Source organism: Streptomyces sp. NBC_00425, assembly GCF_036030735.1.
Classification (GTDB): domain Bacteria; phylum Actinomycetota; class Actinomycetes; order Streptomycetales; family Streptomycetaceae; genus Streptomyces.
The window spans coordinates 57,099-114,769 of sequence record NZ_CP107928.1 but is presented as its reverse complement, the minus strand read 5'-3'; the positions used below and the strand labels follow the sequence as shown (position 1 = coordinate 114,769).

Annotated in this window: 22 protein-coding genes and 1 pseudogene (1 of these 23 only partly in view); 14 read left to right on the top strand and 9 right to left on the bottom strand. The window is 74.2% G+C overall.

All coding sequences use genetic code 11. The features are described 5' to 3' along the window. The first annotated feature begins 197 nt into the window (after positions 1-197). The gene (locus tag OHS82_RS00375) at positions 198-1,223 is read left to right on the top strand and encodes a ketoacyl-ACP synthase III family protein (protein WP_328432911.1); all 1,026 of its coding nucleotides are present in this window, start codon (positions 198-200) and stop codon (positions 1,221-1,223) included. Positions 1,224-1,249: 26 nt separating this feature from the next. Continuing rightward, entirely contained in the window at positions 1,250-1,516 is a 267-nt protein-coding gene (locus OHS82_RS00370; RefSeq protein WP_063894357.1) for a phosphopantetheine-binding protein, read from the top strand. 76 nt (positions 1,517-1,592) lie between these two features. On the opposite strand, the gene OHS82_RS00365 is transcribed toward OHS82_RS00370, so the two are convergent. The 4 genes from OHS82_RS00365 to OHS82_RS00350 form a co-directional block, all read right to left on the bottom strand. Continuing rightward, positions 1,593-3,062 carry an FAD-dependent monooxygenase gene (locus tag OHS82_RS00365; RefSeq protein ID WP_057584798.1) on the bottom strand — a complete coding sequence of 490 codons (1,470 nt, stop codon included), beginning with the start codon at positions 3,060-3,062 and terminating at the stop codon, positions 1,593-1,595. 115 nt (positions 3,063-3,177) lie between these two features. Further along, positions 3,178-10,044 (bottom strand): type I polyketide synthase, encoded by a 6,867-nt coding sequence (locus OHS82_RS00360; protein WP_328432910.1) that lies wholly within the window; start codon positions 10,042-10,044, stop codon positions 3,178-3,180. Positions 10,045-10,188: 144 nt separating this feature from the next. Further along, a complete protein-coding gene (locus OHS82_RS00355) occupies positions 10,189-10,386 on the bottom strand; it encodes a ferredoxin (protein WP_057581875.1) in 198 nt (65 codons plus the stop codon). 5 nt (positions 10,387-10,391) lie between these two features. Next, positions 10,392-11,489 (bottom strand): cytochrome P450, encoded by a 1,098-nt coding sequence (locus OHS82_RS00350; RefSeq protein ID WP_443042396.1) that lies wholly within the window; start codon positions 11,487-11,489, stop codon positions 10,392-10,394. A 381-nt stretch (positions 11,490-11,870) separates the two neighbouring features. Here OHS82_RS00350 and OHS82_RS00345 point away from each other — a divergent pair, with 381 nt between their 5' ends. The 8 genes and pseudogenes from OHS82_RS00345 to OHS82_RS00305 all read left to right on the top strand — a co-directional run bounded on the left by OHS82_RS00345 (position 11,871) and on the right by OHS82_RS00305 (position 47,980). Beyond that, on the top strand, positions 11,871-23,987 hold the full coding sequence (locus OHS82_RS00345; protein WP_443061825.1) for an SDR family NAD(P)-dependent oxidoreductase: 12,117 nt from the start codon (positions 11,871-11,873) through the stop codon (positions 23,985-23,987). A 90-nt stretch (positions 23,988-24,077) separates the two neighbouring features. Continuing rightward, entirely contained in the window at positions 24,078-24,905 is an 828-nt protein-coding gene (locus tag OHS82_RS00340) for a hypothetical protein (protein ID WP_057581822.1), read from the top strand. A gap of 70 nt (positions 24,906-24,975) precedes the next feature. Next, positions 24,976-28,125, top strand: a complete 3,150-nt coding sequence (locus tag OHS82_RS00335) for a non-ribosomal peptide synthetase (RefSeq protein WP_328432908.1) — start codon at positions 24,976-24,978, stop codon at positions 28,123-28,125. Continuing rightward, the gene (locus tag OHS82_RS00330; protein WP_328432907.1) at positions 28,122-31,271 is read left to right on the top strand and encodes a type I polyketide synthase; all 3,150 of its coding nucleotides are present in this window, start codon (positions 28,122-28,124) and stop codon (positions 31,269-31,271) included. Before OHS82_RS00335 ends, OHS82_RS00330 begins: the two co-directional genes overlap by 4 nt. 11 nt (positions 31,272-31,282) lie before the next feature. Beyond that, positions 31,283-34,126, top strand: a complete 2,844-nt coding sequence (locus OHS82_RS00325; protein WP_328432906.1) for a type I polyketide synthase — start codon at positions 31,283-31,285, stop codon at positions 34,124-34,126. A 101-nt stretch (positions 34,127-34,227) separates the two neighbouring features. Further along, positions 34,228-45,984 (top strand): annotated as a pseudogene (locus tag OHS82_RS00315) (SDR family NAD(P)-dependent oxidoreductase); the annotation flags it as partial. 131 nt (positions 45,985-46,115) lie between these two features. Further along, the gene (locus OHS82_RS00310) at positions 46,116-47,147 is read left to right on the top strand and encodes a ketoacyl-ACP synthase III family protein (RefSeq protein WP_057578448.1); all 1,032 of its coding nucleotides are present in this window, start codon (positions 46,116-46,118) and stop codon (positions 47,145-47,147) included. Then, positions 47,141-47,980, top strand: coding sequence for an alpha/beta fold hydrolase (locus OHS82_RS00305; protein ID WP_057578446.1), 840 nt, complete (start codon positions 47,141-47,143; stop codon positions 47,978-47,980). The genes OHS82_RS00310 and OHS82_RS00305 overlap by 7 nt, the downstream gene beginning before the upstream one ends. Positions 47,981-48,113: 133 nt before the next feature. Here OHS82_RS00305 and OHS82_RS00300 read toward each other — a convergent pair whose 3' ends face one another. From OHS82_RS00300 to OHS82_RS00280, 5 genes are all read right to left on the bottom strand, one after another. Further along, a complete protein-coding gene (locus OHS82_RS00300; RefSeq protein WP_328432904.1) occupies positions 48,114-49,100 on the bottom strand; it encodes a hypothetical protein in 987 nt (328 codons plus the stop codon). Positions 49,101-49,121: 21 nt separating this feature from the next. Further along, a complete protein-coding gene (locus OHS82_RS00295) occupies positions 49,122-50,003 on the bottom strand; it encodes a hypothetical protein (protein ID WP_057578442.1) in 882 nt (293 codons plus the stop codon). Positions 50,004-50,009: 6 nt separating this feature from the next. After that, entirely contained in the window at positions 50,010-50,417 is a 408-nt protein-coding gene (locus OHS82_RS00290) for an SAM-dependent methyltransferase (protein WP_057578440.1), read from the bottom strand. A gap of 95 nt (positions 50,418-50,512) precedes the next feature. Continuing rightward, positions 50,513-50,701 carry a hypothetical protein gene (locus OHS82_RS00285; protein WP_057578438.1) on the bottom strand — a complete coding sequence of 63 codons (189 nt, stop codon included), beginning with the start codon at positions 50,699-50,701 and terminating at the stop codon, positions 50,513-50,515. A 175-nt stretch (positions 50,702-50,876) separates the two neighbouring features. Next, entirely contained in the window at positions 50,877-53,483 is a 2,607-nt protein-coding gene (locus OHS82_RS00280) for an AfsR/SARP family transcriptional regulator (protein WP_057578435.1), read from the bottom strand. Positions 53,484-53,702: 219 nt separating this feature from the next. Here OHS82_RS00280 and OHS82_RS00275 point away from each other — a divergent pair, with 219 nt between their 5' ends. The 4 genes from OHS82_RS00275 to OHS82_RS00260 form a co-directional block, all read left to right on the top strand. Then, positions 53,703-55,544 (top strand): fatty acyl-AMP ligase, encoded by a 1,842-nt coding sequence (locus OHS82_RS00275; RefSeq protein WP_242433141.1) that lies wholly within the window; start codon positions 53,703-53,705, stop codon positions 55,542-55,544. Further along, the gene (locus OHS82_RS00270) at positions 55,538-57,289 is read left to right on the top strand and encodes an acyl-CoA dehydrogenase (RefSeq protein ID WP_057578434.1); all 1,752 of its coding nucleotides are present in this window, start codon (positions 55,538-55,540) and stop codon (positions 57,287-57,289) included. Before OHS82_RS00275 ends, OHS82_RS00270 begins: the two co-directional genes overlap by 7 nt. A gap of 63 nt (positions 57,290-57,352) precedes the next feature. Next, positions 57,353-57,640, top strand: a complete 288-nt coding sequence (locus OHS82_RS00265) for an acyl carrier protein (RefSeq protein ID WP_057578432.1) — start codon at positions 57,353-57,355, stop codon at positions 57,638-57,640. After that, positions 57,637-57,671, top strand: partial view of a type I polyketide synthase gene (locus OHS82_RS00260; RefSeq protein ID WP_057578430.1) — the start only. The gene runs 2,926 nt beyond the window's last position; only the first 35 of its 2,961 coding nucleotides appear in the window; its start codon is at positions 57,637-57,639; its stop codon lies beyond the right edge, outside the window. The genes OHS82_RS00265 and OHS82_RS00260 overlap by 4 nt, the downstream gene beginning before the upstream one ends.

Here is a 57,671-nt window from a genome sequence, read left to right as displayed (position 1 = left end):
CTGCGTCACGCCTCACGCTGTATCAACTCCCCTGTGAGCAGCGCCTGTCGGTCCGTGGGTCAGTGGACGCCGGTCCGCTCCGGCGGCCAACCGGCTTTCCCTGCCCTGCTCCGCAGGAGCTTCGTTTTTCTCCCCCGCAAGCGGGAGGTACCCCCACCCCTGCCTGAAGGCAGGGGCATCCACGAAGGAGAGACCCGATGAAAGCGGACAACGTCTACCTGGCCGGCATCGGCACGTGCATCCCCGAGCGGGTCACGATCGACGAGGCCGTCGAGCGGGGGTGGTACGACGCCGCCCTGCGCGAGTCCAGCGGCATGATCTCGGTGGCCGTCGCCGGTGACACGCCCGCCCCCGACATGGCCGTCAGCGCCGCCCGCGACGCACTCAAACGCTCCGGGCACGACCCCGGCGACATCGACGCGCTCATCCACACGCCCGTCTTCCACCAGGGCCCCGACATCTGGTCGGCCCCCCACTACATCCTCCACCACACCGTCGACCGGCCCGTCCCGGCACTCGAACTGCGCCAGGGCTGCCTGGGCATGCTCACCTCGCTGCGCTTCGCCGCCGACCTGCTGCGCGCCGAACCGGACTCCACCGCCGTCCTGGTCACCGCGGGCGACAACTTCTCCACACCGAACGTGGACCGCTGGTCCGTCAGCGACAACTACGTCCTGGGCGACGGCGGTTCGGCCGTCGTGGTCTCCAAACGCGGCGGCTTCGCCCGGCTGCTGTCCGTGGGCTCCGTGTCCATCCCGGAGGCGGAGCTGCTGCACCGCGGCGGCGACCCGCTCTTCCCGCCGAGCGCCACCCTCGGCAAGCCCCTCGACCTCGACGCCCGCGTCGACCACCTGCGCCGGCAGTGGGCCCAGGGCGTCGTCCCGCCCCTCTTCCACCTCGGCGACGTCGTCAACGAGGCCGTCGACGCCGTCCTCGCCGAGGCCGGCCTGACCATGGACGACATCACCAGGGTCGCCCACAGCGCAGTGGCCCGCGACCAGGTCACGAACGGGTTCCTCGACCCGCTGGGCATCGACGAGACGCGCGGCACCTGGGAGGTCAACCGCCGCACCGGGCACTGCGGCGGCACCGACCAGATCGTCGGCCTCGACCACCTGCTCTCCACGGGCCGCCTGCGTCCCGGCGACCACGTCCTGCTGCTCGCCGCGGCCGTGGGCATGGAAGTCGGCGCGGCCGTCCTGGAAATCACCGAGATCCCCTAAAGCCCGCACGAGGAGAGAGACCTGCCATGAGCCGACCCGTCACCGACGACACCGCCACCGTGCCGGCCGCGCCCGCGGCCCCCACCGCCGACGAGATCAGGGACGCCGTCGCCCGGACCGTCGGCGTGGCCGCCGAGGCCATAGCCGACGACACCAACCTCGTCGCCGTCGGCCTGAAGTCCCTGCACATGATGCAGCTCATCAACGGCTGGCGGCGCGCCGGCCACCGCGTCGCCCTCAAGGACCTCGCCGCCGACCCCACCGTGGGCGGCTGGTCCCGGCTGCTGAGCTGACAGATCCGCACCCGCACACCGGGGGCCGGGGCGATCCGCCCCGGCCCCCGTCCGCCGTCTCAGACGCGGCCCGCCCTCACCCGCGCGCCCCGAACCACTGCCGCAGCGCGTCCACGAGCGCCGGATCGCCCAGCGCGCCCAGCCACGCCACATGCCCGTCCGGCCGCAGCAGCACCGCCTCGGCGGCGATGTCCGCCGTCGCCCGCGCCACGGCCACCTCCACCCGGTCCGACCACGGCGCCACCACCGTCCGCGCGGCGCCCCGCCCCGCGGACATGTCGAGCAGCAGACCCCGCCCCCCGTGCTGCAGCCGGGCCACACTGCTGGGCCCGCCGGGCGTCGCAAGCTCCACGTGCGGCAGCCGGCGACCGAGCGGCCCCGGCGCGTCCTCGTGCGCGTAACTGACATCCACCCCCGTCGACAGCTCCAGCAGATACCGGTTGACGTCGGGGAAACGCAGCAGCGTCGTCACCAGCTCCCGCACCGGCGCCACCCGCCGCACCGGATGGATCAGAGCCAGCTGGGTGTCGGTGGCCGACGCCGCACGCACCGCCGCCGGACGGCGCTCGGCGGTATACGTGTCCAGCAGATCCGGCGGAGCCCAGCCCAGCAGATCACCCGCGAGCTTCCAGCCGAGGTTCACCGCGTCCTGCAGACACAGATTGATGCGCAGGCCCGCCAGCGGATAGAACGTGTGCGCCGCGTCGCCGACCAGGAACACCCGCTCGTCCTGGAAACGCTCCGCCACCCGCGAAGGCCCCCCGTACCGGCGGATCCAGCGCACCGGCACATCGGGGAACGGCCGCTCGTTGAGCCGCTCGACACTCGCCCGCAGCTCCCGGGCCGTCGGCGGCACCGAAGGCCCCGGCAGCTCGGTGTCGAACTCGGCGGTGATCACACGCGTCACCCCCGGCTCCACCGGCACCGACGAATACAGTCCGCCCGCCGGGCAGAACCGCGCCCCGCGGTGCACCTCCTCCAGAGCGGCGAAGTCGGTCTCCACATCGGCGACCAGACCGCAGTTCGCCTGACTGGAACCGGGAAAACGGATGCCCGCCAGCTCACGCACCCGGCTGTCCTCCCCGTCCGCGCCCACCAGATAACTGCCGCGCAGCCGGGACTCCGCACCACCGTGGCGCACGGTGACCGTGACCCCCGCGTCGTCCTGCTCGTAGCCGACCAGCTCACGGCCCGACAGCAGATCCGCACCCCCCTTCACGGCCCGCTGCTCCAGCTCGCGCTCCAGATACTCCTGGCCCAGCAGCAGCGCGGGCAGATGACGGCCCTCCAACGGGGCGCTGTCCAGCCACAGCAGCGAGAAGTGCGTGCCCTGGGACGGCGCGGTGTGCTCCCACAGACCGTCCAGCAGACCCCGCTGGTCCAGGAGTTCGGCCGCTGTCGTGTTCAGGGCCTGGCCCACGGACCGGCCGCCCTCGCGCGCCGTGTGGCGCTCCAGCACGATCGTGTCGATGCCCCACAGCCCCAGCTCGTGGGCGAGCATGAGGCCGGCGGGCCCGCCGCCCGAGATGATGACGGGATCGGACATAACCTGTTCCTAAGGGTCGGGCGGTCCAGGGGACCGGCGTACGGCGTGGTCGGAGAAGGACAGGCCCGCGATCGGGGGCCGCGTGCCCGGGGGGCGCGTGCCCGGAGGCCGCGGCTCAGACGATCCCGAGCTCGTTGTCGATGAGGTCGAAGATCTCGTCGTCGCTCGCCGCCGAGATACGCTCGGCCGCCGACCCCTCGGACCCGGCCGCGTCGAACTGGCCCTCCTCCAGGCGCAGCAGGAAGTCCTGCAGCCGGGCCGCGGCCCTGCCCGCCGACGCAGGCGAGACCACCGCCTCACCCAACGTGCCCTGAAGCGCGTCGAGTTCGGCCAGCAACCGCCCGAACACATCGGCCTGCGGCGGCGCGAGCAGCTCGTCGAGATGCCCCACCAGCGCGGCCGGCGTCGGATGGTCGAAGATCAGCGTCGGCGACAGCCGGCGGCCGGTCGCCGCGCCGAGCCGGTTGCGCAGCTCGACCGCGGACAGCGAGTCGAAACCGAGCGTCTTGAAAGGACGCTCCAGCCCGACACTGTCCGCCGTGGCGTGCCCGAGGACCGCCGCGACGTTCTCGCACACGACCTCCGCCAGCAGCGCCCGCCGCCCCTGCGCGGGCAGCGCCGCGAGCCGGTCGGCGAGCACGTCGCCCCCGCCCCCCGGGCCGCCCGCCCCCCGCGCGGCCCGGACCGCCGACGCCCCCGCCCGCGGCCGCACCAGAGCGGCGAACAGCGGCTCCAGCACACCGGCCGCCGCCCGCTCGGCCAGCACCGCCGGATCGAGCCCCATCGCCACCGACAGCGGCTGACGCAGCCCGAGCGCCGCGTCGAACAGCGCCAGCCCCTCCTGCGGCGTCAGAGCCGTCACCCCCGTACGGGACAGCCGGCTCAGCGCCGTGCCGTCGAGATGCCCCGTCATCCTGCTCGCCTGGTCCCACAGGCCCCAGGCGAGGGAGGTGGCGGGCAGGCCCTGGGTGTGGCGGTGGTGGGCGAGGGCGTCGAGGAAGGTGTTGGCGGCGGCGTAGTTGGCCTGTCCGGGGTTGCCGAGGAGGCCGGCGGCGGAGGAGTAGAGGACGAAGGCGGTGAGGTCGTGGTGGCGGGTGAGGCGGTGCAGGTGCCAGGCGGCGTCGGCTTTGGGCGCCAGGACGGTGTCGAGGCGGTGGGGGGTGAGGGTGTCGACGGTGCCGTCGTCGAGGAGGCCGGCGGTGTGGACGACGGCGGTGAGGGGGTGGCGGGGGTCGACGGTGTCGAGGAGGCGGGCGAGGGCGGCGGGGTCGCCGAGGTCGCAGGCGGTGAGGGTGACGGTGGCGCCGAGCCGGGTGAGGTCGTCGGTGAGCTGGGCGGCGCCGGGTGCGTCGCCTCCGGTGCGGCTGGTGAGGTTCAGGTGGCGGATGCGGTGGTGGGTGACGAGGTGGCGGGCCAGCAGGCCGCCGAGGGCGCCGGTGGCTCCGGTGATCAGGACGGTGCCCTCGACGTCCAGCGCACGCGGCAGCGTCAGCAGCGTCTTGCCCGTGTGCTGGGCCTGACTGAGATACCGCAGCGCGTCGACGGCATGGCTGACGTCCCACGCGGTGATCGGCGGCGGCGTCAGCGCCCCGGCCTCGAACAGCGCCACCAGCTCGGCCCATATCGCCTGGATCCGCCCCGGCTCCGCCTCCATCAGGTCGAACGCCCGGTAGGCCACGCCCGGATGCTCGGCCGCGACCTGCCCGGCATCCCTGATGTCGGTCTTGCCGATCTCCAGGAAGCGGCCGCCGCGGGGCAGCAGGCGCAGGGAGGCGTCGACGAACTCCTTGGCGAGGCAGTCCAGGACGACGTCCACGCCGTGGCCGCCGGTGGCGGCGAGGAAGCCCTGCTCGAAGCCGGTGGTGCGGGAGTCGGCGAGGTGGGCGTCGTCCAGGCCCAGGCCGCGCAGCGCGTCCCACTTGCCCAGGCCGGCGGTGCCGTACACCTCGGCGCCCAGGTGCCGGGCTATCTGCAGGGCGGCCATGCCCACACCGCCGGCCGCCGAATGCACCAGCAGCCGCTCACCGCGCCGCAGCCCCGCCAGATCCACCAGACCGTAGTACGCCGTGAGATACACCACCGGCACGACAGCGGCCTGCTGGAACGTCAGCCCCCGCGGGATCCGCGCCGCCCACCGGTGATCGGTGACAGCGACCGGAGCGAGCCCGCCGGACGGGAACAGACCCATCACCCGGTCGCCCGGCGAGAACGCGGTCACCTGCGAGCCCACCTCGACGACCACGCCCGCACCCTCGCCGCCGATCCGGGCGTCGTCCCCCGGATACATGCCCAGGCCCACCATCACGTCCCGGAAGTTCAGACCCCCCGCACGCATCGCGACCCGTATCTCATGACCCTGGAGCGGCCCCTCGCCCTCCGGATGGGGCAGCAGCGCCAGATGGGCGAGCGTCCCCCTGCTGGTCACGTCGAGCCGCCAGGAATCGCAGCCGTCCGGCGGCGTCAGCACACCGGACGCGTCCGCCGCGCGCACCAGCCGCGGCACCTGCACACCCCCGTCGCGGACGGCCGCCTCGCCAAGCCGCCCGGCGAGAGCCTGGACCAGCGCCGCCCCCGTCCCGCACGACCCCGTCCCCGGCGTCACCGGGCCGCCGCCCACGTCGAGCAGCGCGAAACGGCCCGGATGCTCGGTGGCCGCCGACCGCACCAGACCCCACACGGGCGCGGCGGCCAGATCACGGATCTCGGGACCCGGACGCGCCGCGACGGCATCGCGGGTGACCACGACCAACTGCGCGTCCTCGAACCGCTCGTCCGCCAGCCACTCCCGCACCTGAGCCGTCACCCGCCCCAGAACGGCACGCATGGCGTCCAGCACCTCCTCGTCCGCCGGGCCGCCGACACAGGTGACCAGCACGCGCGCCGGAACGCCCGCGCCCTCGTCCACCGCCGCCCGCAGCGCGCCGAGCGTGTCGTAGACCCGGACGGACGCTGCGTCCCCGGCCGCCTCCCGCAGCGCCTCGGCCAGACCCAGCGGATCGGCCCCGACCACCCCCACCGGCCCGAGCGGCTCCGGCTCCCCGGCCACGCCCGCGGGGAGCGGCGTCCACGCCGGCAGATGGAGCCCGGCGGGCGCGGCGGTGGCGGCCCCGGCCGCGGCGAGCTGCTCACGGGTGATCGTCCGGGTGGTGAGTTCCCCGACGGTCAGGACGGGTTGTCCGGTGGGGTCGGTGGCGGTGATGCGGAGGGTGTCGGGGGTGGTTCGGGTGAGGTGGGCGTGGAGGGTGGTGGGGTGGGTGGCGTGGAGGGTGATGTCGTTCCAGGCGAAGGGGATGCGGATCCCGGCGTCGGCGTCGGTGTCTGTGCTGGTGTCGGTGCTGGTGTCGGTGTGTGTGTCGGTGTGGGGGGTGGTGGCGAGGAGGGCGTGGAGGGTGGCGTCGAGGAGTGCGGGGTGGAGGGGGTGGTCGTGGGGGGTGGTGTGCGGGGGGAGGGTGATGCGGGCGTAGTAGTCGTCTGCGTGGTGCCAGAGGTGGGTGAGGCCTTGGAAGGCGGGTCCGTAGGCGTAGCCCTGGGCGGTGAGGCGGGGGTAGAGGCCGGTGAGGTCGACGGGGGTGGCGTGGGCGGGGGGCCAGACAGCGGGCGCGGGTGCGGGTGCGGGTGCGGGTGTGGGGGTGAGGGTGCCGGTGGCGTGGCGGGTCCAGGGAGCGGGGTCGGTGTCCTCTACGCCCTCACCCGCCTCCGGACGGGAATGGACGGACAGCGCCCGCGCCCCCGAGCCGTCCGGCGCCTCGACCGTCACCTGAAGCCGGACCGCGCCCAGGGAGGGCAGGGCCAACGGCGCCTCGAGGACGACGTCCTCCACCGCGCCCAGACCCGTGAGCCGGGCCGCGTGCAGGGCGAGGTCGAGGTAGGCGGTGCCGGGCAGGAGGGTGGTGCCGGCGATGGTGTGGTCGGCGAGCCAGGGCTGGTCGTGGGGGGTGAGGCGGCCGGTGAGGACGAGGTGCCCGGTGTCGGCGAGTTCGACGGCGGCGCCGAGCAGGGGGTGATCGGCGCGGTTCAGGCCGGCGCTCGTCACGTCCGTTCGCGGGACGGCGTGCAGCCAGAAGTCCTCGTGCTGGAAGGCGTAGGTGGGCAGGGCGACACGCCGGCCTGCGCCCAGAAGGGGAGTGAGGTCGGCGCCGATGCCGTGGGCGTGCAGGACGGCCAGCGCCCCCAGGGCGGTACGGGCCTCGTCCTTGTCCTTGCGCAGGACGGCGACCGCGGTGACGTTGCCTGAGCCCGTGGTGCCGCTGCTGCCCTCGGCGCCGGTGTCGGTGCCAGTGTCGGTGCCGGTGTCGAGGGTGTTCTTGACGAGGGCGGTCAGGACGGGGTCGGGGCCGAGTTCGAGGTAGGCGGTGATCCCGCGCGCGTGCAGGGCCTGGACGCCGTCGTGGAAGCGGACCGCCGCCCGGATGTGCCCCGCCCAGTACGCCGGGTCGGTCAGCTCGCCCTCCACCGCTGGGGCGCCGGTGACGTTGGAGATCACCGCGAGCCGCGGCTCACGGAACACGATCCCGGCGACGGCCTCCTCGAACCGGGCGACCGCGGTGTCCATGTGCGGGGAATGGAAGGCGTGCGAGACCGCCAGACGCTTGACGCGCACCCCCTCCTGCCGGAATCGCTCCGCGAGCTCCCCGGCGGCGTCGGCGTCGCCGGAGACGACGACCGCCGAAGGCCCGTTGACCGCCGCCAGCGCCAGCCGCCCCCCGAACGACGCCACCACCGGCGCCACCTGCTCCGCGGGGGCGGCGACGGCGATCATCGCACCGCCCGCCCGGGCGGCCTGCATCAGCCGGCCCCGCACCGCCACCAGCCGGCACGCGTCCGCCAGCGAGAACACCCCCGCCGCATACGCCGCCGCAACCTCGCCGACCGAATGCCCGATCACCGCGTCCGGGCGCACGCCCCACGACGACACCAGAGCGAACAACGCCGACTCCACCGCGAACAGGGCCGCCTGCGTGAACTGGGTTTCCTCCAGCAACGCCGCCTCGGCGCTGCCCTCCTCCGCGAACACGACGTCCTTCAGGGACCGCCCCAGCTCTGCGTCCAGATGCACGCACGCGGCGTCGAAGGCCTGCGCGAACACCGGGAACGCCGCATACAACTCCCTGCCCATCCGGGGGCGCTGGCTGCCCTGCCCGGAGAACATCACCGCAAGCCCGCCCGCGCCGGTGGCGCGGCCCCGCACCACATCCGCGCCGCTCTTGCCGGCCGCCAGCGCGTCCAGGCCCGCCAGGAGCTGTTCACGACCCTCGCCCAGCACCACCGCCCGGTGCTCGAACACCGACCGCGTCACCGCCAGCGACCACCCCACATCCACCGGATCGACCGAGTCGACCGAGCCGACCGAGTCGACCGGGTCGACCGGGTCGCCTTCGCTCTCCCGCACGAACTCCGCCAGTCGTGCGGCCTGTTCGCGCAGCGCGGCAGGCGTCTTCGCGGACAGCGTCCAGGGCACGAGGGCCGTCCGGGCGGGGGTGGTGCGAGGGCTCGCCTCGGAAACGTCGGCATCGGCGGGGGCGGGGGTGTCGGTGTCGGCGGGGGTGTCGGCGGGGCTGAGGGCATCAGCGTCGGCGGTGGGGGTGTCGGTGTCGGTGGGGGCTTGTTCGAGGATGACGTGGGCGTTGGTGCCGGAGATCCCGAACGAGGAGACCGCGGCCCGGCGCGGCCGGCCGGTCAGGGGCCAGGGGCGCTGCTCGGTGAGGAGGGCGACCGCGCCCTCGTTCCAGTCGACGTGGGAGGTGGGCGCGTCGACGTGCAGGGTCTGGGGCAGTATTCCGTGGCGCATCGCCATGACCATCTTGATGACGCTGCCGACGCCGGCGGCGGCCTGGGTGTGGCCGATGTTCGACTTCAGCGAGCCCAGCCACAGGGGTTGTTCGCTGTCGTGGGCCTGGCCGTAGGTGGCGAGGAGGGCCTGGGCCTCGATGGGGTCGCCGAGCTTGGTGCCGGTGCCGTGCGCCTCGACCGCGTCCACGTCGGAGGCGGCGACGCGGGCGTCGGCCAGGGCCTGGCGGATCACCCGCTGCTGGGACGGCCCGTTCGGCGCGGTCAGTCCGTTGGACGCGCCGTCCTGGTTGATCGCGCTGCCCCGGATCACGGCCCACACCGGATGCCCGTTGCGCCGCGCCTCGGACAGCCGCTCCAGCACCAGCCAGCCGACACCCTCCGCCCAGCCGGTGCCGTCCGCGCCGTCCGCGAAGGCCTTGCACCGGCCGTCGGCGGACAGCCCGCGCTGCCGGCTGAACTCCACGAACGTGTTCGGTGTCGCCATGACGGTGACGCCCCCGGCCAGCGCCAGGGAGCATTCGTCCCTGCGCAGCGCCCGGCCCGCCTGGTGCAGGGCGACGAGCGACGACGAGCAGGCGGTGTCCACGGTCACGGCGGGGCCTTCCAGGCCCAGGGTGTAGGCGATCCGGCCGGTGGCGATGCTGCCCAGGCTGCCGTTGACGAGGTAGCCCTCGAAGCTCTCGGGCGCGGGCTTCAGGCGCGACGCGTAGTCGTTGTACATGACGCCCGCGAAGACGCCGGTGTCGCTGCCGCGCAACGTCTGCGGCACGATCCCGGCCCGCTCGAACGCCTCCCACGCCGTCTCCAGCAGCAGCCGCTGCTGCGGATCCATCGCGAGCGCCTCACGCGGACTGATCCCGAAGAACTCCGCGTCGAACCCCGCCGCGTCGTAGAGGAACCCGCCCTGACGCGTCGTCGACTTCCCCACCGCGTCGGGGTCCGGGTCGTACAGGTCCTCCACGTCCCAGCCCCGGCCCGCCGGGAACTCCCCGACCGCGTCGACGCCCCCCGCGACCACATCCCACAGACCCTCCGGCGAGACCACCCCGCCCGGAAAACGACAGGCCATCCCCACGACCGCCAACGGCTCGTGCGCCCGGTCCTCCACATCGGCCAGCCGGCGACGTGCCTGACGCAGGTCGGCCGTCGCGCGCTTGAGGTATTCGCGGAACTTGTCTTCGGTGTTTCCCACGGGGAGGGACCCTTTCGAGGCGGCCTGGGTGACGATCGGGGCGGGCGGCGGTGCGGGACGCGTGGACGCGGGTCACGGGATGCGGGTCACGGGATGCGGATGCGGGACAAGGGGATGCGGGGGACCGGTGCCGGTCAGGGGCCGTCAGGCCTCCTGCACCTCGATGGCGAGCGAGGGGCAGCTGCGGGCCGCCTTACGGGCCTCGGCGTGCAGGCCGGGCTCCGGTTCCGCGTCGAGGAGGACGACGACGCCGTCCTCGTCGCGCTGGTCGAAGACGTCCGGGGCGGTCATGGCGCAGATGCCCGAGGAACAGCACTCTTCTTCGTTGACCGTGATCAGCAGACGGCTCACCACGTCACCTCCAGACGATGAATTCCGAATACCGTCGCATCCTTGAAGGGAATTTCTTCAGGAGGCGACACCAGACGCAGTTTCGGTATGCGCCGGAAAAGCGTGTCGTAGACGATTTCGAGTTCCGCGCGCGCCAGATTCTGGCCGAGGCACGCATGGACGCCGAAACCGAAGGCGACATGACCCGACGTGTTCCGCCCGATGTCCAGCTCGCCGGGATCGGGGAAGACCTGCCCGTCGTGGTTGGCGGCGGCGGCGGAGGCGATGAAGCCCTCGCCGGCGCGGACCGTGACACCGCCGACCTCGATGTCCTCCAGGGCCACCCGGGCGGTCGGGTAGTCGACGATGCTGAAGTAGCGCAGGATCTCCTCGACGGCGCCCGGGGTCAGCGACGGGTCCTCGGTGATCCGGGCGAGCTTCGCCGGCTCGCGCAACAGCGCCGCCACGCCCAGCGAGATCATGTTCGCGGTGGTCTCGTGACCGGCGACGAGCAGCAGCACCGCGAACCCCGTGATCAGCTCGCGGTCGTAGACGCCCGCCTCCCGGTACTTCACGACGAGCCGGCTGACGAGCGCGTCGTCCGGTTCGGTCTCCTTGCTGACGACGAGCTCGCCGAGGAACTCCCGCAGGGCGCCGAACGCGTGCTGCCGGTCGGCCGGGGTGCTGGCCCGGTCGAGCAGGACCTCGGTGTACTTCTGGAAGACGCTCCGGGTGTCGTAGGGCACGCCCAGCAGTTCGCAGATGGCGAGCGAGGGCACCGGCAGCGACAGCTCCTGGACCAGGTCGACGGGCCGGCCGGCGCCGCGCTCCAGGATGCCGGTCACGCACTCGTCGACGATCTCCTGGATACGGGGACGGAGCCTGCGGATCCGGTTCGCCGTGAACTCGCTGGTGACCATGCGGCGGTGCAGCGCGTGATCCGGGGCGTCCATCGAGAGCAGAAAACCCTTCTGCGCGAAGACGCCGATGTCGGCGACCGTCGCGGGAAAGGACGGGTGCGCACGGTTCGAGGACGTCGCCGGGTGGCTCAGCAGGGCCCGCACGTCCTCATGACGCGTCGCCAGCCAGGCCGTCCTGCCGTTCTGCAGAACCACTTCGGACACCGGCTCGGCGGGCCGCAGTCGCGCGTATTCGGCCGGAGGGCTGAACGGGCAGGTGCGAGGAAAAGGAAAAGAAGGCGTTTCGGAGGTATCGGCATCGGGCATGTCGTCGACCTCTCGCTCGAGGTTATGCATTCGCACGGTGCGGCGGAATACGCGCCGGGAGCGTAAGAGTCACGCCTTAACTCCTGCTAAAAGGAGTCCGGCTTTAGGTCGCATTAAGAGCAGGCCAAGCCCCGGCATGAAGTGTTGCGGACCGAACGGGTGGGCGCATGGAGGTCGGGCCGCCGCCCGCCGCACCTGGCCTGGGTAGTCCGAGGGGGATGGCTCTGCATGCCGACGACGGAAGACAAGCTCCGCGAATACCTCAAGCGTGTGACCACGGACCTGCAGCAGACGCGGCGAAAGCTGGCGGATGTGGAGGACCGGGCGCACGAGCCGTTGGCGGTCGTGGGGATGGCCTGTCGTTTTCCGGGCGGGGTGGTCTCGCCGGAGGGTCTGTGGGATGTGGTCGCGGGGGGCGTCGACGCGGTCGGGGAGTTCCCGGCGGGCCGGGGCTGGGACGTGGAGGACCTGTACGACCCGGACCCCGACGCGGTGGGGAAGTCGACGACGCGTCAGGGCGGGTTCCTCTACGACGCGGCGGGGTTCGACGCGGAGTTCTTCGGGATCAGTCCGCGTGAGGCGCTCGCGATGGATCCGCAGCAGCGGCTGCTGCTGGAGACGGCGTGGGAGGCGTTCGAGCGGGCCGGGATCGTGCCGCAGACGTTGCGCGGCAGCGACACCGGCGTCTTCGTCGGCGCCATCCCCCAGGACTACGCCCCCGAGGTCGGCCAGGTCCCCGGCGACGTCGAGGGCTACATCGGCTCCGGCGTCCTGACCAGCGTCGCATCCGGCCGGATCGCCTACACCCTGGGCCTGGAAGGCCCCGCCGTCTCCGTGGACACCGCCTGCTCCGCCTCCCTCGTCGCCCTGCACATGGCGGCCCAGTCCCTGCGCAGGGGCGAGACCTCGCTGGCGCTCGCGGGCGGGGTGACGCTCATGGCCGCGCCGCGCATCTTCGTGGAGTTCAGCCGGCAGCGCGGGCTGTCGGCCGACGGCCGGTGCAAGGCCTTCGCGGACGGCGCGGACGGCACCGGATTCTCCGAAGGCGTCGGCTGGCTGGTGCTGGAGCGGCTGTCCGAGGCGCGGCGCAACGGGCATCCGGTGTGGGCCGTGATCCGGGGCAGCGCGATCAACCAGGACGGCGCGTCCAACGGACTGACCGCGCCGAACGGGCCGTCCCAGCAGCGGGTGATCCGCCAGGCCCTGGCCGACGCCCGCGTCGCCGCCTCCGACGTGGACGCGGTCGAGGCGCACGGCACCGGCACCAAGCTCGGCGACCCCATCGAGGCCCAGGCCCTCCTCGCCACCTACGGCCAGGCCCACGACAGCGAACAACCCCTGTGGCTGGGCTCGCTGAAGTCGAACATCGGCCACACCCAGGCCGCCGCCGGCGTCGGCAGCGTCATCAAGATGGTCATGGCGATGCGCCACGGAATACTGCCCCAGACCCTGCACGTCGACGCGCCCACCTCCCACGTCGACTGGAACGAGGGCGCGGTCGCCCTCCTCACCGAGCAGCGCCCCTGGCCCCTGACCGGCCGGCCGCGCCGGGCCGCGGTCTCCTCGTTCGGGATCTCCGGCACCAACGCCCACGTCATCCTCGAACAAGCCCCCACCGACACCGACACCCCCACCGCCGACGCTGATGCCCTCAGCCCCGCCGACACCCCCGCCGGGACGGCCCTCGTGCCGTGGGCGCTGTCCGCGAAGACGCCTGCCGCGCTGCGTGAGCAGGCCGCACGGCTGGCAGAGTTCGCCGAGCGACGGGACACGCTCGACGTCGGCGGGGTCGGCCGGGCGCTGCTCTCGTCGCGGACGGTGTTCGAGCACCGGGCCGTGGCATGGGGAAGCGACCGTGCCGAACTCGTGGCCGCTCTGCGGGAGCTGGCCGCCGGCCACAAGCCCGAAGCCGCGCTGACCGGCTCGGCGCCCGAGAGCCCCCGCCTGGCGGTGATGTTCTCCGGGCAGGGCAGCCAGCGTGCCGGGATGGGCAGGGAGTTGTATGCGGCGTTCCCGGTGTTCGCGCAGGCCTTCGACGCGGCGTGCGTGCATCTGGACGCAGAGCTGGGGCGGTCCCTGAAGGACGTCGTGTTCGCGGAGGAGGGCAGCGCCGAGGCGGCGTTGTTGGAGGAAACCCAGTTCACGCAGGCGGCCCTGTTCGCGGTGGAGTCGGCGTTGTTCGCTCTGGTGTCGTCGTGGGGGGTGCGCCCGGATGCGGTGATCGGGCATTCGGTGGGCGAGGTTGCGGCGGCGTATGCGGCGGGGGTGTTCTCGCTGGCGGACGCGTGCCGGCTGGTGGCGGTGCGGGGCCGGCTGATGCAGGCCGCCCGGGCGGGCGGTGCGATGATCGCCGTCGCCGCGCCCGCGGAGCAGGTGGCGCCGGTGGTGGCGTCGTTCGGGGGGCGGCTGGCGCTGGCGGCGGTCAACGGGCCTTCGGCGGTCGTCGTCTCCGGCGACGCGGACGCGGCCGGGGAGCTCGCGGAGCGTTTCCGGCAGGAGGGGGTGCGCGTCAAGCGTCTGGCGGTCTCGCACGCCTTCCATTCCCCGCACATGGACACCGCGGTCGCCCGGTTCGAGGAGGCCGTCGCCGGGATCGTGTTCCGTGAGCCGCGGCTCGCGGTGATCTCCAACGTCAGCGGCGCCCCAGCGGTGGAGGGCGAGCTGACGGATCCGGGGTATTGGGCGGGGCACATCCGGGCGGCGGTCCGTTTCCACGACGGCGTCCAGGCCCTGCACGCGCGCGGGATCACCGCCTACCTCGAACTCGGCCCCGACCCCGTCCTGACCGCCCTGGTGAAGAACACCCTCGACACCGACACCGGCACGACCGGGGTCGCCGTCCTGCACAGGGACAAGGACGAGGCCCGCACCGCCCTGCGGGCGCTGGCCGCCCTGCACGCCCACGGCATCGGCGCCGACCTCACCCCCCTCCTGCCCGCAGAGACCAACGGGTCCGGCGAACCCACCGCCGGGACCGACGGGCCCACCAGGCCGGCCGCCTCCGCCGTGACCGCCGTGGCCGCGGACCTGCCCACCTACGCCTTCCAGCACGAGGACTTCTGGCTGCACGCCGTCCCGCGAACGGACGTGACGAGCGCCGGCCTGAACCGCGCCGATCACCCCCTGCTCGGCGCCGCCGTCGAACTCGCCGACACCGGGCACCTCGTCCTCACCGGCCGCCTCACCCCCCACGACCAGCCCTGGCTCGCCGACCACACCATCGCCGGCACCACCCTCCTGCCCGGCACCGCCTACCTCGACCTCGCCCTGCACACCGCCCACCGCGCGGGCTGCGCGGGCGTCGAGGACCTCACGATCGAAGCCCCTCTGCGCATCGCCGAGCACGCGGTGCACATCCAGGTCGTCGCGGGCCCCGCGGACGAGCGAGGACGCCGCCCCTTCACGGTGCAGTCCCGTCCGGAGGCGGGTGAGGGCGTAGAGGACACCGACCCCGCTCCCTGGACCCGCCACGCCACCGGCACCCTCACCCCCACACCCGCACCCGCACCCGCACCCGCGCCCGCTGTCTGGCCCCCCGCCCACGCCACCCCCGTCGACCTCACCGGCCTCTACCCCCGCCTCACCGCCCAGGGCTACGCCTACGGACCCGCCTTCCAAGGCCTCACCCACCTCTGGCACCACGCAGACGACTACTACGCCCGCATCACCCTCCCCCCGCACACCACCCCCCACGACCACCCCCTCCACCCCGCACTCCTCGACGCCACCCTCCACGCCCTCCTCGCCACCGCCCCCCACACCGACACACACACCGACACCAGCACCGACACCAGCACAGACACCGACGCCGACGCCGGGATCCGCATCCCCTTCGCCTGGAACGACATCACCCTCCACGCCACCCACCCCACCACCCTCCACGCCCACCTCACCCGAACCACCCCCGACACCCTCCGCATCACCGCCACCGACCCCACCGGACAACCCGTCCTGACCGTCGGGGAGTTGACGCTCAGGCCGGTGTCGGCGCAGCAGCTGCAGGCGGCGGTGTCCGGTGGCGAGCCGAACGTGCTGCACCGGCTCGACTGGATCGCCGTCGGAGACGACGCCGACGCCGATGCCGGGGGACAGGCGACCGCGGGGCGCGACGCGGCGGCGGACACCGCCCGGCGATGGGCCGTGCTCGACGGCACGGACGGCCTGGACGCCCTCCTGGACAGCGACGGCGGCGTCCCCGACACCGTCTTCCTGCCGTGTCCGTCGACCTCCGACCCGTCGATCCCCGACCCGTCGATCCCCGACCCGTCGACGGCCGGGACGGCAGCCGTCGATCCGGCCCGGGCCGCGCACCTGACGACCGCGCACGTGCTGCGCGCAGTTCAGCGATGGTCGGCCGACGACCGTTTCGCCGCATCGCGGCTGGTCGTCGTCACGCGCGACGCCGTGGCGGCCGGTTTCGGAGAGGGCGTCCACGACCTGCCGGCCGCCGCCGTCTGGGGCCTGGTGCGCGCCGCGCAGAGCGAGTACCCGGGCTGCTTCGTCCTGCTCGACCTCGACCTCGACCGCGACGCGGACCTCTCCTCGTACCTGGACGACGCCCGCGGCGTCCTGCGCACCGCCCTGGACTCGGGCGAGCCGCAGATGGCCGTCCGACAGGGCGCCGTGTACGCGAACCGGCTGGTCAAGGACACCGTCGACGACCTTCTCGCGCCGCCGCGCGCGGCGCCGGCCTGGCGGCTGGGCAGCACCGGCAAGGGCACCCTGGAAAACGTCGCGCTGACCCCCGCACCGCAGGCCGTCGAGCCGCTCGCCGCGGGCCGGGTGCGGGTCGCCGTGCGGGCGGTGGGCATGAACTTCCGTGACGTGCTGATCGCGCTCGGCAGCTACCCGGGCGAGGCCCCGATGGGCAGCGAGGGCGCGGGCGTGGTCGTCGAGGTGGGGCCCGGGGTGACCTCGGTCGCCGTCGGCGACCGCGTCATGGGCCTGTTCTCCGACGGCGCCGGGCCGCTCGCCGCCACCGACCACCGCACCCTGGTCCGCATCCCCGAGGGATGGTCCTTCACCGAGGCCGCCGCGACACCGATCGTCTTCCTCACGGCGTACTACGCTCTGGTGGATCTGGCGGGGCTGCGGCGCGGTGAGCGGCTGCTGGTGCATTCGGCGGCCGGCGGTGTGGGCATGGCCGCCCTGCAGATAGCCCGGCACCTGGGCGCCGAGGTGTACGGCACCGCCGGCCTGGGCAAGTGGGACGCGCTGCGCGGCCTGGGCCTGGACGACGCCCACCTCGCCGACTCCCGCACCACCGGCTTCGAGCAGGGCTTCCTCGCCGCCACCGGCGGCCACGGCGTGGACGTCGTCCTGGACTGCCTCGCCAAGGAGTTCGTCGACGCCTCCCTGCGCCTGCTGCCCCGCGGCGGCCGCTTCCTGGAGATGGGCAAGGCGGACGTGCGGGACCCCGAGCAGGTCGCCGCCACGCATCCGGGCGTGGCCTACCGGGCGTTCGACCTGATGGAGGCGGGTGCGGACCGGATCCAGGCGATGCTGGTGGAGCTGGCCGCGCTGTTCGGCAGCGGTGTGCTGCGGCCCCTGCCGGTGGCGGCCTGGGACATCCGCGACGCCCGCGCGGCCCTGCGTCACCTGAGCCAGGCGCGGCACATCGGCAAGGTCGCCCTCACCGTGCCGCGTGCGCTGGACGTCGAGGGCACCGTCCTGATCACCGGAGCCACCGGCGCCCTCGGCGGCCTGCTGGCCCGCCACCTCGTCACCCACCACCGCATCCGCCACCTGAACCTCACCAGCCGCACCGGAGGCGACGCACCCGGCGCCGCCCAGCTCACCGACGACCTCACCCGGCTCGGCGCCACCGTCACCCTCACCGCCTGCGACCTCGGCGACCCCGCCGCACTCGCCCGCCTCCTCGACACCGTCGACCCCCGCCACCCCCTCACCGCCGTCGTCCACACCGCCGGCCTCCTCGACGACGGCACCGTCGACACCCTCACCCCCCACCGCCTCGACACCGTCCTGGCGCCCAAAGCCGACGCCGCCTGGCACCTGCACCGCCTCACCCGCCACCACGACCTCACCGCCTTCGTCCTCTACTCCTCCGCCGCCGGCCTCCTCGGCAACCCCGGACAGGCCAACTACGCCGCCGCCAACACCTTCCTCGACGCCCTCGCCCACCACCGCCACACCCAGGGCCTGCCCGCCACCTCCCTCGCCTGGGGACTGTGGGACCAGGCAGGCGGCATGGGCTCCGCGTTGAGCGCAGCGGAACGGGACAGGCTCGCGGAGACCGGCACCTGCGCGTTCACCGCAGAGCAGGGCCTCGCCGCCTTCGACGCCGCCCTCGGCCACGCCCGGCCGATGCTCGCCGTCCTGCCGATGAACCCCGCCGCGCTGCGGGCGCGCGCCGGACGCGGAACGCTGGCGCCGATCCTGAGCGGCCTGGTCCGCACCCCGGTACGCCGCCGCGCCGCGGCGGGCGCCGCCGGCGGTCCGGGCGCGGCCACGCTCGCCGACCGCCTGGCGGCCCTGCCCGGCGCCGAACAGGAGCAGCTGCTGCTCGACCTCGTCACCGACGAGGTGGCGGCGGTGCTCGGCAGGTCGGGCGGGGACCTCGAAGCCGGCCGCACCTTCAAGACGCTCGGATTCGACTCGCTGTCCGCCGTCGAACTGCGCAACCGGCTCGGCGCGGCGACCGGCCGCCGGCTCTCGCCGACCCTCGTCTTCGACCACCCCACCCCCGCCGCTCTCGCCACGCATCTGCGCGACGCCCTGCTCGGCAACCGCCCCGCCGCCCCGGTGCGCACCACACGGCAGGCCCCGGCCCCAGCCGACGACGACGCCATCGCCATCGTCTCGACGGCCTGCCGTTTCCCGGGCGGCGTGGCCTCGCCCGAGGACCTCTGGCGGCTCCTGCAGGACGGCGTCGACACCATCGGCGACTTCCCGGCCGACCGGGGCTGGGACCTCGACGCCCTCTACGACCCCGACCCGGAGTCGACCGGCACCTCGTACACCCGCCAGGGCGGCTTCCTGCGCGACCCGGCCGGCTTCGACGCGGAGTTCTTCGCGATCAGCCCGCGCGAGGCCCTCGCCATGGACCCCCAGCAGCGCCTGCTGCTGGAGACGTCGTGGGAGGCGCTGGAGCGGGCCGGGATCGACCCGGGCACGCTCCGCGGCAGCGACACCGGTGTCTTCGCCGGCGTCATCACCGGCGACTACGTCACCCGTCTCGGCCGGCTCCCCGAGGAGCTGGAGGGATACGTCTCCACCGGCACGACGACCAGCGTCGCCTCCGGACGCATCGCCTACACCCTGGGCCTGGAAGGCCCCGCGCTCACCGTCGACACGGCCTGCTCGTCGTCGCTGGTCGCGCTGCACCTGGCGGCGCAGGCGCTGCGCAACGGCGAGTGCGCACTGGCCCTGGCCGGCGGCGCGACCGTCATGGCCGGGCCGGTGAACTTCGTCGAGTTCAGCCGCCAGCGCGCCCTGTCCGCCGACGGCCGCTGCAAGGCGTTCTCACAGGACGCGGACGGCACCGGCTGGGGCGAGGGCGTCGGCCTGGTGCTCCTGGAGCGGCTGTCCGACGCCCGCCGCAACGGCCACCCCGTCCTGGCCGTCATCCGCGGCAGCGCCGTCAACCAGGACGGCGCCAGCAACGGCCTGACCGCCCCCAACGGGCCCTCGCAGGAACGCGTGATCCGCCAGGCGCTGGCGAACGCGGGTCTGACCGCCGCCGACGTGGACGCCGTCGACGCGCACGGCACGGGCACCAGGCTCGGCGACCCCATCGAGGCACAGGCCCTGCTGGCCACCTACGGGCAGGAGCACACCCCCGAACAGCCGCTGTGGCTGGGCTCGCTGAAGTCGAACATCGGCCACACCCTGGCCGCCGCCGGCGTCGCCGCCGTCATCAAGATGGTGCTGGCGATGGGGCACGAGACGCTGCCGCGCACCCTCCACGTCGGGCGCCCGACCGAACACGTCGACTGGGACGGCGGAGCCGTCGAGCTGCTGACCGAGGAACGGCCCTGGCCCAGCACGGGCCGCCCGCGCCGCGCGGCCGTCTCCTCCTTCGGGTTCTCCGGCACGAACGCGCACCTGATCCTGGAACAGGCGCCCGGGCAGGGGACGCCCGAGGCGACGGACGCGACAGGACCCGCGTCCGCGGCCGAGTCCGCTGCCGCCGAGGATGCGGCCGCTGCGCAGGCGGCTGCGGCTGTGGTGCCGTGGGTGCTGTCGGCCAAGACCCCCGCCGCGCTGCGTGAACAGGCCGCCCGCCTCGCCGGGTTCACCGCCGATCGCCCCGACGTGGACATCGCCGCGATCGGCTCGTCGCTGATCACCACCCGTGCCGCGTTCGCGCACCGCGCCGTGGTGGTCGCGAGCGAGCGCGAGGAACTCGCGAGCGCACTGTGCGGCCTCGCCGCAGGCGACGTCCCCGCCCCGGCCGTCACCGGTGAAGCCGCCTCGGGTCGGACGGTGTTCGTGTTTCCGGGGCAGGGGTCGCAGTGGTTGGGGATGGCGGCGGGGTTGTATGCGCAGGCGCCGGTGTTCCGGGCCCGGTTGGAGGAGTGTGCGCGGGCGTTGTCCGAGTTCGTGGAGTGGGATCTGCTTCAGGTGCTGCTGGGGGAGGGCGACGGCGCTCTGTTGGAGCGGGTGGATGTGGTGCAGCCGGCGTTGTGGGCGGTGATGGTGTCGCTGGCTGAGTTGTGGCGTTCGTTCGGGGTGGCGCCGGATGCGGTGGTGGGGCATTCGCAGGGGGAGATCGCGGCGGCGGTGGTGGCGGGTGCGTTGTCGCTGGGGGACGGTGCGCGGGTGGTGGCGTTGCGCAGTCGGGCGATCGTGGCGTTGGCGGGGCGTGGGGGGATGGTGTCGGTGGCGTTGCCGGTGGAGCGGGTGCGTGCGGTGGTGGGGCGGTGGCCGGGTCGGGTGTCGGTGGCGGTGGTGAACGGTCCGTCGTCGACGGTGGTGTCGGGTTCGTGTGAGGTGTTGGAGGAGTTGGCGGGGTTGTGGGAGGGGGAGGGGGTGCGGTGGCGTCGGGTGCCGGTGGATTATGCCTCGCATTCGCCTCATGTGGAGGTGTTGGAGGAGGAGTTGGCGCGGGTGTTGGAGCCGGTGGCGCCGCGGGTTCCGGTGGTGCCGTTGTATTCGACGGTGTCGGGTGAGGTGGTGGCGGACGCGTCGTTGGACGGGGGGTATTGGTATCGGAATCTGCGGGGGACGGTGGAGTTCGAGGGTGCGGCGCGGCGGTTGCTGGCGGACGGGTTCACGGCGTTCGTGGAGTGCAGTGCGCATCCGGTGCTGACGGTGGGGCTGGGGGAGACGTTCGACGCGCTGGGTGCGGATGTGGCGGTGGCGGTGGGGTCGTTGCGGCGTGACGAGGGCGGGATGGAGCGCTTCGCCCGTTCGTTGGGGCAGGCGTGGGCGCACGGCGTTCCCGTCGACTGGACGCCCCTCCTCCCGGCCGCGACGACCGGAGTGCCGCCGGTCGGCCTGCCCACCTACGCCTTCCAACGCACCCGCTACTGGCTCGAGTCCGCCGCCCAGGCCGGCGACGTCTCCGCCGCGGGCCTCACCGCCGCCGCACACCCCCTGCTCGGCGCGGTGATGGAACTCGCCGGCGCCGACGGCACGGTGTTCACCGGACGGCTGTCCCTGGCCGACCACCCCTGGCTCGCCGACCACACCGTCGCCGGGACCGTGCTCCTGCCCGGCGCCGCGTTCGTCGACCTCGCCCTGCACGCCGCGCACACCGTCGCCGCGGCCCGCGCCGACGACCTCGTACTGCACGCCCCGCTCGCCCTCCCGCCCGACGGCGCCGTGCTCCTGCAGGCGACCGTCGGGCCGGCCGACGCCGACGGACACCGCGAACTCACCGTCCACACACGACCCGAGCCGGCCGGCGCCGAGCCCCCCGCGGACCGCGACACGCCATGGACGCTGCACGCGACCGCCACACTCACCGCCGCCACACTCACCGCCGGCACCTCCGCCGTCGACGTCCTCGCCGCCTGGCCGCCGCCGGGCGCCACACCCGTCGACCTCACAGCCGTCTACGACCGGCTCGCCGCCCACGGCTACCTGTACGGGCCCGCCTTCCAGGGACTGACCGCTCTCTGGCAGGACGGCGAACGGCTCTGCGCGGACGTCGAGCTGGCGCCCGGAACCGACCCCGCGGGGCACACCCTGCACCCGGCGCTCCTCGACGCCGCCCTGCACCCCCTGATCGTCGCCGCGCTCGACACCGCCCCCGACGGCGGCCTCGCCCTGCGCATCCCCTACTCCTGGGACGGCGTGTCCCTACCGCCCCCCACCGCCACCGCCGCCGCCGCTACGCGGCTGCGGGTCGCGCTGACGCCCACCGGCGAGGACACCGTGCGTCTCGTCCTGGCCGCCGCCGACGGAACCCCGCTGGGCGCCGTCGACACCCTCACCGTCCGCGAGATCGACCCGGCCAGGATCGCAGCGCTGCGCACCGACCGGCTCCCGCTGCACACCCTGACCTGGAACGAGTTCCAACTCCCTTCCCCCGACGGCGAATTCCCCCTCACCACCGTCTGGGTCGGCGACGACCCGGAAGGCCTCGCCGCCGCCCTGGGGCTGTGCGACGAGCCCTACCCCGACATCGCGGCGCTCAGCGCATCGGTGGCCGCGGGACGGCCCGCTCCGCGCACCGTCCTGACGAGCCCGCACGGCGTGAGCGACCCGACCCGGGCAGCCGCCGAGACCTACCGGACCCTCACCCTCGTCCAGGATCTGCTGGCCGACGAACTCCTCGCGGACAGCGCCCTGGCCGTCCTCGCGCACGGCGCGGAACCCGCGCCCGGCCGCGACCCGCACCCGGCGGACCTCGCCGCGGCGCCGCTGTGGGGGCTGCTGCGGGCCGCCGGCTCCGAGCACCCCGGGCGCACGGCCGTCCTCGACACCGACGACGACACCGCCTCGCTGCGAGCCCTGCCCGCCGCCCTCGCCGCCGGCGAGCCCGAGCTGCTCCTGCGGCGGGGCACCGCACACGTGCCGCGGCTGCACGCCCGCCCCGCCGGGCCGCGCACACGGGCCGCCGGCCTCGACCCGGACGGCACCGTCCTGATCACCGGCGGCACCGGCGCCCTCGGCGCGCTGGTCGCCCGGCACCTGGTCACCCACCACGGCGTCCGGCGCCTGCTGCTCACCGGCCGCCGCGGCCCCGACGCCCCCGGCGCCGCCGACCTCACCGCCGAACTCACCGGCCTGGGAGCCACGGTCACCGTCACCGCCTGCGACACCAGCGACCGCGACGCCCTCGCCCGGCTGGTCGACGGCGTGCCCGCCCGACACCCGCTGACCGCCGTCGTGCACGCCGCGGGCGTCCTCGACGACGGCATCATCACCTCCCTCGACCGCGAGCGCTTCGACACGGTGTGGCGCCCCAAGGCCGACGGCGCCTGGTACCTGCACGAGCTGACCGCACACCAGGACCTGGCCGCGTTCGTCCTGTTCTCCTCCCTCGCCGGACAGGCGGGCAACGCGGGACAGGCCAACTACGCCGCCGCCAACACCTTCCTCGACGCCCTCGCCCACCACCGCCACGCCCAGGGCCTGCCCGCCACCTCCCTCGCCTGGGGCCTGTGGGGCGACAGCCAGGAGAGGGCGGGCGCCGGCCTCGCCACCCGCCTCGACGCGGCGGCCCTGGCCCGCGCCGCCCACGGCGGCCTGCTGCCGCTGTCCGCCGCCGACGGGCTCGCGCTCCTCGACGCCGCGCTCGCCACCGACGAACCCCTGCTGGTCGCCGCCCGCTTCGACCCGGCGGCGCTGCACGCCCGCGCCGCCGACGGCACCCTCGCCCACCGGCTGCGCGGCCTGGCGCCGCACACCGCACGCCGCGCCGCCCCACCCGCGGCCGACGCCACGGAACTGGCCCGGCGCCTCGCCGGCCTGGAACGGCCCCAGCAGGAGAAGGCCGTCCTCGACCTGATCCGCACCACCGTCGCCGCCGTCCTGGGACACGACGACGCCTCCCGCGTCGACGACGACCTCGCCTTCAAGACCGCGGGATTCGACTCCCTCACCGGAGGCGAACTACGCAAACGGCTCTGCGCGCTCACCGGCCTCGCGCTGCCCGTCACCCTCGCCTTCGACCACCCCACCCCCAACGCCCTCGCCCGGCATCTGCTCCGCAAGCTCGAACCGGCCGCCGCGCAGCCGCCCGTGCTCGCCGAACTCGACCGCCTCGAGGCCGCCCTGGCGAGCCCCGCCGACGACGAGGACCTGCGCCGCGCCGTCGCCGACCGGATGGCGAACCTGCTCGCCCTGTGGTCGGCGCCGGCCCGCGACGGCGGCCCTGACGACACCGCCGAAGGCGCCGGCCGCATCGAGTCCGCCTCCGCCGCCGACCTCTTCGAACTGATCGACCAGGAGTTCGGCGGGCTGTCGCGCTGACCGCGGGCCGCCCCACCCCGACCCCTCCGGCACCGGCAGGAACCGAAGACACCGGCAGGAACCGAACACACCGACAGAACGGAAGATCCCATGAACACGCTCACCACATGGAAGCAGCTCAGCAGCGGCGCCGCCGACGAGGTCGTCCTCGCCGTCGACTTCGACGCCACCGGCCGCGGCGAGGCCCGCTTCAGCGACTTCGTGCCGCTGCTCGAGCCGGGCCACACCGTGTGGGAGACGCTGCCGCAGGCCGTCGCCTCCCGCCCCGACCTGCCCGCCGACGCCTACATCAAGCAGTGGGTCGACGAGGTCGCCACCAGCGGCAAACACGTCAGGGCGATCCTCGCGTTCTGCGCGGGCGGCACCTACGCCGCCGCCCTGGCCGAGGAGATCGAGCGGCTCCAGGGCCACTTCCCGCAAACCGTCCTCTTCGACCCGGAGCGGGCCGCCGCCGCACCCATGTACTGGCAGTTCCACAAGGCCGTCGGCCAGATGGAGTCGACCCTCGGCGCGGCCGAGGTCGGCCCCGTCCAGGACGCCGCCCAGCGCGCCCAGGAGGAGTGCACCAGCCTCACCGACCTGGCCCGCCGGCTGCTGCTCCTCTACCACGGCATCGCCCAGAAGGCCTGCGCCAAGCTCGGCCTGGACGAGCGGCGCCGCGCCGAGATGGTCGAGACGGCCGGCGGCTTCCTCAGCTACCTGTCCACCGCCGAGCAGATCGACCCGACCGCCGTCTGGAAGAAGTGCACCGCCATCACCTCCGCCACACCCACCAGCGGCCTCAACGGCTTCCGCATGCTCAACCCCGACCACGGCGACGACCTCGTGGCCGAGGAGATCTTCTTCACGGTGCCGCACGTGGAGATCCTCTCGACGCCCGAGATCGCCCGGACGGTCTCCCGGCTCCTCGCCGCCTGACCCCCGCCGCAGCGCCCGCAACGGCCACCCGCGCCCCCTCCCTGTTCCAGGTCACAGAAGGAATCCGGACATGACCACCACCACGCGTACGCAAGCGAACGGCCCGGCCCGTGCCGCCCTGACCGCGGCCACCCGCAAGGAGCAGGCGCTGTGGCTGCTGGAGAAGCTCGTCCCGTCCGGAGCCGTCAACAACCTGTCCGTGGTGTTCTCCACCGACGAGCCACTGGGGGAGTGGGAACTCCAGCAGACCCTCGACGCCCTGCTCGCCCGGCACGAGAGCCTGCGCACCGTGTTCCACGACGCCGACGGCGCCCTGGTCAAGCAGACCGTCGCCGCCGGCCGGTTCGCCGTCCCCGTCGACACCCGGCCCACCGGTGACGGCGGCGCCGAAGCCGCCGTCGCCCAGCTCGTCGCCCGCCCCTTCGCCTTCGACGGCCGGCCCCTGGTGCGGGCCGGCCACTTCCAGGGCCCCGACGGCGACGTCTTCTGCCTCGTCGTCCACCACATCGTCTTCGACACCGTGTCCGCCGAGATCCTCCTGAGCGAGTTCACCCGCGTCTACGAGGCCGTCGCCGCCGGCCTCGCCGTACCCGACGACCTGGGGCAGCCCCGGCCCGCCCTCAACTCCTCGCCCTGCACCCCGCAGAGCCTCGCCTACTGGCGCCACCACCTGCGCGACTTCGACCCCACCGCGCTCGGCCTGAACTGCGGCACGGACGACCGCCCCGACCCGACCCTCACCGGCGGCTGCGTCCTGCACACGCTCTCCGACGCCGCCCGGGACGCGGTGGGCCGCCTCCAGAAAGAACTGCGCGCCCCGGAGGCGGTCATCCTGCTGGCCGCCTACTACCTGCTGCTCGCCCGCCACGGCGCCGGCCCCGACCTCGTCGTCGGATCACCCGCCAACGTGCGCCCCGCCACCGCCGCCGACGCCGTCGGCTACCACGTCAACACCCTCCCGCTGCGGGCCCGCGTCGACCTCGACGCCGGGTTCCGGGACCTCGCCGGCCAGGCCCGCGAAGCGTTCTTCGGCGCCATCAGCCACGCCGACGTACCCGTGGACGTCCTCCTCCCCGAAATCCAGCACACCGGCAGCACCTGGCGCAACACCCTCTTCCGGCACCTGTTCAACTACGTCCCGAACGTGGGGCCGACGACCTTCGAACTCGACGGCGCCACCGCCCGCCGCCTCCTCGTCGAGAACGGGTACAGCAAGTTCGACCTGGAGTTCTTCTTCCTCTCCTCACCCGAACAGCTCACCATCCGCGGCGTCCACTACACCGAGATCCTCAGCCGCACCGACACCGAACTCCTCCTGGAGCGCTTCGACGCCCTCCTCGTCGCCGTCGGCGACAACCCCGACCGGCCCATGGGGGAACTGTCCCTCTTCGGCGCACGCGACCACGCCGTCATCGACGCCGCCAACGACACCTCCACCGAGGTCGTGCCCGCCACCGTCGTCGAGGCAATCGCCGAAGCCGCCCGCCGCACCCCGCACGCCGTCGCCTTCGAGGACGGCGAACGCACCGTCACCTACAGCCAGTTGTGGCACACCGCCCTCGCCGACCGCGACGTGCTGCGAACGGCCGGCACCCGGCCCGGCGACATCGTGGCCCTCGGCGGACGCCGCAGCCCCGAACTGGCCGCGGCCGTCCTGGGCACCTGGCTCGCCGGCGCCGCCTACCTGCCGCTCGACCCCGACCACCCCGCCCAGCGCACCGCCTACCTCCTCCAGGACTCCGGCACCCGCACCGTCCTCGCCGCCCCCGACTTCGACACCGCCCACGCCGCCGACGACAGCGTCCGCGTCCACCCCATGGCGGCCCTCGCCGGACCCCACGACAGCTCGATTCCCCGCGACGACGACCTCGCCACCGCCCCCGCCCCCGGCGACACCGCCTACCTGATCTACACCTCCGGATCGACCGGCAAGCCCAAGGGCACCATCCTCACCCACCGCGGACTGGCCAACGCCATCGCCCACTTCGAGCGGGAGATCGCCCCCACCGCCGACGACGTCATGCTCTGGCTGACCACCTTCACCTTCGACATCTCCGCCCTGGAACTGTTCGTGCCGCTCATCGCGGGCGCCCGCGTCGCCGTGGCGCCCGACGCCGCCCGCCGAGACGGCCGCGTCCTGCTCGACGTCCTGCGACGCCACCGCGTCGGCATCATCCAGGCCACCCCCACCACCTGGAACCTCATCGCCGACGAAGCCGGCGACCTCCTCGCCCCCCTGCGCGCCATCACCGGCGGCGAACCCATGCCGCCCGCACTGGCCCGCAGGATCACCGCCACCGGCTGCCGCCTGATCAACATGTACGGGCCGACCGAGACGACGATCTACTCGACCTGCGGCGACATCCCGCCCGGCGCCGCGACCGTCGACATCGGCGCCCCCATGGCCAACACCCACCTGTTCATCACCGACACCGAAGGCCGCGAACTGCCCCTGGGCGTACGCGGCGAACTCTGCATCGCCGGCAGCGGCGTCGCCCTCGGCTACCACAACCGGCCCGAACTGACCATGGACCGCTTCGGCAGCCACCTCAAACTCGGCCTGTTCTACCGCACCGGCGACCTCGCCTGCTGGCGGCCCGACGGCACCGTCGCCCTGCACGGCCGCATCGACCGCCAGGTGAAACTGCGCGGCAACCGCATCGAACTCGGCGAGGTCGAAGCCGTCCTCCTCGAACACCCCGACGTCCAGGGCGCCGCCGTCGTCGTCGACGAAGCCGGCGCCGGACCCCTCCTGGTCGCCTTCGTGCAGACCGCCGCCGCCCCCGACACCGTCGCCGACCGACTCTGGGAGCACGCCCGGGCCACCCTGCCCGGCTCCTGCGTCCCACAGGAGTTCGTCGTCGTCGACTCCTTCCCCTCCACCGTCAGCCACAAGACCGACTACCTCGCCCTCGAACGCCTCGCCCGCCAACACCGCACCCGGCGCGCCGAAACCGCCGGCGCCGACCCGTACGGCGGCGACACCCTCGTCGCCGAACTCGTCGCCCTGTGGCGGGAACTGCTGCAACGCACGGACGTCGACGCCGACGCCAACTTCTTCGCCCACGGCGGCCACTCCCTGCTCGGCGCCCAACTCGTCCAACGCGTCGAGGACAGCCTCGCCACCCCCCTCGCCATGACCGACCTGTACGCGGACCCCACCCCGGCCCGCCTGGCCGCACGCGTGCGCCGGGCCCGCGGAGAGGAACCGACCCCGTGACGACGGCCGCACCCACCGGCGACGAGGCCAAACTCCTCGACTACCTCAAGCGGATGACCGTCGACCTGCGCGAGGCACGCCGCCGCGTCCAGGAACTCGACGACGCCGCGCACGAACCGATCGCCGTCGTCGGCATCGGCTGCGCCTACCCCGGCGCGGTCGCCTCCCCCGACGACCTGTGGCGCCTCCTCGACACCGGCGCCGACGCCGTCGGAGACTTCCCCACCGACCGCGGCTGGGACCTCGACGCGCTCTACCACCCCCACCCCGACACCCCGGGCACCTGCTACACCCGCAACGGCGCATTCCTGCCCGACGCAGCCTCCTTCGACGCCCCCCTGTTCGGCATCACCCCCAAAGAAGCCCTCACCATCGACCCCCAGCAACGGCTCCTGCTGGAGCACAGCTGGGAAGCCGTGGAACGCGCCGGCCTCGACCCGCGCACCCTGCACGGCAGCCGCACCGGCGTCTTCGTCGGCGTCATGTACAACGACTACGGCGCACGCCTGCGCCCCGTCCCCGACGGCTACGAGGGCTACATCGGCAGCGGCAGCGCGGCCAGCGTCGCCTCCGGACGCATCTCGTACTCCCTGGGCCTGCAGGGCCCCGCCCTCACCGTCGACACCGCCTGCTCGTCGTCGCTGGTCGCCCTCCACCTGGCCTGCCAGGCGCTGCGCCGCGGCGAATGCACCGCCGCCCTCGCCGGCGGCGTCACCGTGATGGCCACCCCCACCGTCTTCACCGAGTTCGCCCGCCAACGCGGCCTCAGCGCCGACGGCCGCTGCCGCTCCTTCTCCGCCGACGCCGACGGCACCGGCTGGGCCGAGGGCGTCGGCATGCTCTACCTGGAACGCCTCAGCGACGCGGTCCGCGCCGGACGACCCGTCCTGGCCGTCCTGCGGGGCAGCGCCGTCAACCAGGACGGCGCCAGCAACGGCCTCACCGCCCCCCACGGACCCTCCCAGGAACGCGTCATCCGCGACGCGCTCGCCGACGCCCGCCTCACACCCCACGACATCGACGCCGTGGAGGCCCACGGCACCGCCACCACCCTCGGCGACCCCATCGAAGGCCACGCCATCCAAAGCGTCTACGGAACCGGACGCGACCCCCAACGGCCCCTGTACCTGGGCTCGCTGAAATCCAACATCGGCCACAGCCAGGCCGCCGCCGGCATCGGCGGCGTCATCAAGATGGTGCTGGCACTGCGCCACGGCGTCCTGCCCAAGACCCTGCACGCCGAACGGCCGACACCGCACATCGACTGGACGGCCACCCCCGTGAGGCTGCTGCAGGAACCCGTCGACTGGCCGCGCACCGACCGCCCCCGACGCGCGGGCGTCTCCTCGTTCGGCATCAGCGGCACCAACGCACACGTCATCGTCGAAGAAGCCCCCCAGGCGACACCCCCCCAGGCGACAGCCCCCGAGACGACGGCGCCCGGCACGGCGACCCCCGCGACGGCCTTCGCCGTCCCCCTGTCCGCACACACCCCCAAGGCCCTGCGCACACAAGCGGCACGGCTCGGCGCACACCTCACGGCCCGCCCCGGCCTTGCGACCGGCGACGTCGCCCACGCCCTCGTCACCAGCCGCACCCTCTTCGACCACCGGGCCGTACTCGTCGCACCCGGCCGCGACGCCCTGCTCCAGGGCCTGGACAAACTCGCCCGCGGCACCGGCGCCCCGCACACCGTGCGCGGCGCCCCCGACCCAGCCGCCAAATCCCCCTGCGCGGTGCTCTTCTCCGGACAGGGATCGCAACGCCCCGGCATGGGCCGCGACCTGTACCAGCGCTTCCCCGCCTTCGCCGACGCCCTCGACACGGCCTGCGCCGCACTGGACCCCCACTTCGAACTACCCCTGCACGACGTCCTGTTCGGCACCGCGCAACCCCAGGACCTGATCAACCGCACCGCCTACACCCAGGCCGGCGTCTTCGCCGTCGAAGTCGCCCTGTACCGCCTCCTCGAACGCTTCGGCGTCACCCCCGGCTTCGTCGCCGGACACTCCATCGGCGAACTCACCGCCGCGCACGTCGCGGGCGTCTGGACACTGCCGGACGCCGCCCGGCTGGTCGCCGCCAGAGGACGGCTCATGCAGGCCCTGCCCGAAGGCGGCGCCATGCTCGCCGTGCAGGCCACCGCAGCCGAACTGCAACCCCTGCTGGCCGGCCGCGAACACGAGATCGCGCTGGCCGCCGAGAACGGCCCCGCCTCCGTCGTCGTCTCCGGCGACACCGCCGCCGTACAGGAACTGGACACCCACTGGCGCGAACACGGCAGGCGGACCAAACGGCTCCAGGTCAGCCACGCCTTCCACTCACCGCACATGGACGCCATGCTCGACGACTTCCACCGCGTCGCCAAAGAACTGACCTACCACCGGCCGCAACTGCCCATCATCTCCCACCTCACCGGCGAGACGTCCCCCGAAGCGCTCCTCACCCCCGAATACTGGGTACGCCACGTCCGCGAACCCGTCCGCTTCGCCACCGGCGTCCGCCGGCTCACCGCCCACGGCGTCACCACCTTCGTCGAAGCCGGCCCCGACAGCGTCCTGACGCCGATGGTCGCCGAATGCCTCGACGGCGCGCCCGGCGACGCCGTCGCCCTGTCCCGCCGCGACCAGAGGGAACCCGAGGCGTTCCTGGCAGCGCTCGCACGCCTCCACGTGCGCGGCGCGGCCGTCGACTGGGCCGCGCAGCACGACGGCCAGACGGCCGCCCGCGCCGAACTGCCGACCTACCCCTTCCAGCGCCGCCGCTACTGGCTCGACGAGGTCACCCCGGCCACGCCCCGAACCGCGCACGGCCCCGCACCCCAGGCCCCCACGACCGACCAGGACCCGGACGGCGACGAGACATGGGCCGCGCGCCTCGCGGCGGCGGCGCCCGCCGACCGGCACGCGCTGATCCTCACCTGCGTCGTGGAAGCCGCCGCGGAGGTCATGGGCGCCGACTCGCCCGACACCGTCCCGCTCGGAACACCGCTGCTCGACCTGGGATTCACCTCCCTCATGGCGGTCGACCTGCGCAACAAGGTGACCCAGGCGACCGGAGTCGACCTGCCCCCCACGGTCGTCTACGACCACCCCACATTCGAAGCGATAGCGAGCCACGCGCACGCGCTGATGAGTACGGATTGAGGCTGCCTTTCATGTCGAACACGTCGCACCAGTCGTTCGGGGAAAACGCCGTCGCCGTGGTCGGCATCTCCTGCCGCCTGCCAGGAGGAGCGCACGGGCCGGGGCAGTTCTGGGAGCTGCTGGCCGAGGGCCGCGACGCCGTCCGGGAGGTCCCCGCCGACCGCTGGAACGCCGACGCGTTCTTCAGCGAGGACCCTTCCGCGCCGGGCCGCGCCGTGGCGCGGCGCGGCGGGTTCCTCGACCGGGTCGACGGGTTCGACGCGCGTTTCTTCGGGATCTCGCCGCGGGAGGCCACCGCGATGGACCCCCAGCAGCGCCTCGTCCTGGAACTGGCCTGGGAAGCCCTCGAGAACGCCGGGACGGTCCCGGACCGTCTGCGGGGCAGCCGCGCCGGCGTGTTCGTCGGCGCGATGGCCGACGACTACGCGACCCTCGTACGCCAGGCCGGTGTGGAGGCCGTCGGCACCTTCACCTCCACCGGCCTGGCCCGCAGCGTCATCGCCAACCGCGTCTCCTACCTGCTGGGCCTCACCGGCCCCTCGCTGACAGTGGACTCGGGCCAGTCGTCCGCGCTGGTCGCCGTCCACCAGGCCTGCCAGGCACTGGCCCGCGGAGACGTGGAGTGGGCCCTGGCCGGCGGCGTGAACCTGATCCTCGCCCCGGAGTCGCAGGTCACCGTCTCCAAGTTCGGCGGAATGTCGCCGCAGGGCCGCGCCTATGTCTTCGATGAGCGGGCGGAGGGTTATGTGCGGGGCGAGGGCGGTGGCCTCGTGGTGCTGAAGCGGCTCTCGGACGCGGTGGCGGACGGCGACGACGTGGTGTGTGTGATCGCGGGCGGCGCGGTGACCAACGACGGCGGCGGTGCGGGGCTGACGGTTCCTTCCGCGGCGGGTCAGGAGGAGGTGCTGCGTCTGGCGTATGCGGATGCGGGCGTCTCGCCTACGGCGGTGGGTTATGTGGAGTTGCACGGGACGGGGACGCGGGCGGGCGATCCGGTGGAGGCGCGGGCGCTGGGCGCGGTGCTGGGCCGGGCCGAGGGCCGCGGGGAGCCGTTGCGGGTGGGGTCGGCCAAGACGAACGTGGGGCATCTGGAGGGCGCGGCGGGCATCGTCGGCCTGATCAAGGCGGCGCTCGCGGTGCGGCATCGGCTCATTCCGGCGAGCCTGCACTTCCGCTCGCCGGCTGCGGGCATCGACCTGCAGGAGCTGAACCTGCGGGTGCAGACCCAGACGGAGCCCTGGCCGCAGCACGACGACGCGGCCCCGGTGGCGGGTGTGTCCTCGTTCGGGATGGGCGGCACCAACTGCCACCTCGTCCTCACCGCCGGACCCGAGCGGCCGCCGGCCGAGACCGCGCTTGAGGATCCCGCGGTCGGTGGTGGCGTGGTGCCGTGGACGCTGTCCGCGAAGACGCCTGCCGCGCTGCGCGAACAGGCCGCACGACTGGCGGAGTTCGTGCGAGGTGCCGGTTCGGATCCGGTGGATGTGGGGTGGTCGCTGGCGGTGACGCGGTCGGTGTTCGAGCACCGGGCGGTGGTGCTGGGCGAGGGTCGTGAACAGCTCCTGGCGGGCCTGGACGCGCTGGCGGCCGGCAAGAGCGGCGCGGATGTGGTGCGGGGCCGCGCCACCGGCGCGGGCGGGCTTGCGGTGATGTTCTCCGGGCAGGGCAGCCAGCGTGCCGGGATGGGGCGGGAGTTGTATGCGGCGTTCCCGGTGTTCGCGCAGGCCTTCGACGCGGCGTGCGCCCACCTGGATGGGGAGCTGGGCCGGTCGTTGAAGGCGCTGGTGTTCGCGGAGGAGGGCAGCGCCGAGGCGGCGTTGCTGGAGGAAACCCAGTTCACGCAGGCGGCCCTGTTCGCGGTGGAGTCGGCGTTGTTCGCTCTGGTGTCGTCGTGGGGGGTGCGCCCGGACGCGGTGATCGGGCATTCGGTCGGCGAGGTTGCGGCGGCGTATGCGGCGGGGGTGTTCTCGCTGGCGGACGCGTGCCGGCTGGTGGCGGTGCGGGGCCGGCTGATGCAGGCCGCCCGGGCGGGCGGCGCGATGATCGCCGTCGCCGCGCCCGCGGCAGACGTGGCGCCGGTGGTGGCGTCGTTCGGGGGGCGGCTGGCGCTGGCGGCGGTCAACGGGCCTTCGGCGGTCGTCGTCTCCGGCGACGCCGACGCCGCCGGGGAGCTCGCGGAGCGTTTCCGGCAGGAGGGGGTGCGCGTCAAGCGTCTGGCGGTCTCGCACGCCTTCCATTCCCCGCACATGGACACCGCGGTCGCCCGGTTCGAGGAGGCCGTCGCCGGGATCGTGTTCCGTGAGCCGCGGCTCGCGGTGATCTCCAACGTCACCGGCGCCCCAGCCGGCGAAGGCGAGCTGACCGACCCGGGGTACTGGGCGGGGCACATCCGGGCGGCGGTCCGCTTCCACGACGGCGTCCAGGCCCTGCACGCGCGCGGGATCACCGCCTACCTCGAACTCGGCCCCGACCCCGTCCTGACCGCCCTCGTCAAGAACACCCTCGACACCCACACCGACACCGACACCGGCACCACAGGCAGCGTCACCGCGGTCGCGGTCCTGCACAAGGACAAGGACGAGACCCGCACCGCCCTGCGCGCCCTGGCCGCAGTCTCCACCACCGCCACCCCCGCCGACTGGACCCCCTCCTGGGCGCCGGCCGGCGTATCACCCTGCCCACCTACGCCTTCCAGCACAAGCGGTACTGGATCGACACCCCCGGCCGCACGGCTCCGGCTCCGGCCTCGGCCGACGCCGCCCCCGACGCCGCCCCCGACGCCGGCCTCGACTCCGAAGCCGAGAACGACACGGAGGCGGACGGTCACGACTGGGCCGAGCGGCTGCACGGTCTGAGCGACTCGCAGCGCATCGCGCTGATCGCCGAACTGATCAGCAGGCACACCGCCGAGATCCTGGAGTACGGCGCCGAGAACGAGGTCGACCCGGCGCTGCCGTTCAAGGAGCTCGGCTACAACTCCCTGACCTCCGTCGACCTGCGCTCCAGCCTGTCCGCCGACCTCGGCGTCGCGCTGCCCCCGTCCCTCGTCTACGACTACCCGACCCCCGAGATCCTGGCCCGGCACATCGTGACGACCCTGCTCGGTGTCGCCGACGCGCCCGAGCACGTCGAGAAGTCCGCCCTGTCGGACGAGCCGCTGGCCGTCGTCGGCATGGCCTGCCGCTACCCCGGCGGAGTGGCATCGCCGGACGACCTGTGGCGTCTGATCAGCACGGGCACTGACGCCATCGGCCCGCTGCCCGACGGCCGGGGCTGGGACCAGGACGACCTCTACGACCCCGAGCGCGGCAGCGCCGACAAGACCTACACCCGGCACGGGGGCTTCCTCTACGACGCCGACATGTTCGACGCCGCCTTCTTCGGCATCAGCCCCCGCGAGGCCCAGGCCATGGAACCCCAGCAGCGCCTGCTGCTGGAGACCGCGTGGGAGTCCCTCGAAACGGCCGGCATCCTCCCGCACACCCTCAAGGGCAGCCGCACGGGTGTCTTCGTCGGGGCGATGACGCAGGAGTACGGGCCGCGCCTGTACGAACCCGCGAAGGACGCCGGGGGCTATCTGCTGACGGGGACGACGGCGAGTGTGGCGTCGGGGCGTATCGCGTACACGTTGGGGCTTGAGGGTCCGGCGGTGACGGTGGACACGGCGTGTTCGGCGTCGTTGGTGGCGTTGCATCTGGCGGCGCAGTCGTTGCGTGCGGGGGAGTGCGCGCTGGCGTTGGCGGGCGGGGCGACGGTGATGGCGTCGCCGGGGATGTTCGTGGAGTTCTCGCGGCAGCAGGGCCTGTCGGCGGACGGCCGCTGCAAGGCGTTCTCGCAGGACGCGGACGGCACCGGCTGGGGCGAGGGTGTGGGGGTGGTGGTGCTGGAGCGGCTGTCCGACGCGCGCCGCAACGGCCACGAGGTTCTGGCCGTCGTCCGCGGCAGCGCGGTCAACCAGGACGGCGCCAGCAACGGGCTGACGGCTCCGAACGGGCCGTCGCAGCAGCGGGTGATCCGCCAGGCGCTGGCGAACGCGGGTCTGTCGGGCGCGGACGTGGACGCGGTGGAGGCGCACGGCACGGGCACCAGGCTCGGCGACCCGATCGAGGCGCAGGCCCTGCTGGCCACCTACGGGCAGGAGCACACGCCTGAACAGCCGTTGTGGCTGGGGTCGTTGAAGTCGAACATCGGTCACACGATGGCGGCGGCCGGGGTCGGCGGTGTGATCAAGATGGTGATGGCGCTGCGGCACGGGGTCCTGCCGCGCACGCTGCACGTCGAGGAGCCGACGGCCCGGGTGGACTGGGCGGCGGGAGCGGTGTCGCTGCTCGCGCGGGAGCGGCCGTGGCCCGAGGCCGGGCGGCCGCGCCGGGCGGCCGTCTCGTCCTTCGGGATCTCCGGCACCAACGCCCACCTCATCCTGGAACAGGCGCCCGGGCAGGGGACGCCCGAGGCGACGGACGCGACAGGACCCGCGTCCGCGGCCGAGTCCGCTGCCGCCGAGGATGCGGCCGCTGCGCAGGCGGCTGCGGCTGTGGTGCCGTGGGTGCTGTCGGCCAAGACCCCCGCCGCGCTGCGTGAACAGGCCGCCCGCCTCGCCGAGTTCACCACCGCCAGGCCGGACATCTCACCGCTGGCCGTCGCATCGGCACTCGCGAGGTCACGGACCCGGTTCGACCACCGCACCGTCCTCACGGCCACGGACCGAGAAGGCCTGATCGCGGCCGCCCAGGAACTGGCCCGCACCGACTCAGCTCTGCCCCCGGTCGTTTCGGGTCGGACGGTGTTCGTGTTTCCGGGGCAGGGGTCGCAGTGGTTGGGGATGGCGGCGGGGTTGTATGCGCAGGCGCCGGTGTTCCGGGCCCGGTTGGAGGAGTGTGCGCGGGCGTTGTCCGAGTTCGTGGAGTGGGATCTGCTTCAGGTGCTGCTGGGGGAGGGCGACGGCGCTCTGTTGGAGCGGGTGGATGTGGTGCAGCCGGCGTTGTGGGCGGTGATGGTGTCGCTGGCTGAGTTGTGGCGTTCGTTCGGGGTGGCGCCGGATGCGGTGGTGGGGCATTCGCAGGGGGAGATCGCGGCGGCGGTGGTGGCGGGTGCGTTGTCGCTGGGGGACGGTGCGCGGGTGGTGGCGTTGCGCAGTCGGGCGATCGTGGCGTTGGCGGGGCGTGGGGGGATGGTGTCGGTGGCGTTGCCGGTGGAGCGGGTGCGTGCGGTGGTGGGGCGGTGGCCGGGTCGGGTGTCGGTGGCGGTGGTGAACGGTCCGTCGTCGACGGTGGTGTCGGGTTCGTGTGAGGTGTTGGAGGAGTTGGCGGGGTTGTGGGAGGGGGAGGGGGTGCGGTGGCGTCGGGTGCCGGTGGATTATGCCTCGCATTCGCCTCATGTGGAGGTGTTGGAGGAGGAGTTGGCGCGGGTGTTGGAGCCGGTGGCGCCGCGGGTTCCGGTGGTGCCGTTGTATTCGACGGTGTCGGGTGAGGTGGTGGCGGACGCGTCGTTGGACGGGGGGTATTGGTATCGGAATCTGCGGGGGACGGTGGAGTTCGAGGGTGCGGCGCGGCGGTTGCTGGCGGACGGGTTCACGGCGTTCGTGGAGTGCAGTGCGCATCCGGTGCTGACGGTGGGGCTGGGGGAGACGTTCGACGCGCTGGGTGCGGATGTGGCGGTGGCGGTGGGGTCGTTGCGGCGTGACGAGGGCGGGATGGAGCGCTTCGCCCGTTCGTTGGGGCAGGCGTGGGCGCACGGCGTTCCCGTCGACTGGACGCCCCTCCTCCCGGCCGCGACGACCGGAGTGCCGCCGGTCGGTCTGCCCACCTACGCCTTCCAGCGCACCCGCTACTGGCTCGACCCGGTCGGGCCCACGAGTGCCGACGTCTCCGCCGCCGGCCTCACCGCCGCCGCACACCCCCTGCTCGGCGCGGTGGTCGAGCTCGCCGGCACGCAGAGCGTGGTGCTGTCGGGGCGGCTGTCGCTGAAGTCGCACGGCTGGCTGGCCGATCACGCGGTGGCCGGGACGGTGCTGCTGCCCGGGACGGCGTTCGTGGAGATGGCGCTGCGCGCCGGCGACGAGGCGGGCTGCGACGTCCTGGACGAACTCACCCTCCAAGCGCCGCTGCTCCTGCCCGAAGGCACCGCCGTCCGCCTGCGGGTCGAGGTCGGCGAGCCCGACGAAGCCGGCCGCAGGGCCGTCGCGATCCACTCCCGGACCGACGCCGAAGGCTCCGCCTGGACCTGCCACGCCACCGGCGAACTCGGCATCGCACCACCGGCCGCACCTGCGGGTGAGGGGCTGGTGTGGCCGCCGGAGGGTGCGCGGGCGGTGGATGTGGGCGGTCTGTACGGGGCGTTGGCGGGGGCCGGCTATGAGTACGGGCCGGTGTTCCAGGGTGTGGGCGCGGTGTGGCGCCGGGGTGCGGAGGTGTTCGCCGAGGTCGCTCTGGGGGAGGGGGAGCGGGAGGCGGTGGCGGGGTTCGGGGTGCATCCGGCGTTGCTGGACGCGTCGCTGCATGCCGGGCTGCTGCCGGCGGGAGAGGCGGCGGGGGAGGGCGCGGGCGGGCCGCGGCTGCCGTTCGTGTGGTCGGGTGTGCGTCTGCACGCGACGGGTGCGGCGGCGGTGCGGGTGCGGATCGTGCCGGCCGGCGAGAACGGGCTGGGCCTGGAGCTGTTCGACGAGGCGGGGCGTCCGGTCGCCTCCGTCGCCTCGCTCGCCCTGCGCCCCGTCGACCCCGCCCAACTGGGCGGCACCCCTTCCACCATCGTCGACGACGCCCTCTTCCGGCTGAACTGGACGATCCTGCCCGCCCCGAGCACCGTCCCGGACCCCGCCCCCGCACGGCTCCCGGCACTGATCGGGACCGGCGCCGCCCCGGACCACGTGCCGACACAGCCGTACGCGGACCTCGACGCCTTCGCCGACGCGACGGCCCTCGACACCGCCGGCCCGCCCGACGCGCTCCTCGTCCTGTGCGCCCGGCCGGGCGACGACCGCCTCGGCGCGGACGCCGCGCACCGGGCGCTCCAGCGGGCCCTGGACGCCGTGCAGTGCTGGCTGGCCGACGAGCGGTTCGGCACCGCCAGACTCACCGTCGTCACCCGTGGCGCGGTCTGCACCACCCCGGGCGAGGGACCCGCGGACCCCGCCCACGCCCCGGTCTGGGGACTGCTGCGCACGGCGCAGACGGAGAATCCCGGCCGCTTCGCCCTGATCGACCTGGACGACGACGAGCGCTCCGGCCGCGCACTGGCGACCGCCCTCGCCTCCGGCGAGCCACAACTCGCCCTGAGAGAAGGAGAGTTGCTCGTCCCGCGGCTGGTCCGAGCGGCGCATCAGCCCGACACCCTGACACCGCCGGCCGGCGCCCCGGGCACTCCCTGGCACCTCGACGTGAGCACCCGAGGCACCCTGGAGGCGCTGACCCTCGCCCCCGCCGAAGCGGCGTCGGCGCCGCTGGGCCCCGACGAGATCCGGGTGGCGATCCGCGCGGCCGGGCTCAACTTCCGGGACGTCGTGTACACGCTCGGGCTGCTCCCCGGTGACGCCTCCCTGGGCATCGAGGGCGCCGGCGTGATCACCGAGGTCGGCCCGGCCGTCACCGGTCTGGACGTCGGCGACCGCGTCATGGGCATGCTGCCCGACGCCTTCGGCCCGCTGACCGTGGTCGACCACCGTCTGGTCGTGCGCTTCCCCGACCACTGGACGTTCGAGGAGGCCGCCGCCGTCCCCATCGTCTACGGCACCGCGTACTACGCCCTGGTGGAACTGGCCCGCATCCAGCCCGGCGAGAGCCTGCTGCTGCACGCCGCCGCCGGCGGCGTGGGCCTGGCCGCCCTCCAGCTCGCCCGCCACCTGGGCGCCGAGGTGTACGGCACCGCCAGCCCCGGCAAATGGGACACCCTGCGCGCCGCGGGCCTCGACGACACCCACATCGCCTCCTCCCGGGACCTCGACTTCGAGCAGAGCTTCCTCGCCGCGACCGACGGCCGCGGCGTCGACGTCGTACTCGACTGCCTGGCACGGGAGTTCGTGGACGCCTCGCTGCGCCTGCAGCCGCACGGCGGGCGCTTCATCGAGATGGGCAAGACCGACATCCGCGACCCCGAGGAGGTCGCGGCGGCCCACCCCGGAATCGCCTACGAGGCGTTCGACCTGGTGACCGTCGCCCAGGAGGACCCCGACCTGTTCCGGCGGATGCTCGAGGAAGTCATCGAACTGTTCGAGCGGGGCGCGCTGCGGCCCTCACCGATCCGCACCTGGGACGTCCGCAGGGCGCCCGAGGCGTTCCGCCACCTGAGCCAGGCACGCAACACCGGAAAGATCGTCCTGACCATGCCGCCGATGTGGAACCCGCACGGCACGGTGCTGGTCACCGGCGGCACGGGGACGCTGGGCGCGCTGTTCGCCCGGCATCTGGTGACCGGGTACGGGGTGCGGCGCCTGCTGCTGGTGAGCCGCCGGGGCGCGGACGCTCCCGGGGCGGCCGACCTCGCAGCGGAACTGGGCGCGCTGGGCGCGGCGGTGCGGATCGCCGCGTGCGACGTGGCCGACCGTCAGGCGCTGGCGGGCCTGCTGGCGTCGGTGGAGGCGGAGCATCCGCTGACGGCGGTGGTGCACACGGCCGGGGTGCTGGACGACGGCACGGTGACGGCGCTGACGCCGCAGCGTCTTGAGCGGGTGCTGCGGCCCAAGGCGGACGCGGCCTGGCATCTGCACGAGCTGACGGCGGACCTGGACCTCGCCGCGTTCGTCCTGTTCTCCTCCGTGATGGGCACGATCGGCGGCGCGGGCCAGGCCAACTACAGCGCCGCCAACGTCTACCTGGACGCACTCGCCGAGCACCGCCGCGCCCAGGGCGCCGAGGCGACGTCGCTCGCCTGGGGCTTCTGGGACCAGCGCAGCGAACTCACCGGCGAACTCGACGAGGTGGACATCGCGCGCATGGCGCGCGCCGGTCTGGTGCCGCTGGCCTCCCACGAAGGCCTCGCGCTGTTCGACGCGGCGCTCTCCTCGCCCGACGCCGCCCTCGTGCCCGCCCGGCTCGACCTGTCGCGACTGCGCGCCCAGGCCGACTCCGGCTCCCTGCCCGGCGTCCTCAGCGGCCTGGTCCGCGCCCGGACCCGCCGCACCGTGGCCGCCGCCCCGGCCGCCGGCGGCAGCGCAGCCTCCCACCCGTTCGCCGGCCTCACCGGAGCCGAACTGGAGCGGACGCTCCTGGAGAGCGTGTGCGGCCACGCCGCCGCCGTCCTCGGACACGGGTCGCCCGGCGCGATCCGCGCCGACAGCAAGTTCAAGACGCTCGGCTTCGACTCGCTGTCCTCGGTCGAACTGCGCAACCGCCTCAACGAGGCCACGAATCTGCGCCTGTCGGCCACCGCCGTCTTCGACCACCCGACCCCGGCGGCCATGGTCGCCTACCTGCGCGGCGAACTCGGCGACGACCCCGCCGGCTCCGGCTCCGCTGCCGCGCCGGCGGCGCCCGTGGCCGCGCTGCACAGCGGCGACGACCCGGTCGTCATCGTCGGCCTCGGCCTGCGCCTGCCCGGCGGCGTGTCCACCCCGCAGGCACTGTGGGACCTCCTCACCTCCGGCCGGGACACCGTCGGCGACCTGCCCACCGACCGCGGCTGGGACCTCGACACCCTGCACGACGCCGACCCGGACCGGTCCAACAAGAGCTACGTCAGCAAGGGGTCGTTCCTCTACGACGCCGCCGGCTTCGACGCGGACTTCTTCGGGATCAGCCCGCGCGAGGCCCTCGCCATGGACCCCCAGCAGCGGCTGCTCATGGAGACCGCCTGGGAGGCCTTCGAACGCGCGGGCATCCGTCCCGAGTCGCTCCAGGGCAGCCAGGCCGGTGTCTTCGTCGGCGCCCTGTCCCAGGAGTACGGCTCACCCATGCACGAGGCGTCGGACGGCGTCGACGGCCTGATGCTGACCGGCAAGACGACCAGCGTCCTGTCCGGCCGCCTCGCCTACTTCCTGGGCCTGGAAGGACCCGCCCTCACCATCGACACCGCCTGCTCCTCGTCGCTGGTCGCGCTCCACCAGGCCGCACAGGCACTGCGCGGCGGCGAATGCTCCCTCGCCGTGGCCGGCGGCGTGTCGGTGATGCCGACCCCCGGCTTCTTCACGGAGTTCTCCCGCCAGCGCGGACTGGCCAAGGACGGCCGCATCAAGGCGTTCGCCGCCGGCGCCGACGGCACCGGCTGGGGCGAGGCCGTCGGCGTGCTCCTCCTCGAGCGGCTCTCCGACGCCCGCCGCAACGGCCACGAGGTCCTGGCCGTCGTCCGCGGCAGCGCCGTCAACCAGGACGGCGCCAGCAACGGCCTCACCGCCCCCAACGGGCCCTCGCAGCAGCGGGTGATCCGCCAGGCGCTGGCGAACGCCGGCCTGACGGGCGCGGACGTGGACGCGGTGGAGGCGCACGGCACGGGCACGAAGCTCGGCGACCCGATCGAGGCACAGGCCCTGCTGGCCACCTACGGGCAGGACCACACCCCCGAACAGCCGCTGTGGCTGGGCTCGCTGAAGTCCAACATCGGCCACACCATGGCGGCCGCCGGCGTCGCGGGCGTGATCAAGATGGTGGTCTCGATGAACCGGGGCACCCTGCCGCGCACCCTCCACGTCGACCAGCCGACACCACACGTCGACTGGGACCTGGGAGCCGTCGAGCTGCTGACCGAGGAACAGCCCTGGCCCAGCACGGGCCGCCCGCGCCGCGCCGCCGTCTCCGCGTTCGGCATCTCGGGCACCAACGCCCACCTCATCCTGGAACAGGCGCCCGGGCAGGAGACGCCCGAGAGCGTGGCCGGGCCCGGCGCGGACGCCCCGGGCGCCGTCGTGCCGTGGGCGCTGTCGGCCAAGTCGGCCGCCGCGCTGCGTGAACAGGCCGCGCGTCTCGCCGAGTTCGCGACCGCCCACCCCGACACGGACATCGCCGCGATCGGATCCGCCCTCGTCCACCACCGCACCCCCTTCGACCACCGCGCAGTCGTCGTCGGCACCGACCGGGCGACCCTGCTGGACGGCGTCAGGACCGTCACCGACAACACCTCCTCCCACCCGGTCGTTTCGGGTCGGACGGTGTTCGTGTTTCCGGGGCAGGGGTCGCAGTGGTTGGGGATGGCGGCGGGGTTGTATGCGCAGGCGCCGGTGTTCCGGGCCCGGTTGGAGGAGTGTGCGCGGGCGTTGTCCGAGTTCGTGGAGTGGGATCTGCTTCAGGTGCTGCTGGGGGAGGGCGACGGCGCTCTGTTGGAGCGGGTGGATGTGGTGCAGCCGGCGTTGTGGGCGGTGATGGTGTCGCTGGCTGAGTTGTGGCGTTCGTTCGGGGTGGCGCCGGATGCGGTGGTGGGGCATTCGCAGGGGGAGATCGCGGCGGCGGTGGTGGCGGGTGCGTTGTCGCTGGGGGACGGTGCGCGGGTGGTGGCGTTGCGCAGTCGGGCGATCGTGGCGTTGGCGGGGCGTGGGGGGATGGTGTCGGTGGCGTTGCCGGTGGAGCGGGTGCGTGCGGTGGTGGGGCGGTGGCCGGGTCGGGTGTCGGTGGCGGTGGTGAACGGTCCGTCGTCGACGGTGGTGTCGGGTTCGTGTGAGGTGTTGGAGGAGTTGGCGGGGTTGTGGGAGGGGGAGGGGGTGCGGTGGCGTCGGGTGCCGGTGGATTATGCCTCGCATTCGCCTCATGTGGAGGTGTTGGAGGAGGAGTTGGCGCGGGTGTTGGAGCCGGTGGCGCCGCGGGTTCCGGTGGTGCCGTTGTATTCGACGGTGTCGGGTGAGGTGGTGGCGGACGCGTCGTTGGACGGGGGGTATTGGTATCGGAATCTGCGGGGGACGGTGGAGTTCGAGGGTGCGGCGCGGCGGTTGCTGGCGGACGGGTTCACGGCGTTCGTGGAGTGCAGTGCGCATCCGGTGCTGACGGTGGGGCTGGGGGAGACGTTCGACGCGCTGGGTGCGGATGTGGCGGTGGCGGTGGGGTCGTTGCGGCGTGACGAGGGCGGGATGGAGCGCTTCGCCCGTTCGTTGGGGCAGGCGTGGGCGCACGGCGTTCCCGTCGACTGGACGCCCCTCCTCCCGGCCGCGACGACCGGAGTGCCGCCGGTCGGTCTGCCCACCTACGCCTTCCAACGCACCCGCTACTGGCTCGACTCCACGCACCACCAGCCCACCGCACCCTCCGACCTCGGAACCGGCGCGGCCCACCCGCTCCTGGGACCGGCCGTCGAACTCCCGGGCGCGCAGTCGCTCCTGTTCACCGGACGGCTCTCCCCGAACACGCACGGACGGCTGGTCGAACACACCGGCGCCGGAGTCACCGTGCTGCCCGCCGCCGCACTCGCCGACGCCCTGCTGCACGCGGCCGGCGAGATCGGCTGCGAGCGGATCGACGAACTCGCCTTCCACGAGCCCCTGGTGATGCCCGAGCGCGGCGGCGTCCAGCTCCGCGTCGAGGTCGGCGAGCCCGACGCGGAGGGGCTGCGCGTCATGACCCTCCACTCCCGCAGGGAGAACCGGCCGCAGGGCACGCCATGGACCAGCCACGCCCGCGCCGTACTCGCCGCCGAGGAGGACGCCGGCACACCGCCGTCCTGGAACCTCGAGGTGTGGCCCCCGCTCGACGCCGACCCGGTCGACGTCACCGCTCTGGACAGCCTCGGCGGCCCGGACGGGCCGGGCGCGGTGCGTGCGGCCTGGCGGCGGGACGGCGAACTGTACGCGGAGATCGCCCTCGACCCGGGGGAGCCGCAGGAGCGGACGTCCGCCGACGGCTTCGGCGTCCACCCCGCTCTGCTCGGCACGGCCCTGCGCCTCGCGGACCCGGCCGGCACGGCGCAGCCCCTCCACGCCCCCGACGCACGGCTGCCCAACCGGTGGCACGGCGTCACGCTCCATGCCGTCGGGGCGTCCGTCGTGCGCGTACGCCTGACCCGCCAGGACGCGGACGGCCCCGGGCTCACGCTGGCCGTCGCGGACGACACCGGAGCCCCGGTGGCGACGATCGACGCCCTGACGTGGCGATCCGTCGCCGCGCACGACCTGCGGCAGGCGTCCGCCGCACAGCGCGGCGCCCTCCACACGCTCACGTGGGTCGAGGCGCGGACCCGGGGGCGCGGCGCCCCCGCACCCCGGAGCTGGGCCGTCGTCGGCGACGACCCGTTCGAGGCGCGCCTCGGACTCATGGCCGCGGGCACGTATGCCGAGGAGTATCCCGACCTGCAGACGCTCGCGGTCAGGATCGAGACGGACGGCGTCGCGGCGCCCGACGTCGTCCTGGTCACGAGCCCACCGGCCGCCGACGGGACGGCCGGCGCCGTCCGCCGGTCCGCCGAGGACGTGCTCGGCCTCGCCCGGACCTGGCTCGCCGACCGCAGGCTCGCCGCCTCCCGGCTGGTCGTCCTCACCCGCGGCGCCACCGCGCACGAAGGCGACGACCCCGCCACGGCGGCGGTCGGCGCACTGATCCGCGCGGCCCAGGACGAGGCGCCCGGCCGGTTCGTGCTGGTCGACACCGACGGCACCAAGGCGTCCTGGCGGGCCCTGACGAAGGCGCTGACCACCGACGAGGACCACGTCATGCTGCGCCGCAGCGTCGTACGCGTGCCACGGCTGGCCCGCGCCGACCTGACGGCCGGCACGACGGACCCGGCCTGTCCCCTCGACACGGCCGCCGGCGGCACGGCGTTGATCAGCGGCGCGGCCGGACAGCTCAGCGCCTCCTTCGCCCAGCACCTGGTCACGCGGCACGGCGTGCGCGACCTGCTGCTGCTCGGGCAGCCGGGCGAGGACCCGGGCGTCGACGGGGCGACGGCAGCCGCGTGGAGGGAACTCGGCGTCCGCGTCGACACCGCGACCTGCGACCCGGCCGACCCGCACGCCCTGACGGCGCTCCTGCGCGACCTGCCCGCCGACCGCCCCCTGCGCACCGTCGTCCACACCGCGGCACACCCCCACGGCACGGACGGGACGCCGGGGCAGGCCGAGGAGAGCGGGGCCGGGGCGGCCGGGGGAGCGACGGTCGCCGGCAGTGCGCCGGGCCGGATCGGCGCCGCCCTGCACGCCGAGGCGCTGCGGATCCGGGCGCTGCGCGAGGCGATCGACGCCCTCGCGGAGCCCCCCGCGCTCGTCCTGCTGTCCGCCGCGGCCGGCGCCGAGGGCCCGGGGGACGCCGTCGACGCGGCGGCCGGCGCGCTGCTGGCCTCCTGGGCGCGGCAGCGGCGGTCGGCCGGAGCGCCCGCGGTCGCGCTCCGGGTCACGCCCGAGGCCACCGGCCCGCAGGTGTACGACGGGCTGTGGGACGCGGGCGAGGCGGCGCTGCTCGTCGCCGAACCGGACGTCGAGGCGCTCGCCGCGCGCGCCGCGTCCGGCGCCCTGCCGGCCCTGTGGCGGGGCCTGGTGCGCGTCCCCGCCCGGCGCACCGTCCAGCGGGCCGGCGACGGTCAGGGCGCCACGTTCAAGCAGCGTCTGGTCGCGCTGGACGGACCCGGCCGCGAACGGCTCCTGCTGGAACTGGTCCTCGACCACGCCGCCACCGCGCTCGGCCACGGCTCGGCGGGCGCCGTCGACCCGGACCGCAAGTTCCGCGAACTCGGCTTCGACTCGCTGAGCGCCCTCGCCCTGCGCAACTCGCTCAACGACGTCACCGCGCTGCGGATGCCGCCCGGCGTCGTGTTCGACCACCCCACCTCCGCCGAACTCGCGGCGCACCTCGCGGACCGGCTCCTCGCACGGTAGGCCCGGGGCGGGCGGCAGGCCCCGGAGCCGGCCGCCCGCACACGGGCAGCCCCCACACACACAAGCCGAGCCGCCCGAACACGGGCAGCCCCCGACAGGACCAGCCAACACACAAGAAGGGAGGCGTGGTTGTGAGAACGCAAGGAGTGTTCCTCAGCTCGGTCGGGGTGTTCCTGCCCGATCCGGTGAGCGCGCAGGACGCCGTGGCCGACGGCCGCTACGACGAGGACGTCCACAAGGCGAGCGGCCTGACCGGCACCCATGTCGCGCACGGTGTCCCCGCGCTCGACATGGCGGTCGCCGCGGCGCGACGCGCGGTGCAACGCTGGGGACGGGACGTCGAGGACATCGAGTCCCACGTCCACGGCGGCGTCTACCACCAGGGGCCCGACGGCTCCTACCCGCCCGCGTACATCCTGCGGGAACTCGGCACGGGGCCCATTCCCTCGCTGCACATCCGGCAGGGCTGCAACGGCATGCTGGCCGCCCTCGAGGTCGTGATCGGGCAGATGACCGGCGCCGCCCAGGTGGAGACGGCGCTGCTGACCACGGCGCAGAACTTCCAGACGCCGCTCATCGACCGCTGGCGCGGCTTCGGCGACTCCTACATCCTCGCCGACGGCGCCGCGGCCGCCGTGGTCAGCACCGAGAGCGGCTTCGCCGAGGTGCGCTCCCTCAACTCCGGGACGCTGGCCGAACTGGAGCAGTGGCACCGCGGGGACGAGTCGCTGCTGCCGCCCCAGGACGGCACGGGGCGAGAGGTCGCCGTCGCCGAGCGGGCCGCGCTGTTCAACGAGCGGGAGATGTCGCTCGCCGAAACGGTCGAGCGCATCGGCGAGTTCGACCTGTCCATCGTCCAGCGCTCCCTGGTGGAGGCCGGCCTCAACGCCTGCGACATCGCCAAGGTCGTCCCGATCAACCAGGACGGCCGCATGATCGAGTACGCGGTCATGGGCCCGCTGGGCCTGCCCATGTCCCGTTCCAGCTGGGACTTCGGCCGCACCGTCGGCCATGTCGGGGCGGCCGACCTGCTCATCTCGCTCGACCACCTGGTGCGCACCGGCGAGGTGGCGCCAGGAGACCACGTCCTGCTGCTCTCCCAGGGACCCGGCTGGATCAGCTCCGCCGGAGTCGTGACGATCAAGGAAGTTCCGTCATGGTGACATCCGCCGCGGTGCCCGTCGCCGGCACCGAGCTCTACTACGAGACACGGGGCACGGGCCCTCTCCTGGTCGCCATGGACGGTGCGGGCGGCGACGCCCGGCGCATCCCCGGCCTGGTCGACCGCCTCGCCGACCACTACACGGTCCTCACCTACGACCGGCGCGGCATGTCGCGCAGCGCGGCCGGCGACCCGATGCCGCCCCTGACGCCGCGCACCCACGCGGACGACCTGGCCCTGCTGCTGAAGTCGCTCACCGACGAGCCCGCGCTGCTCTTCGGCACGAGTCTCGGAGCGCACGTGGGCCTGCATCTGCTGGCCCGCCACCCGCAGCTGGTGGCCACGCTCGTGGCGCACGAGCCCTCGGAGTTCTACTTCCTGACCGGAGCCGAGCGCGAGCTCGCCGGACAGGTGGTGCGCACGGCGTGCGACACCTACCGGCAGCAGGGGTTCGGCCCCGGCATGGTCAGCTGGGCGGCGTTCAACGACATCGACTACGGCAACCTGCAGTTCGAGCCCGGGGCCCGGCTGTCGCCGATGACGGACGAGCAGAAGGCCAACATCGACTTCTTCATCACGCACGAGATGCCCGCCTACACCGAAGTCCACCTCGACGACGCCGGCTTCGACGTGCTGCGCGCCGAGGCCGGCCGGCTCGTCCTCGCCACCGGCGCCCCCTCCGAGGGCAACTGGTCCTACCGCTGCACCGTCGCTCTCGCGCAGCGGCTCGGCAAGGAGACCGAGGAGCTGCCCGGCGGGCACGTCGGCCTCAAGACCCACCCCAGGGCCTTCGCGGCACGCCTGCGCAAGATCCTCAGGAACCAGGGCCACTGACCCCCCAAGGCCGTGGCAGGGGGGCGGGACCGGACGGCCCCGCCCCCCTGCCACGCCCCGGCCCGGCCGCGTGCCGCCCCCCGGCCCCGCCGCGTGCCGGCCCCGGCTGCCGCCGGGTGCGGGTCTGGCTTGGCTACCGCCGGGCGGCGGTCCGGCGGCCCGGCACCGACTCGCCGATCCAGTCCAGGAGTTCGTGCCCGGCGGCGCTGAGCAGACCCGGCCGGTCCAGGAGCGAGTGGTGCAGCTCGCTCGAGCAGGCCCGCGCCGAGCGCACCGCCTCCTCCAGGAGCGCCGCCTGCGCGCCCTTGGCCCGTTCCAGGGCCGCGGTGCGCAGCCTGAGGAGGTGGACATAGCCGAACAGCGTGTGCAGACAGCGGGCCGCGGTCCACCACGTGCCCTGCCAGCACACGAAGATCTTCACGTCGCGTCCGTGCGGCCCGTCCCCGCGCGCGGGGGCGAAGTGGTCGTCGGTGCGCTGTATCTCGTTGAGCCACAGGTGCAGCGCCTCGTGGTACAGCGACTCCTGCAGGCTGTACACGGACGGCTCGGTGAACATGAAGCCGGGCGGCAGATGATGCAGACCGAGCCCCGTCAGGAAGGCGGTGAAGGGCAGCTCCCGGAACGAGCAGGACGCCATGGTCTCGCCCAGCGGCGCCTGTTCGCGGCGCGGCTTGAGCAGGACGAGCACGCTGATGAACGCCTCCACGGCCCGCGCGGCCTCAGGACACAGGCCCGCCAGCGTGTCCACCGCCTCCGTCATCCAGGCCGTCGTACGCGGCCCCGGCCGCACCGTGCGGTACCCGGACAGGCCCACGTCCGCCAGGGTCGCAGGCCCCAGCGCCGTCGCGTACCGCAGCCGCAGCGCGCCGCTGCCGAACTCCACCAGTTCGCAGTCCTCGCGCCCGGTGTACGCGGTCCGCGACCGCGGCCCGCACTCCGGGGCCCGGCCGAGGTTGAGCCGGCGGCACAGATGCGGCGGCAGCGGATCCACCGGCCCGGGGCCGGACCAGGGGGCGGGGCCGGCGGCGGCGCTCGTGAGCAGGGCGGCGTACCGCTGCCGGACGACGGTGAGGCCGCGCGGTTCCGTGCGCGTCCGCTCCCGTGCGACGACGGTGCTCATCGGGTGTCCTCTCGCGTCGGGTCAGGGGTTGTCACCGGTGTGCAGCCGGGCCAGCGACGCCCGCGCGTACACCACCTGGTAGCCGGGCACGGTGAACAGGGACTCCCGGAAGACGCCCGCCCGCGGGGACACCAGAGCCTCGAACCCGTCGTGCGGGCCGTACAGTTCGGCCCGTTCGGCCAGGAAGAAGTGAAGGTTGAGGGCGTCCACGCGACGCTGTCTGAGCCACCACAGGCGCCGCTCCTCAGCGCCGCCGCGGGCCGCCAGATACGCGGCGACGACCTGCTCCTCCCAGCGGTGCGCGAGCCGTTCCGAGGCGAGCTGGCCGCGCGCCGTGCGCACCGGCCGGGCCCGCTCGTACAGGCAGTGGCCCAGCTCGTGGGCCACGCCGGCCAACGCCCCGAGCGTCGGCCCGTCCTGCCCGTGCACGACGGGGCGGCTGTGCTCGTCGTCGACCGTGCGGAACGTGGTCGGCTCGTCGAGCGAGGACTGGGCCAGCACCTGGCGGACGGCGTCGGCGCGGCCGCGCAGCAGGGGGAGCTCCGGGATGATCTCGGCGGCGCGGGCGTGGGTGGGGTGGTGCAGCACCGTGTCGTCCGCGAGCCCCGGCAGCGCCAGTTCCATCAGCCGCGCCAGGTCGCCGGCGCGCAGCGGCAGGGCACAGGCGTAGGCGCCGGACCGCACCACCGTGCGCATCTGACGCAGGGTCGCGTCGGACAGGGCCCGCAGCCAGGGCGCCGACCGCAGGCGGGCGAGGGCGGCCGCGCGGCCCGCCAGCAGCCGCTCCAGCACCTCTCCGCCGCCCAGCAGCGCCTCGCGCTGCAGGCGCCGCAGCTGGTCGCGGTAGGCGGCGATGCCGGGCCCGTACCCGCGCAGCAGGGCGGTGTCGATGGTGTCCGGCATGCACGCTCACCGGGCCGCCGGCTGCGCGGCGGGCACGCCGGGCTCGATGTGGAGGCTGATCTCCCAGCGGTCCGCGAGCTCCTGGAGCTCGCGCACGAGCGGGCCGGCCCACGGCGGGCCGCCGGGCAGCAGCACCGCCACGTCGCCCACCGCGCCGACCCGGTACAGGATCTGTTCCAGCACCCGGGCGCAGGCGCCTTGGGCGTCGGCGCCGTCCGGGCCCGGCAAGGCCAGCGACTCGGCCGGGCCGGCGGTCAACCGCCCTACGTCGAGGGCGGGACGGAGCGGATGCAGCACCAGCGCGGCCGCCCGCAGCTGCGTCAGCGCGGCCCGCGTGACCTGCTGCGCGCCGGCGTCGACGGCCACGACCCTGATGTGCCGCACCAGCGTCGTGTCGGGAGTGTGCAGGGACATGGCTGTGTCCTTCCGGGGAGATGCCGTACGGCCCGACCGACGCGGACGGCCGGGGACGCGCCCGAGGGGGCGGGCGCGTCCCCGGCCCGCCTCCCTCAGTCGGCGGGCCCTGTTCCGTCGCTGATGTCCGCGACGAGCTGCTCCAGGTCGGTCGGGATCGCGGACTGCAGACGCGGGGCGAGAGCCGCAGCCCCGCCTCCGCCTCCGCCGTCGCCTCCGCCGTCGACGTTGACGTATTCGACGGTCTCGACGCCGTCGACGGGCCCGTTGGCCGAATCGGACATGGAACCTCCTGCACGATGCGGGGGACCCGGACGGCAGCCCCGGTCCCGCGTGACTGGTCGCAGCCACGATCCGCCCCCGGCTAAAGCGGGGGCTGCGCGCCTGCTGGGACGAGCCCGCGCTTCGAGCCGCCGCCGAAGCCCCGCCCGCGAAAGCCCCGTTCAGGGAAGGCCCCGCTCAGGCCACCGCTTCCTTCCTCCACACCCCGGGCCGCACCTCCGACCAGCCCGACGCCGGCACCCGGGGGCCGACGAGGTCGGCGAGGCGGCGGCGGGCGTAGGCCTCCAGACGGGCGTCCGCCAGCTCCGTCGCCTGGGTCAGGCACCGCACGAAGTGGGCCCGGGCCGCGTCCCGGTCGTGCGACTCCAGCGCCAGCAGGCCCCGCAGACGGTGGCTCTCGAAGCGGCCGCGGCGGTCGGGCGCCGGCGCGTCCGGCGCGCCCGGCACCAGCGCCGCCGCCGCGTCCGTCGCGCCGCTGTCCAGCCGCAGATCGGCCAGGCCCGTCAACGCCCGCACGCGCTCCTCGTCGGCGCCCGCCGCGTCGGCCGTCAGCAGGGCACGCTCGAACAGGTCCTCCGCCACGGCGACCCGCCGCCGCTGCCAGGCGAGATCGCCCATGGCCCGCAACAGCCGCGCCTGCGCCGCCAGATCGCCCGTGCGCTGCGCCGCGTCCAGCGCCAGATCGTGGCAGACGGAACGCTCCTCCCACGCCGCCAGCGACTCCAGGAACCCCGCCATGCCGTCCACCAGGCGCAGCGTCGCCGACCACAGCCCCGCCGCGTGCGCCTGCCGCACCAGCGCCAGCAGCACCGGCCGCCGCCCCCGGAACCAGTCCAGCGGATGGCGCCCCTCGACCGGCTCCCCGGCGAACACGCCCACCGCCTCGACCTCGTCGGCCGCCGCGCCGCACAGCCGGTTCAGCGCGGCCCGCCGGACGTCGGCGTCCACCTCGGCGGCGAGCAGCTCCCCGGCCAGCAGCCGCAACAGCTCCGGCATGCGGTACCCGACCGTGCCACCGGCCCGGGCCGGCTCCGTCTGCAGGACCTGCGCCCGCACCAGCGCGTCCGCCGTCTCCCGCGCCGCCTGCAGGTCCGTCTCCAGCAGGGCCGCCGCCGCACGCAGCCCGAACGGCCCGGCGGGCAGCAGCCCCCACAGCAGGAAGGCCCGCCGCCGCGGATCGCTCAGCTCGTCCGCGGCCTGCCGCAGCCGCGGGCGCAGTGCGGGGTCCGCCGCGCCCAGCTCCGCGAGCCGGGTGCGCTCCTCACGCAGCCGCGCGGCGAGCGCCGCGCACGTCTGCCGCGGCCGGCCCGCCAGCAGGCTTCCCGCCGCCCGCAGCGCCAGCGGCAGAGCACCGCACAGCGCCACGACGTCCGCCGCCCCCGTCCCCGCGCCCGCGTCCGGCGCCGTCCCGCCCGCCGCGGCCAGCAGCAGCGCCCGGGCGTCCCGCGCCGAGGGCACGCCGAGCGCGACGACCCGCCCCTCGAGCCCCTCGGGCACGCCCCGGCAGGTGACCAGCACCGTGCTGTCCGGCATGGCCGCGAGCACCGGACGGACCTGGTCGGCCGAGACCGCGTCGTCCAGGACCAGCAGACACCGCCGGCCGGCCGTCGACTGCCGCAGCACGGCGGCCGGTTCCCCGCCGCCCGCCGGCGCCGCACCGTGCGCCGCGAACCGGCGCAGCAGCTGCGCCAGCACCTGCGCCGCGTCCAGCGGACGCCCGCCCCCGGTGCGCAGCCGCACGAGCGCCGAACCGTCGAAGCCGTCGCCCGCGCGGTGCGCCGCGGCCAGGGCCAGCGCGCTCTTGCCGACGCCCGCCGGGCCCGAAAGGACGACGAGCCCGCCGCCGGGCGGCCCCAACGCCTCACCCAGAACCGCCAGTTCCTCCTCGCGGCCGGTGAACAGCAGGTCGCCGGAGGGAAGTCCACCGCTCACCGCCCACGCAGCCCCGCCGCCGGCGGGCCGCGTCACGGCGGCCGGCGGCGACGGCTCGGTCCGCTCGGCCCGCCCCGCAGGCCGAAGCAGCAGGGGATCGCCCACCAGGATGCGCTGGTGCAGCGCCTGCAACGCCCGGCCGGGCTCTATGGCCAGCTCCTCCACGAGCCCCCGGCGCAGCCGCGCGAACACCTGCAGCGCGTCGGCCTGCCGCCCCGACCGGTACAGCGCCACCATCAGATGCGCGTGGAACTCCTCGCGCAGCGGCAGCTCCGCGGTCACCGCCTGCAGCTCGCCGATCAGCCCCCGATGACGGCCCAGATGCAGCTCGGCCCTGATGCACTGTTCCAGCGCCGACGTGCGCATCTCCGACAGCCGCACCGCCGTGGCGTCCAGCAGCGGTCCGTGCGGGGTGTCCGACAGGAGCGGCCCGCGCCACAGACCGAGGGCCCGGCGCTGCAGATCTGCCGCGCCCCGGTAGTCCTGCCGGTCCATCAGCTCCCGGCCCCGGCCGTGCAGCTCCTCCAGCACCGCCAGGTCCAACTGCGCCGGGTCCAGCCGCAGTTCGTACCCCGGCGGCCGCGTCACCAGCGCGTCGCGGCCCAGCTCGGCGTCCACCTCGTGCAGCAGCTTGCGCAGCTGCGAGATGTACACCTGGAGCGTCGTCGTCGCGGTGCGCGGCGGGTCCTCGCCCCACAGCTCGTCGATCAGGCTGTCCACCGACACGATCTCGTTCGCCCGCACCAGCAGCGTGGCGAGGACGACCCGTATCTTCGCCGCGCGCGGCGTCAGAGCCTCGGACGTGCCCGGCGCTCCCCGTACCTCCAGCGGACCCAGAATCCTGAATCGCATGGCGCCCCCTGTCCTAGACGAGCCACGATAGGCCGGGCCCCACCCCTGTTTTCGGACAGGCACCCCCCTATCCGCGACGGTCCTCCCACCCCGAGCCGGTCCGCGCATGAGAGCTCTGCAAGCCCTGCTTTAGCACCGGCGATGACCATGCGGAGGCCTTGGCCACAAGGGGGCACGGCGCGTCCCGCTCCGGTCCCGAGGGCACCACGAGGGGGCGAAGTGACTGGCGAGACCGCCGCTGACATCACGCGAAACGACGAGTACGGCACGTTCACCCGGCTGCTGCTCGACCGGGCGCAGGCCCTTGGCGACACCACCGCGCACGTCTTCGTACGCGACACCGGCGCCGCGACCGCCGCGGAACACCTCACCTACGGCGAACTCGACCGGACGGCCCGGACCCTGGCGCTGCGGCTGCACGAACGCGGCGCCCAGGGCCGGCCCGTCCTGCTGCTGCACCCGCCCGGCCCCGACTTCCTCAAGGCGTTCGCCGGCTGCCTGTACGCCGGAGCCATCGCCGTCCCGGCCCCGCTGCCCGGCGACCGCGGCGAGCGGCTGCACCGCCTGACCGGCATCATCAAGGACACCGGCGCCCAGCTCGTCCTCACCGACATCGCCCACGCCCCCGACGTGTCGCTGTGGCTCGCCACCGCGGGCCGCGGCGACGTCGTGTGCCTGGCCACCGACGTCGACGAGGACGACGGCCCCGACGACTGGCGCCCGCCCACCACCGGCCCCGACGACCTGGCGTTCCTGCAGTACACCTCCGGATCCACCTCACAGCCGCGCGGCGTCATGGTCAGCCACCGCAACCTCCTCGCCAACCAGGAGGTGATGCGCCGCGCCCTCGGCACCACAGCGGCCGACCGGTTCGGCGGCTGGCTGCCCCACTACCACGACATGGGCCTCATCGCCCATCTCCTGCACCCCCTGTGGCTGGGCAGCGCGTCCGTGCAGATGGCCCCGAGCGCCTTCATCAAACGCCCCGTCCGCTGGCTGCGGATGATCGAGGAACACGGGGTGACGATCGGCGGCGGCCCCAACTTCTGCTACGACCTGTGCCTGCGCCGGATCACCGACGAACAGGTCGCCGGCCTGGACCTGTCCCGCTGGCGGCTGGCCCTCAACGGCGCCGAACCGGTACGCGCCCAGACCCTCGAGGCGTTCACCCGCCGCTTCGCCGCCGCCGGCCTCGACGCCGCCGCCGTCTACCCCGCCTACGGACTCGCCGAAGCCACCCTCATGGTGTCCGGCGGCGCCCCCGGCCGCCCCTACGGCCGGCTCACCGTCGACCAGCCGGGCCTCGAACACGACGCGCTGCGCGCCCCCGCCCCCCGAGCCGCCGCCCGCATCCTCGTCAGCAGCGGCCGCGCCGACGGCTTCGACGTACGCATCGTCGACCCCGTCGACGGCCGCGAACTGCCCGCGGGCCGCGTCGGCGAGATCTGGCTGCGCGGCGACAGCGTGGCCCAGGGCTACTGGCGCAAACCCCTGGAGACGGCCGAGACCTTCCACGCCGTCCTCGCCGGCGCCGGCGGCGACGGCGGCTATCTGCGCACCGGCGACCTCGGCGCCCTCGACGGCGGCGAACTCTACGTCACCGGACGGCTGAAGGAAGTCATCATCCTCAACGGCCGCAACATCTACCCGCAGGACGTCGAATGGGCCCTGCGCGAGGTCAGCCCCGCCCTCGGCGCCTGCCACGGCGCCGTGTTCACCGTCGGCGCCGACCGCGAACAGCTCGTCGTCGTCCAGGAGGTGCGCGCCCCGCACGCCGACCAGAGCCGCCTGCACGCCCTGGCCTGCCGGATGCAGGCCCTGATCGGCCGGGACTTCGACGTGCCCGTCGGCAACGTGGTGCTGGTGCGCCCCGGCACCCTGCGCCGCACCACCAGCGGCAAGACACAACGCACCCTGATGCGCAGACTGTTCCTGGAGGACCGGCTGTCCCCCCTGTTCGAGGTCCTCGACCCGCAGGTCGAGAACCTGGTGCGGCCCCGGCCCGCGGACGAGGACGCCCTGTCCGCCGTCGCCGGCGGACCGCGGGACCTGTCGTGGTGAACGGGCTCACCACCGCGCCGCGGCCCCCCGTCCGGCCCGCCGCGCCCGAGGACCGGGCGGCCGAACTGGAGAAACGGTTCGGGGACCCCGCCGCCCCCGGCAACCCCGTCGGCTACGCCGCACTGCTGTCCGCCGACCGGCGGGCCGCGCTGTCCGCCGACGCCGAGGACCTCCTCGACGACTTCGGCATGCACCTGGAGTACGTGCCCCGCGCCCTGGGCGGCCGCTTCACCTGCGCGGAGACGCTGCTGCGCGTGATGCGTCCGGTCTTCCGCCGCGACGTCAGCCTCGGCATGGGCTACGGCATGAGCACCTTCATGGCCGCATCCGACGTGTGGCTGGCCGGCAGCCGCCACCAGCAGGACTGGCTGGCCCGGCTGCTCATCGGGCGGTCCAAGGCCGCCATCGCCCAGCACGAGACGGCCCACACCAACGACTTCGTCCGCAGCCAGGTCCGCGCCGTGCACGCGGACGGCCGGCTCCACGTCACCGGCGCCAAGACCATCGTCAACAACGCGCGCCGCGCCGACGCCCTGGTGCTGTTCTGCCGCACCGACGACCGCGTCGGCAGCGCCAGCCACTCGGCACTCCTGCTCGACCCCCGCACCCTGCCCGCCGACCGCTACCGGGCCGGCTCGCGCCGCCCCTCCGTCGGACTGCGCGGCGCCCACCTGGACAGCATCGAGTTCGACGACTGCCCGCTGCCCGAGGACGCCCTGCTCGGGCCGGCCGGCAGCGGCGTCCCCACCGCACTGCGCTCCTTCCAGGTCAGCCGCACCCTCACCGCCGCCATGGTGGCCGCGGCCGTCGACACCAGCCTGCGCACCGCGGTCCTCGTCGACCGCATCCAGGGCCCGGGCGACGGCGGCCTGTCACCCATGGACCCCGAGGCCACCGCCGCCACCCTCGCCAACTCCTTCGTCAACCTGCTCTTCTACGACTGCCTCGCCGTCGTCGCCACCCGCGCCCTGCACCTGTACCCGGCCGAGACCAGCGTCTACTCGGCCGCCGTCAAGGCACTGCTGCCCCGCGTCCTGAGCGAGACGATGTACGACCTGGCGACCGTCCTCGGCTCGCAGATCTACACCCGCGCCGGCACGATCGGCGTGTTCCAGAAACACATCAGGGACGTGCCGGTCATCAGCCTCGGCCACGCCGGGACCGTCGCCTGCCAGGCCACCATCATCCCCCAGCTCCCGAGCCTGGCCCGCAGCTGGTTCTCCGGCGAAGGCGCAGGCCCCGGCCTGTTCCGCCCGGCCGCACCGCTGCCCCCCTTCGACTACACCGCCCTGGTCCTCGCCGGCGGACGCGACAGCCTCAGCGCCACCCTGATCGACACGGCCGCCACCCTCCCCGCCCGCAACCCCGTCGAACGCGCCCTGCGCGCCCTGGCCGGACAGTTCGTCGACGAACTCGACGACCTGCGCGCCAGAATCCTCGCGCTGCCCCCGGTGAACGAGCACACGCCGGTGCGCCCCGCCTGGTTCGCCCTGACCGACCGCTACGTCCTCGTCCTGGCCGCCGCCGCCGTCCTCGGCGTGTGGCGGCACAGCCGCGACGACCGCGACCCCTTCCTCGCCGACCCGGCCTGGGCGACGGCCGCCCTGCACCGCATCGCCCGCCGCCTCGGCGCCCCCGCCGCGGACCTGCCCCCCCAGTGCATGGCCCGCGTGCACCAGGAGGTGCTGGCCCGCTTCGGCGACCGCCGCAGCTACGACCTGTACAACACGCCGCTCCCCGGCTGACCGCCGACCGAGCCACCACCCCCCTTCTCCCGCAACGGCCCCTACTCCCGAGGAGACCCGGCCATGACCCTCTCCGCGCCGCCGAAGGCGGCAGCCCCCCTGTACCGCTGGCTCACCGACCGCCTCGCGGTCTATATGGACCGGGCGCCGGAGAGCATCGACCCCACGGTGCCGCTCGCCGCATACGGCATGGACTCCGTGTGCGCGCTGAGCCTGTGCGGCGACGTCGAGGACGAGCTCGGGATCGCCGTGGAGCCCACACTGGCCTGGGACCACCCCACGGTCGCGGCGCTCGCCGGGCATCTCACCGCCCGCGGCGTCCGGCTCCCCGACAGCGGGCCGCAGCGGTGAGCGCGGACGCCGTCGCCATCGTCGGCCTGGA

Bases quoted from the DNA above. Each gene is read 5' to 3' on its own strand.
- OHS82_RS00305 (WP_057578446.1), top strand. From the start codon at position 47,141: ATGGTGACATCCGCCGCGGTGCCCGTCGCCGGCACCGAGCTCTACTAC.
- OHS82_RS00375 (WP_328432911.1), top strand. From the start codon at position 198: ATGAAAGCGGACAACGTCTACCTGGCCGGCATCGGCACGTGCATCCCC.
- OHS82_RS00335 (WP_328432908.1), top strand. From the start codon at position 24,976: ATGACCACCACCACGCGTACGCAAGCGAACGGCCCGGCCCGTGCCGCC.
- OHS82_RS00370 (WP_063894357.1), top strand. From the start codon at position 1,250: ATGAGCCGACCCGTCACCGACGACACCGCCACCGTGCCGGCCGCGCCC.
- OHS82_RS00295 (WP_057578442.1), bottom strand. From the start codon at position 50,003: ATGCCGGACACCATCGACACCGCCCTGCTGCGCGGGTACGGGCCCGGC.
- OHS82_RS00265 (WP_057578432.1), top strand. From the start codon at position 57,353: ATGACCCTCTCCGCGCCGCCGAAGGCGGCAGCCCCCCTGTACCGCTGG.
- OHS82_RS00285 (WP_057578438.1), bottom strand. From the start codon at position 50,701: ATGTCCGATTCGGCCAACGGGCCCGTCGACGGCGTCGAGACCGTCGAA.
- OHS82_RS00325 (WP_328432906.1), top strand. From the start codon at position 31,283: ATGTCGAACACGTCGCACCAGTCGTTCGGGGAAAACGCCGTCGCCGTG.
- OHS82_RS00280 (WP_057578435.1), bottom strand. From the start codon at position 53,483: ATGCGATTCAGGATTCTGGGTCCGCTGGAGGTACGGGGAGCGCCGGGC.
- OHS82_RS00365 (WP_057584798.1), bottom strand. From the start codon at position 3,062: ATGTCCGATCCCGTCATCATCTCGGGCGGCGGGCCCGCCGGCCTCATG.
- OHS82_RS00300 (WP_328432904.1), bottom strand. From the start codon at position 49,100: ATGAGCACCGTCGTCGCACGGGAGCGGACGCGCACGGAACCGCGCGGC.
- OHS82_RS00290 (WP_057578440.1), bottom strand. From the start codon at position 50,417: ATGTCCCTGCACACTCCCGACACGACGCTGGTGCGGCACATCAGGGTC.
- OHS82_RS00340 (WP_057581822.1), top strand. From the start codon at position 24,078: ATGAACACGCTCACCACATGGAAGCAGCTCAGCAGCGGCGCCGCCGAC.